Genomic DNA, 57,671 nt, shown 5'->3' on the forward strand with positions numbered 1-57,671 from the left:
ACTATTTCTCATGATGTAAAAGAGGTCAAAGCTGGCAATGCGCCGTTAACCTTACAAGCGTGGGGCACCGAAGTAGCTGGACAAAAAGTTCAAAAAGGACGTTTGATGATTCCGACCTCAAGTACTTTAACACCAACCCTAAGCTTCCTTCCTGACGAAGTAACAGGTTCTTGGTTGCACCAAGGAACGGTTAAATCTAGTGAAGTTGGGAGCACGATAGAGCAAATTCCAGAGCAGAAAGATACCACCCCGCTTTCATGGAAAGCAACGAATACGAACTACAGTTATCAGGTAAAAGTTCAATTTTCAAATAAAGTGGAACTTTCAGGGCAATCGGTGATTGTCACAGAAGATGAGGCAGCGCAACTAACGACTGTCGATAAAGTAATAGAAATGCTTGGCGCAAAAGGTCGGCCGTTTTTCAAAACCTCATTAAAAGAGACGGATTTACCACAAATCCAAGCGCCGTTAGCAGAAAAAACTGTATCGCGGACACATGATATTCAATTAGAAGCAGGGACGTCAGGAGATAATTTGCAAAACAAAACGGTTCATTTAGTTGTTGTGAAAAATGAAAGTGTCCTTGCCAAAGATCGTTCGTTTGCCTTGTATGCGACAAGTGCGCATTTGAAATTAAAAGAAGCAAATGGCTTAACGAATTCAGACGAGTTGGCACAATGGACACAAGCAACGGTGATTTTCGCAGATGGTCGGGCCAATCAAACACCAAGTCTTGATGCCGCAACCTTCCAAGCCATTCAGCAAGCGAAACCAGAAGAATTAGCCAAAACAGTGCCAGCCAATTATCAATTTACAGAAGCTGGTGAAACGTTAAATAAAAAAATCAATGTGTCTATTTCTGGTGAATTAACGTTAGAAAAAGTACCTAAAACAATTGATTTTGGCAAACAAAAAATTTCTGCCAAGCCAGAAGTTTACTGGCCAACTCTTTCAGATGATTTAGTCGTTCAAGACACACGCGGGACAGAAAGTACGCCTTGGAAACTGAATGTTCAGGTAACGAATCCCTTAACGAACGGCACAGATCAATTGGAAGATTTGTCATTGGTTACAGACAAAGGAGAATTTTTACTCAATAAAGGAGATACGGTTGTTACAGAAAATGAAGGCTCCGGTTCAGGTAGTTATACAATTAACCAAGATTGGGGTGCGGCAAACCAACGGGGACTTAAACTATCTGTGCCAGTCGAGAAACAAAAAGTTGGCGAATTCAAAGGGACATTGTCATGGTCATTAGTCATGGCACCATAACAAGGAGGAGAGAAGTGAGATGAAAAAATACCTTTTGCTTAGTTGTTTTTTAGGTCTTTTCAGCTTCTGTCATTCAGACACTGCGTTTGGGGAAGCAGCTTATGAAAATAGTGGTGTTGTCTCCTTTTATGGAACGTATGAATATCCCACAGAAGAGTCGACAACAGCGACTAGTAATTCTTCCACAACGACCGAACCCACCAAGCCAGCTGACGGAGGCGCTTCATCTGTCCTTTCTTCTGGCGTATATGGGTCGCGACAAGGAAGATTACCAGCGACAGGTACCACCAATCAAGGACCATTTATTTATTTGGGAATCAGCCTTATCACTATAGGCATATTATTTATTAAAAGGAGAAGAGAAGATGAAAAAAACAGTATTAGCAGTAGTAGGGATTGTAGGATTTAGCGGTGTCCTAGCGACACAACAAGCATTTGCGGAAGATATTAACGTGAACTATACAAGTAATGGTGCCATTACATTTGAACCAGATACAGATCCAACGAAGCCAGTTAATCCAACCAATCCAGATGAAAAAGTTGAACCAGAAGATCCAACTGACCCAACTGGACCAAAACCAGGGACTGCAGGCCCCTTATCAATTGACTATGCTTCAAGCTTTCAATTTGGCGCCCAAAAAATCACTTCCGACACGAAAGATTATTACGCACAAATTCAAACATTTAAAGATGGAACAACAGGTCCAAACTATGTTCAGGTAACGGATAAACGTGGGACACAAGAAGGCTGGACGTTAAGCGCTGTACAAAATGCGCAATTCAAAACAGCCCAAAATGAAGAATTAGTGGGGGCCGCTTTATCGATTGCCAATGCAGGTGTGACATCGATTGTTGATGCCGCATACGCGCCAACACCAACAGCAGCACATACCTTTGTTCCTGGAACAGAAGTAGAATTAGTCAAAGCAGAAGATGGCAAAGGAATGGGGACTTGGGTCTATCGTTTTGGGAAAGATGCGACAGAAGGTGCTACTGCCGTGAAATTAAATGTCCCAGGTAAAGCGATTAAATTAGCAAAAGAATATCGTACGACCTTAACATGGACATTGAAATCTGTACCAACGAATGTTGGAGGCTAAGTAAATGAAAAAAACAGTCGTCTACTCCTTGTTATTCGGAACAATGTTGCTTGGCGCCACTGTTCCTGCTGAAGCGGCGACGGTCGTTTTTGATAGCGAACAGTCGATTGTTTTTACCCCAAGCACAGATGGGACGGATCCAGTAAATCCAGAAAATCCTGATCCAGAAAAACCAGTTCGACCAGTCGATCCAACGAATCCTGATGGACCTAATCCAGGTACCCCTGGGCCGCTTTCCATCGATTATGCCTCAAGTTTGGATTTTGGGAGTAATGAGATATCGAATAAGGATCAAACGTATTTTGCCAGAGCGCAAACCTATAAAAATCCAGATGGTTCAGCAAGTGAATTGGCAACTGCTAATTATGTGCAAGTAAGTGATTTACGGGGAACCAATGCTGGCTGGGTTTTAAAAGTGAAACAAAATGGTCAATTTCGTAATGCAGAAACATTACACAAAGAATTAACAGGCGCCACCGTCGCCTTTGCTGAGCCCAGTGTGCGCTCAAATGCGACGGACGTATTGCCGCCAACTGCTACCGCAAACATTCAATTGGATGCTGCAGGCGCAGAAACTGTTGTCATGCAAGCCCCAGAAAAGACCGGCGCCGGAACGTGGATCACGCTGTGGGGGCAAGCAGAAAAAGTGACCGAAAAAAATCAACAAGGACAGCAAGTAAATGCCACAATCACACGGGCAATCTCACTAACTGTTCCCGGGAAAACCCCTAAGGATGCAGTACAATATAAAACAACATTGACTTGGCTACTTTCAGATGTACCAGTAAATAATGGAGGGAAATAAATGAAAAAGACAAAAGTAATGACATTGATGGCAACCACAACTTTAGGCGCACTAGCACTTGTACCAATGAGTGCATTAGCAGTCGACGGTGGTGAATACCAAACAAACGGAGCGATTCAATTTGCACCAAATACGAACCCAACGAATCCAGTTGATCCGACGAATCCAGATCCGGATAAACCAATTACGCCAGTTGATCCAACTGATCCGACAGGGCCTAAGCCAGGGACAGCAGGTCCGTTATCCATTGACTATGCATCTAGTTTATCTTTTGGGGAACAAACGATTACCTCAAAAAATATGACCTACTATGCAGAAACACAAAAATACAAAGATAACGCTGGTGCCGACCAAGAAGGCCCAAACTTTGTTCAAGTCTCAGATAATCGTGGGACTGAGACAGGTTGGACGTTAAAAGTAAAACAAAATGGTCAATTCAAAACTGAAGCCAACCAAGAACTAACAGCGGCTAAAGTAACTTTAAGCAACGGACGCGTGGTTTCAGCTTCACAATCTGCAAAACCAACGACAGCGCCAGCTACGATTGAATTAAACCCAACTGGGGCTGAATCAGTGGTCATGGCTGCTGGCGATAAAGAAGGTGCGGGTACGTACTTAATGAGCTGGGGCGATAGTGTAGATGCCGCTAAAACAAGTATTTCATTAGAAGTACCTGGTTCAACCACAAAATATGCGAAAAAATACACGACAACTTTTACTTGGACTTTGACAGATACACCTGCTAACACAGGAAACTAAGAACGACAGCATACACGCAAGATCGGGATATAAGTCAAAAATTTTTTGGCTTATCTTTCGGTCTTTTGGTGCTTATAATACAACAAAGAATGACAGACATAGGAGAATGAATATGAACAGATGGAAAGTATATGCAACGGTAATCGCTTGTATGTTATTTGGCTGGATTGGCGTGGAGGCGCACGCTTCTGAATTTAATTTTGCGGTCACACCAACAATTCCCGAAAATCAAGTGGATAAATCAAAAACCTACTTTGACTTAAAAATGGCGCCTGGTGCCAAACAAACCGTAGAAATACAGTTACGTAATGATACAGATGAAGACATTACCATTGAAAATACAGTGAACTCAGCGACAACGAATTTAAATGGCGTAGTAGAATATGGCCAAAACGGGATCAAACCTGACAAAACTTTACGCTTTAACTTAAAAGATTATGTGGAAGCACCGAAAGAAATCATCTTGCCGAAACATTCCCAAAAGACCTTACCTTTAACCATCACGATGCCTAAAGATTCTTTTGATGGCGTGATGGCTGGCGGCATAACACTCAAAGAGAAAAAGAAAGAAACCACGACTTCTGCGGATCAATCAAAAGGGTTAGCTATTAATAATGAATACTCCTATGTTGTGGCCATTATTCTTCAGCAAAATGAGACAAAGGTTCAACCAGATTTAAAATTACTGGGGGTTAAACCAGGCCAAGTCAACGCGCGAAACGTCATCAATGTTTCTTTACAAAACCCACAAGCGGCCTATTTAAACCAATTACATTTAATCAACACTGTTTCAAAAGGAGGCGAAACGCTTTACCAATCCGATACTGAGGATATGCAAGTGGCGCCAAACTCTAACTTTAGTTACCCAATTTCTTTAAAAGGGGAACGATTAACGCCAGGGAAATATGTCTTGAAATCAACGGCCTATGGTGTAAAAGATGAAAAGGGCACCTATCAAGTTAAAGGTGCCAATGGTGAAGAACGGTACCTGTACAAATGGGAATTTACAAAAGAATTTACTATTTCTGGGGACGTTGCTAAAGAATTAAATGAAAAAGACGTAACCATTAAAGGAACCAATTGGTGGTTGTATCTACTGATTGCATTCATCATTCTAGCGCTGCTCTTATTGATTTTCTTCTTGTATCGTAAAAAGAAAAAAGAGGAAGAACAACAATCTGAGCAATAAAAAGAGCTATCTATTGACAAAAAGGGTTTTCCTTGTAAAAGTAAAGGTACTTTTACAAGGAATTGCTTCCCATAAAGTAGAGGTAGAGAGAGTGAGAAGCCATGAGAAAAAAGTATCTTTTTTTATTTAGTTCTTTGCTAATTTTTACGGCTGTCGAAATAGAACCAATTCAAACATTGGCGACACCTATTTATAATCCCTTAGAACCAACGGAAGAAATTCAACCAAAACCAGAATCAATCACCCCTCAGGAAAAGTCAGAACCGGAACAACCTGCGCCAACCCCTCCGGAAGATCAAAAAACAACGGTTCCTTCTGAAGAAAAAAAGCCTTCACCCAAGAAAAAAGACAAACCTGTGGAGAAACCGGCAATGTCAAAAGAAAAAAAGAAACAAACAAAAGAAACAACGGCTCATCCCCTACAAGTGAATAAAGATTTTGTCTTTCCTAACGGACTTGGTGCAGGCGGCGATGAAGAATCTGAAAGCTATTTAGCAGCGGTTGGGTACTTTCTTTCAGGAAATGGATTGTATGGGAAAAAAATGGATGTGAGAGAAGTCTATGATATTGATGATGTTTTTAAATAAAGTGGATAAAAGAAAAATCGCCTTATTTCAGTTACTGGAAAATGCACCGATGTTAACAGAGTCAAAAGAAACCGTAATGCAGGAGTTAGAATTATCTGAATTTATCGTGAACAAAACGGTCGCTGAATTAAATGCCGATTTTATTGAATTTGGTTTATCAGAGGATTTTCAAATTGTGAGCGATGGTATTTTCTTAACTCTTAATGAATCAGGAACGGAAACTTCCGCTACTTTGATTGATTGCTATATTAAAGAGTCGTTACGTTTTGCTATGTTTCAAGATTTCTTTTTTCAGCGTTTTGATTCTGTGAATGAGTTTGCTTTAGAACACTTTGTTAGTCACACATTGGCTTATAAGGAGTTCAAGGAATTAAAGAAAATGCTGGAAAATTACCAAATTACAATTAATAAAGAATTTCACTTAGTGGGAAATGAAACCAATTTACGCGAAGTAACAACACTGGTTTTTTTACAATTATACCAACGTGATTTTTCGTTGTACGGTAAAAAAGTTTTAGAGCAGATTCGGAACTTTGAGCTATTTTTTTCTGAGAAGGTTCATCTTAATCAGCGTGCGGGCTATGCACAAGCTAAATGTTTTCATTTTTTGGCGGTTTCTTTGGTACGAACGCAGCAACAATTTTATGTAGAGAAAAAAGTAGATTCGCAGGTGTTAAAACAATTAGCCGGTGACAATCAGCAGAATGTTTTCAATTGGTTAGAGAGTCTTCAAATCCCAGAACCACAACGAACAAACGAAGGCAATTATTTACTCTTATTTTTAATTGCTGAAGAGTGGCTTCAAGTAGCTTCAGCAGCACTTTGCCAAAGATTTGCAGAAATTCAACAATTGAATCGTGACTTGTTAAGTTATTTAAAATTACAATTTCAGCTTTCCGAGGAAGTCCTGCGAGGTTTTGAACAAAAAGTAACAATCGTTCATTTTAAATTGTTCCATTTTCCAATAGAAGCAAACTATAGTTATCGCAAAATGGATATAACCTACTTTGCAGAAACGTATACAGAGTATTTTTCTGCTAGTCGACAATTTATTCAAGAACAAAAAACGAATCCCGTTGTTTGGGATGCCAGACAGTTTTTATTTTATCGGTATCTGTTGTTAATGGTGGATGCGTTACCATTGAAAAAAGTTTTGGCTCCGATTACATTGTGTGTCGACTTTTCCTTTGGTGAAGCCTATAATCGTATGATACAAAAAAATATTGAAAAAATTACGGAATGGAATATCATTTTCAAAGCACATGTAGATGAAAGTGTACAATTAATTTTATCGGATATTCATTTTGTCGATTGGCCTGAGATTACCCAAATTATTTGGCTAGCACCACCACGTCCTGTTGATTGGTCGCATTTTATTAAAACGCTGAGTGCACTAAGACCGCACTCGGGAGAAGAAAACAAGGTCGGGACAGCACCGCTTAGCTCCGAGAAATAAGAAGAAATTTCCGGAAATTGTTCTTTAATTTTTGGAGACCAAGTAGGTATTGTTCATCATCGAATCACTACGTTCTTCGTGATTCTCAACAATTTCGGCTTATTTCCGAAGGAGCTGGTTCTGTTCCCGCCGTTTATCAGATTTTGAGCGTGAAGCAAAAATCCAAAGTGATTTTTGTACCACGCTTTTTCTTTTAGAATATAAAAATTAAAAATAATAAAAAAGTTGAAACTTTTTATGCTTGTGATTCGTCTATATAAGTGTACAGGAAAGGAGGTTCCAGAAATCGATGGTTTTCGATGGTTGGAAAAGAAAAAAACAAATTCGCGCGTTAGAAACGCTTGTAGATACCAAGTATGAAAAAATGTATCGCATTGCCTTTAACTATACACATTCGAAAGAAGATGCCTTGGATGTGATTCAAGAAAGCTTTGAAAAGGCACTGAAGGCCATCCAAAAAGGACCCGATATTAAGGATTTTGAAGCGTGGTTCTTTCGAATTCTGCTTTCTGTAGCGACAGATTATTGGCGTAAAAAGAAACGAGAAGCTGTTCATATTGAAAAAGATGAACATGTGTTAGCCCTTTTAAATAATCCCCAACGCAGTTTTTTAGAAATTGAAGAAATTATTAATCAATTAGATAGTCCTAATCGTGAAATTATTCTATTAAAATTTTTTGAAGGATTTACGCTAAAAGAAATCGCCTTGATCCTGGATATTAACGAAAATACGATTAAAACGAAGATGTACCGCAGTTTGAATGAACTCCGAAGTCTATTGAATTAGTAAAAGAAAGGAAGCGAAAAAATAATGGAAGATTTTGTAAAAAGCGTTGTTAAAAACTTTTCAAAAGAATACCGCCAACAACCGTTACCAACGGATCTACAAGCGGAAGTCAAAGCGCGTTTTCATAAAGAGAAAAAGCGGTACACCTGGCTTCGTTTTAGAAACCGCTCACTGCAAAGTAGTCTAGTAGTAGCTTGTGGCTTTGTCTTATCAGTCAATTTGTTTCCAGGTTTTAGTGAAGCAGCCCGCAACATCCCTGTGTTAGATAAAATTGTTCAATTAGTCACCATCAAAACGTTGACAGCGAAAAAACAGGAAAGTGAAGTAAACATCGATGTCCCTAAAATCCAAACATCCCAAGAATCTTCAGTAGCTGACACGCTCAACAAAAAATACTTGAAAGAAGCCCAAACAGAATTTCAACAAGTCAAAGGGCAATTGTTTGATGGTTCTCGTGTTTCAGTCACTGGAGATTATGAAAAAGTCGTGGACGACCGTCGCTTCCTAGTGGTCAAACGAACCTTCACAGAAATTAAAGGCAGCTCTGCGACGACAACGAAATATGACACCATCGACAAACGAGCCAATGTTGTCGTTTCACTCCCCTTAATTTTTAAAAATGATTTTTACATTGATGTCATTAGTAGTGAAATTAAACAACAAATAGCAGACCAAATGAAGAACGATAGCAATAAAATATACTGGTCCGAAAAAGAGGATGCCCCCAGTGATGTTCAACCCTTCAAAAAAATTAAAAAGGACCAACCTTTCTATATCAATGAAAAACACCAATTAGTGATTGTGTTTCCTCAAGGAGAAATTGCGCCTTACTATATGGGCACCCCTGAATTTGTGATCCCTAATCAAGTCATTGAGAATGAATTGGCAGCGCCTAATTATTTTAAATAAACTCAGCAAAAAACACGCGACATTTCTTAAAACTGTCGCGTGTTTTTTGCTGACCTAACCAAGTCAGTTGCGGTTTTACTGAGAGAAGCGTACACTAGAATTAAGCATAACAAGAAAGGGCGAATGGCAATGGAAAAATCAGAAAAAATTAGTATTTTACAAGATGTGGTTAAAATTAAATCTGTAAATGGAAACGAAGAAGAAGTGGCAATCTATTTACAAAATCTTTTGAAAAAATATGAGATCCCTTCTGAACTTGTTTCTTATGCACCAAATCGTAGTAGTTTGGTTGCTTACCTAGGTGAAAACCGAGAAAAAGTCTTAGGGTTTAGTGGCCACATGGACGTGGTTTCTGAAGGGGACGAAAGTCAATGGACTTTCCCGCCATTTGCGGCCCATATTGAAGGAAATAAATTGTATGGACGTGGCGCAACAGACATGAAAAGCGGCTTAGTCGCAATGGTTTTAGCAATGATTGAATTAAAAGAAAAGAAAGTCCCATTAAATGGAGCGGTTAAATTTTTAGGTACAGTTGGTGAAGAAGTAGGCGAACTAGGAGCCGAACAATTAACTGAAAAAGGCTATGCGGATGATTTAAGTGCCTTAGTCATTGGAGAACCAACCAATTATAACTTGATGTATGCGCACATGGGTTCAATTAACTATTCTGTTGTGTCACACGGAAAAGAAGCCCACAGTTCCATGCCAGAAGAAGGCATTAACGCGATTAATAATTTGAACGAATTTATTACAGAAGCAAACCAACAAATGGCGGAAGTCACAGCAAACTATGAAAATCCTGAATTGGGTCGAACGATTCACAATGTAACCGTCATTAAAGGTGGTACACAAGTGAACAGTATTCCAGGTCAAGCTGCCTTGCAAGGGAATATCCGTTCAATTCCAGAATTCAGCAACGACCAAGTTATTGCGTTATTACAAAAAATTGTTGATGAATTGAACAAAAAAGAAAAACATCAGTTAGAATTAACGATTGATTACAATAAAATTCCTGTAAAAGCTGAGAAAGATTCTGCGTTAATTCAAGCCATTCAAGCCCAATTTGACCAACCGTTGCCATTGATAACAGCAGCAGGAACCACAGATTTAGCTGAATTCACTAAATCAAAAAATAAATTTGATTGCGTTGTCTTTGGACCGGGCGTTCCAACTTTGCCACACCAAATCGACGAATATGTCGAAATTGATAATTATTTAGATATGATTGATAAGTATCAAGCGATAGCAAAAAGTTATTTAAATTAAAAAAATGTCACGTCTGAATCGTAAAGTTCAGGCGTGACATTTTTTATAAGGGTTATTCCACCACAGTCCATTCATTTAAGGTTTTGCCGTTCTCATCAACTAGCTCTAACCAGCTGTTTGTTCCAGCAAAATAGAGAAACAAGCCGACTTCATTAACGCTTTTTAAGACGATATCTTCCGTTGTGACAAAGTCTTTAAATTGGCCCTTGTGTTCATCACGAAGTTTTTCACCAAATCTGGCGGAGAAACCGACAGAGCCGTCTTTATTTAAAGGGGCTTCTGGCATCATTGTCGCGCCAGATTTAATAAGCATTTCATTGCGCTTTTGCCAAAAAACCGTTGCTTTGCTTTGTCGAGTATCAATATAAAAAGGAATTTGGCTAACTTCTTTTGTCCATTTGTGGCGTGCTTTGGCTGGTCTGGCTTTCTTCGGCGCCGGTTTTTTAAACAGAGAGTAGCCAAAACGTTCCAAGATAAAGGTGACTGTTTCTTTATAGTTAGTCACTGTCGCTACCGCACTTTTCGGAATTTTGACTGTCGTTGGGGTCGCTTCCAATGTTAAACCACTTTCTTTCGCATCATCTAGGAAAGCTTGCGCTAAATAGGCAAGTTCTGTGTCCCAAGTCGGTTTCAATAAAATCGAGTGATCAAAAGAAACTTCTTTATATGTAGCTTTTTCTTCAGCAAGTCCTAAAGCAACTAGTTGGTTATCTCTTAGCAAGAAAAGAATCGCTGCTTCTTTTTTCGGTAATTTAGTTGTTTGTTCAATGATTAAGTGGGCCTGATCGGCTAAATCAATGAGTGTCTTTGTTTTTTTTAGATCAACGGTTAAATGTAAGTCCATGAAGTCTGCTCCTTTATCGTTAGTTTCTTCATTGTATCATGAAACAGTGTCTTCGTCTTTTAACGAGTCAGCAACCTTACAATATTGTTTGAAACAAAAAGAAGCTTTCATGATATACTTACTCACATGCATAATTTTTAATGAGGAAAGTAGAGGAACAAGAATGAAAACACTTGGCAATATTTTATGGTTCATCTTTGGCGGCTTTTTTGGTGGCTTATCTTGGCTATTCGCAGGCGTGATTTGGTGTATTACAATTATCGGTATTCCGATTGGTTTACAATGCTTCAAATTAGCGGGGTTGAGCTTTTGGCCGTTTAAAAAGCGAGTCGTGTATAGTGATAGCGGCGTATCTTTGGTGGTAAACATTATTTGGCTGATTATCAGTGGACTACCATTAGCAATTGGGCATTGTATTAGTGGCTTGTTGCTTTGTCTGACAATCATCGGTATTCCGTTTGGGCAACAGTCCTTTAAATTGGCGAAATTAGCATTAATGCCGTTTGGGGCCCGTGTGGTTTCAACAAATGATTTTTATTTTGAATAGTCAGAGGTTTCTCATTGACAAATAAAACGAAACAGCGTATTCTGTAAATGTAACAAATAACGTTACATTTAGTTTGGAGTGATTAGACATGGCCATGTCAACGAAATTAAGTGTTGCGATTCATATTTTAAGTTTGATTGAAACAGGTCCTCAAGAACAAGTGACTTCTGAATACATTGCTTCGAGCGTGAATACTAATCCAGTCGTTGTTCGACGACTAATGAGTCAGTTAAAAAAAGCCGGCTTGATTCATTCCATGCGTGGAGCCAATAAAAATACCTTATTAAAGAAACCAGAAGAGATCTCACTGTATGAAATTTATACAGCGGTTGAATTGGAACGAGAGATTTTCAATATTCATCAAAATCCTAATCCAAACTGTTCCGTTGGGGCAAATATCCAATCGGTACTAGAAACTGAATTTACTAAAGTGCAACAAAAAATGGAAGAAGAATTGAAAAGCATCACCTTAGCAGATGTGATTCATGAAATAGAAGTTAAGAGAGATAAGTAATCTCTCTACTTTTAAAGTGTCAAATGTAACTATTTTAGTTCTATTTAAAAATGAAAGGATGATTTACATGAAAGTAGCAGTATTAGGAGCAACAGGAAAAGAAGGACAATTACTTTTAGCAGAAGCTAAACGTCGCGGGATGGACGTGACAGCCATCGTTCGTAATGCCTCAAAAATAACAGATGGCACACCGACCATTGAAAAAGATGTTTATCAATTAACAACAGAAGATATTCAAGCGTTTGATGTATTAATTAGTGCCTTAGGATTCCCTAATGTGCAAGATTTCCCCAAATCTACCCAGCATTTGATTGAGATTTTAACCAATCAAAAAACGCGCTTGTTTGTCGTTGGGGGCGCTGGAACCTTATATGTGGACCCAGAACACACAACTCAATTAAAAGATACCCCATCATTCCCAGCAGAGATTCAGCCATTAGCTTCGGCGATGGGCGAAGCTTTAAATTTATTGAAAGAAGCTCAAAACATCCACTGGACCTATATTAGTCCTGCAGCCATGTTTGATGCTGAAGGTCCTGCGACAGGTCATTATGAAGTCGCTGGCGAAGAATTAACAACCAATAGCCAAGGTGACAGCTACATTAGTTACGCAGATTACGCCGTTGCCATGTTAGATGAAGTGGAAAGTAATGCACACCCAAATCAACGAATCAGTGTGTATCAATAAAAGAAACAAGAAAATGGGGCATCCGTTGTTTTAACGGAGGCCCCATTTTTCTTGTTTGATTAATTATTGCTAATGTATTTACTGTTTGGGTGCTCGGTATCCTGCTGCTTCTGCTTCTTCAACAGTAGAGAACCAAGCTACTGGATTCGTAGTTTTATTATAATATCTACTTCCAGGCACATGATAAATTCCATTACGTGACCCTTTAATTAAGGCGTTGCCGCTTGGCGCTTCTGCAGCAGCCGTCTCGACTTCCGCCGGCGCCTGTGCGGCTTGTTGCGTCTCTGCTTCAGCTTGCGCTTTTGCTGCCGCTTCGGCTTGTTCTTTTTGCGCTTTTTCAGCGGCTAGTTTCTGAGCTTCTGCTTCTTTTCGTTGTTTTTCTTTGTGGGTATCTAACTGAGTTTTAACAACGGCTACTCGTTTGGTTAAAGCTTGATTTGGGGAGTTTAAAGCGTCAATTTGTTTGATCGCTTCATTATAGTAAGCTTCATTAGTTGGTTCTTGTTCAGCTTTTTCAACAGCGGCTGTCGCACTGGCGACTAATTGTTCATTTTTTTCTTTTTCAGCGATAGCAGTTTGAACAGTCGCTAAACGTTGTTGAAAGCCTTCTTTGCCAACTGGGGCAGCAGCTACTAATTTTTCAGCTGCTTGATAATCGCTTTTACTTTTAGATTTTTCAGCAGTTGTAACTGCTTCATCAACAGGTACTGCTTCTTTGATTTTTTCAAGGCGATCATTGTATTCCTCGTATTCTTGACTTAATGAAGATACTAAGGTTGCGGCTTCATCATAGTTTTTCTGAGAAGGTTGTTTTTCAGCGTAAGCTAAGGCTTTTTCTGTTTTGGCCAATTCTTGCTCAGAATCTGTGATGCTCGCAATAAATTCTTTTGACGGTGTGACTTCGACTGATTTTTCAACTTTGGTATCTTTCTTCTCAGCCACAAAGGTGATTTTTTGCGTTTTTTCATCGGACAGTTTTACTTTGTAAGCAAACGTTTTGTCTTTCGTTTTTACTTCCTTGCCATTGGCCGTTAATTTGCTGTTGCCGTCGTATTCGCCTTTGATGGTGGCTGAGCCATTGGCATCGGTTTCAACACTCTCTGCATCAAGTGAAAGCGTTGGGGAAGAATCTGTCGTGGCAACCCCACCAATAAATAGAGCGGCACTTGCTAATGCGGCATAGCCATATTGTTTTTTCGGTTGTTTCTTAATTAATGCTTTGATAGTCAGTCCCCCGCTGACAAGTAACCCTAATAGACCCAAAAGTACTAATACTACACTCATTCATTTCTCTCCTTTCGATATAACGTTATTATACAATGTATTGTGAGAAAATGAACATTTTTTTCGTAATAATTAATAAATTTCCTGATAAAAAAATTATTTCTTGAAGCTCAAATTCTTTTGTAAAAATTTTGTTGTGCTAAAATGGAAAGTGAGTTTAACTACGTATGTTATTAGAGAAGGGGAAATCAATGAAAGCAGAAATCATTGCAGTCGGAACAGAGTTATTACTGGGACAAGTAGTGAATACCAACGCCACCTTTTTATCAGAAGAGTTAGCTGCGCTAGGCATCGATGTTTACTATCAGACCGTTGTTGGCGATAACGGCGGCCGCTTAGAAACGTTACTAACAGAAGCAGAACAAAGAAGTGATTTAATTGTCCTTTGTGGAGGACTAGGACCTACAGAAGACGATTTAACCAAGCAAGTTGTTGCACAACATCTCCATAAATCATTAGTAGAAGATCAAGAAGGATTGAACCGCTTGCACCAGTTTTTCCAACAGTCTAAGCGACCAATGACGGAAAATAATCTACGACAAGTGTTAGCCATTGAAGGTGGACAAGTTCTTCAAAACCCGACAGGATTAGCGGTTGGTTCTTTCGTAACAGAAGGCGCAACAAGCTATTTGCTCTTACCAGGGCCGCCCAATGAATTAATTCCGATGTTCCAACAAGCGGCACGACCTTTATTGATTGATGCGTTTCCACAAGAAGAACAATTGATTTCAAGAGTCTTGCGTTTTTATGGCATTGGTGAATCACAGCTGGTGACCGAGATTCAATCGTTGATTGCGCACCAAACGAATCCAACCATTGCGCCTTATGCTAAGCCTAATGAAGTGACACTTCGTTTAACAGTTAAAACAAAAGACTTAGTAGCTGGCGAAGAATTATTAACAGCGACGGAAGAAAAGATTTTAGCTAAAGTGGGGGACTATTTTTATGGGTATGGGGATGACAATAGTTTAGCCAAGGTAACAGTGGATTTGTTATTACAAAACGGACAAACCGTCACGGCTGCTGAGAGCCTCACCGCTGGCCTATTCCAAAGTACACTGGGGGAAATTGCGGGTGCTTCGAAGATTTTTAAGGGAGGCTTCGTGACGTATTCGCAAGAAACAAAAGAGAACTTTTTAGGAATTTCTCATGAACTTTTAGAAGAGCATGGCACGGTAAGTGAAGCGTGTGCCAAAGAAATGGCAGAGAAAGCGCGTCAGTTAGCTAAATCTAACTATGGTTTATCATTTACTGGGGTCGCTGGTGACCCACTCGAAGGTCAACCGACAGGCACTGTTTGGATTGGGCTGGCGGAAGAAGGCCAACCAACCGTTGCAGAATGTTTCCATTTTAACCGTGACCGAAATTATATTAGACAGAGCGCGGTTATGCGAGGGTTAGATCTTTTGCGACGCCGAATCATTAATAAAAAATAAATATGCGAATGTTTGTTCGGTTTTTTCTTGCTTTTTTGGTACAAAAGAGATATGATAGACCTACTAACAGGAAATGAAAAATAAGTTTATATAAATTAAAGGAGGATTATCCATTGGCAGATGATCGTAAAGTGGCTTTAGATGCCGCACTGAAAAAAATTGAAAAGAACTTTGGGAAAGGTTCTATTATGAAATTAGGCGAAAAAGCTGATCAAAAAATTTCAACTATCCCTAGTGGTTCTTTAGCGTTAGATGTTGCATTGGGCGTAGGTGGGTATCCACGTGGCCGAATTATTGAAGTATATGGTCCTGAGAGTTCAGGTAAAACAACTGTTTCTTTACACGCAATTGCAGAAGTGCAACGAAATGGTGGAACAGCCGCTTTTATCGATGCTGAGCATGCATTGGATCCTCAATATGCGGAGAAACTAGGCGTTAACATTGATGAATTACTTTTATCTCAACCAGATACGGGTGAGCAAGGCTTAGAGATTGCCGATGCCTTAGTTTCAAGTGGTGCGATTGACATCGTTGTCATCGACTCGGTTGCTGCGTTAGTTCCTCGTGCAGAGATTGATGGTGAGATGGGAGCGAGCCATGTCGGCTTACAAGCTCGACTAATGTCTCAAGCACTACGTAAATTATCAGGCTCAATTAATAAGACAAAAACAATTGCTATTTTCATTAACCAAATTCGTGAAAAAGTTGGCGTGATGTTCGGAAATCCTGAAACAACTCCTGGTGGACGTGCATTGAAATTCTACGCAACGGTTCGTCTAGAAGTCCGTCGTGCAGAACAGTTAAAACAAGGAACAGACATCGTCGGTAACCGCACAAAAATTAAAGTCGTTAAAAACAAAGTGGCGCCACCATTTAAAGTGGCAGAAGTTGATATCATGTATGGCCAAGGGATTTCCCAAGAAGGCGAATTACTAGATATGGCTGTGGAAAAAGACCTTATCAGTAAAAGTGGTGCTTGGTATGGCTACAAAGAAGAACGAATTGGCCAAGGCCGTGAAAATGCCAAACAATACATGGCGGATCATCCTGAAATGATGGCAGAAGTGTCTAAATTGGTCCGTGATGCATATGGCATCGGTGACGGTTCAACCATTACAGAAGAAGCAGAAGGTCAAGAAGAACTACCTTTAGATGAATAAATAACGAGTGAATACGACTCGTTAAGAAGAAAGACAACACTTACTGAACAGGACAGGTGTTGTCTTTTTTTGTTTCCTAAGGATAGGAAAAATATTTATTTGTAAGCGAATACAAGTTTTTTCTATAATTAAGACACAAAAAAGAAAGTGGTGGAGAAAATGAAAAATATTTTACTAATTTGTGGTTCGGGTGCATCAAGTGGATTCATGGCTGCAGCGATTAGAAAAGCTGCTAAAAAAAGACAGATTGAAGTGACAGTTAAAGCGACAAGTGAATCTCAACTGGATGAACGTATAAATGAAATTGATTGTTTGTTAATTGGACCACATTTAGCTTATATGTTAAATGATATTCAAGAGCAAATGGCTGAGAAAAAAGTGAAGGCTATGATTATTCCACAAGCTATTTATGGAACCTTAGATGGAGAAAAAGCCTTAGACCTAATAATGACAATGGAGGAATGAGTGAATGAAAAAAATTATGGATTTTATGACGAACTCTTTCGCGCCGAAAGTGAATAAAGTAGTTAAAAATCCTTGGATTTCTGCTATACAGGATGCAATTATGGCGGCTCTTCCATTGGTTTTTGTAGGTTCGTTAGTTACAGTGGTCTCTTTGTTAAAAAATCTCTTTCCAAGCATGCCAGATTTTTCAATGATTAGTAATTTTTCTTTTGGAATGTTTGGGTTAATCGTTTCGTTTATGATTCCTTATTATTTGATGGAGAAGAAAGGTCATAGCGGACAAAAATTAATAGCAGGTGCTACTAGCATTGTTTTGTTTATGATGTTGCTCTTTCCAACGTTATCTGAGAAAGGTGAAATTACCTTTATTCTTTCAAGGTTTGGTGCAACAGGGATGTTTTTAGCGATGATTACAGGCCTTTTTGTTAGTCTTGTGATGCATTTGGCTGCCAAAAAATCTTTTTTTGATGAAGATACACCAATTCCCGATTTTGTGGTTGGTTGGTTTAATAGTCTGCTGCCAATTACCTTTATCTTGTTTGTCGGTTGGTTGATCACTATTCAATTTAGGATTGATTTTTTTGATATCGTTATTCTAATTTTCAGTCCATTAGCAAATATTGTGCAATCATATCCGGGGTTTGTTTTATCTGTGTTTATTCCAGTCTTTCTTTATACATTTGGAATCTCTGGTTGGGTGATGATGCCTGTAATCTATCCTGTTTATATGGCTGGTTTAGCTGCAAATGCGGAAGCTGTAGCGAATGGTGGTCATGCAGTGAATATTGCGACACAAGAAACGTGTTACGCTTTTTCATCGATGGGCGGGATTGGTGCAACATTGTCCTTGTCTGTCATGATGGTTTTACTTAGCAAATCTGCACAACTAAAAGCAATTGGCAAAGCCGTGTTGATTCCTTCAATTTTTAATATCAACGAGCCACTAGTTTTCGGTGCGCCAATTGCCTTTAATCCATACTTGATGATTCCTATGTGGATTAATGCACTCGTTGTTCCATCAATTGCCTACGCTACGATGTATTGGGGATTCGTCAATATTCCTACGCAAAGCTTTTTATTATGGTATATGCCATATCCATTTACCTCTTATTTAGCGACACAAGATATTCGAGCGGTTGTTGTTTGCGTGCTTATTTTTGTCATTACATGGCTGGTATTCTTGCCATTTTTCAAAGCATATGATCAATCACTGCTTAAGCAAGAAAAAGAAGTGCAAAAAGAAGTAATTATTTAAGGTTAAAGGAGAGGTTATTATGGAAGAAAATGAGCAGTTAAATCAGTTATCAATGAATATTTTAATTCATGCAGGAAATGCGAGAGACCATCTAGTTCAAGCGTTAGAAAAATTAGAAGAGACTTCGTATGAGCAGGCACAAAAGGAGTTAATAGAGGCACGGAAAGAAGTCGTTTTAGCACATGGCATACAGACAGATACGTTACAATTAGAAGCTTCAGGAGAACAAATTCGTTACTCGACGCTGTTTTGTCATGCACAAGATACCTTAATGACGGCTCAAAGTGAAATTTTAATTGGTGAGCATTTAGTGAAGCTTTTTAAAAAGTTTAGTCAACAATTATGTCAGGAGGAAAAATAATGTTTAAAGATTATCAGATGCCAAAGGATTTTTTATGGGGTGGCGCAATTGCCGCAAATCAAGCAGAAGGAGCGTTTCAAGTAGATGGTAAAGGCATCAGTTTAGCGGATGTACACAAATACTATCCAGATAAAACAAATGCAGAAATCAGCCAAGAACAAATAAAAGGCATGTCTGTAGCAGACATTCAAGCGAATCTAGCAGATACTGATGGCTACTATCCTAAACGTCATGGGATTGATTTTTATCATACTTATCCAGAAGATTTAGCATTGCTTAAAGAATTAGGTTTCAAAACATTCCGAACTTCTATTGATTGGACGCGGATTTTTCCAACAGGGGAAGAAGAAACACCAAACGAAGCGGGCTTGGCTTATTATGATCGATTAATCGACAAAATCATTGAATTAGGGATGGAACCAATCATCACTATTCTACATTATGAAACTCCGATTGAAATTTCATTGAAATATGGTGGTTGGAACAATCGAAAAGTTATTGATTTATTTGTAAAATATGGCAAAGTCCTTTTGGAACGTTACAAAGAAAAAGTAAAATATTGGATTGTCATTAATCAAATTAATCTGATTCAATTTGAACCGTTTAACTCAACAGCAATTCCTTATGATACAGTGGATAATTATGAAGAAGCAAGTTTTCAAGCGATTCACCATCAGTTTATCGCAAGTGCACAATTAGTTGCGTACGCTAAAAAAATTAATCCTCAAATGCAAATGGGAACAATGGTTGCCGACTGTACTGTCTACCCTTTTTCGTGTAAGCCAGATGACGTCATTTTAGCCATGAAGCGAAATCGAATGGAATACTTTTATACAGATGTTCAATTTCGTGGTGAGTACCCGCAATATGCGTTGAACTATTTTGAAGAACACGGAATTGAGATAGATATTACACTTGAAGATCAACAAATGCTAAAAGAAAATACAATGGATTATTTAGCAATTTCTTATTATTATTCACAGATGGTTGATTCAGAAAAAAATTCAATGAATCCAGCATCTGTCACGCCAAATCCAACACTGAAAGTCAATCCTTGGGGCTGGGCAGTAGACCCTCAGGGATTATACAACTCACTTTCTCAATATTGGGATCGTTATGGGAAACCGATAATTATAGCGGAAAATGGGTTTGGTATGTATGATAAAGTGACAGATGGTCAAATCCATGATGATTATCGAATTTCTTATTTATCTGAACACATCCAACAAATGAAAAAAGCCATGTATGATGGCGTAGATGTGATTGCTTATTGTGCTTGGGGACCGATTGATATCATTAGTTGTTCTTCAGCGCAAATGGAAAAACGATATGGGTTTGTTTATGTTGATTTAGATAATGAAGGGAAGGGAACAGGAAAACGTATGAAAAAAGATAGCTTTACTTGGTATCAAAAAGTGATTGCAACCAATGGTGAAGAAATCTAGATTAATTGAAGACGTTGATTATTGTTTTAATAAAAAGCAATCGTCTTCTTCTTTTCTTTTAAAGGGATGTGGGAAGGTTGGAAAGTAAGCAAAGAGAGATAATACTTTTTTTAGAAAGTCAGCAACATCATTGGGTGACAGCCAAAGAGTTAGCAGAATTTTGTGGTTGTACAACAAGAACGATTCGCAACCGTGTCGCAAAAATCAATGAAGCCTACCCAGAAGCTATTTTGTCTAGTCAACGGGGCTATCGTAGAAATGATCAAATTTCGATTTTACAGGAAACGCCCAGTAAGGAACGAAAAGCTAGAATTTTTCTTGAACTATTAAAACATTCCTCTGAAGGAGTGAACCTGTACGATTTAGCTGATTGTTTATACATTTCTGAATCAACCGCCAAAAATGACCTTCAACAATTAAAAGAAGAGTTAGCAAATCAACAAACAACGATTTGTTTTAAAGGAGCGAATATTTGGTTAACAGGAACAGAACGCGCTAAACGGCAATACATGGTTTCATTATTATATGCAGAAAGTGATTTTCAAGAAAAATTGACCCGTAGTGTACGGGAAATGATTGGCTATATTTCGTTAGAAGAGTTAGAGGAAATGATTCAACAAACTTTTTTTAATTATGAAAGAAGGTTAAACCAGTATGTCTTGAACAATATTGTTTTACATTATGCGATTAGCATTGAGCGTATCCGACAAGGCCACACCTTGTTAACGAAACCAAAATTAGCAGAAAATCACTCAGAAGAATATCAAATGGCCAAAGAAATTGCCCTACGTTTAGAAGAAACTTACGACATTCTATTCTCGAAAGAAGAGTTAGCGCAACTTTCGTTATTATTTGTAGGAATTCAAAAAGAACACACAGTGAATAGTGAAAAAACACAATTACAACAGATTGTGAATCCGAAAATTATTGAAGTGTTAGAAGAAGTTTTACAAAAGGTTGAGCAAATCTATTTTATTCAATTGAAAAACAAAGAGTTTTTCAATAAATTAGCAATTCATTTACAGGGACTATATGATCGTTCAAATGTTGAAGCTTTTACAAGGAATAGTCGTTTATGGGACTTAAAGACAGGCTATCCTTTGATTTATGACATTTCTGTTTACATTTCCTCCTTTATTCAAGAACGTTTAAATATTTGGTTTACAGAAGATGAGATTTCTTTTATCGCTTTACATCTTGGCTCATTTTTGGAAAGTCAGCGAACAGAACAGCAACCATTTCTCCTTTTACTAGTGGTGGAAGATTATCATAATATGCGTGAAGTGCTTCAGAAAAAACTTCAAGAACATTTTGGGAACCAAATAAATATAAAAGTCGTTCGTCAGACCAATATTGATCAGAAAAAATTTGATTTGCTAGTCACTACTAATCGTAGGTTAGCCACAAAATATGAAGGAGCAATCTTTATTCATCCCTTTATTACAACAAAAGAACTGCGGAAAATTGAAAATCGAATGTATCTTTTAAAAGGACAAAAGCGAAAGCGGCAGATGGAGATAAGAACAGATCAGTTCATTGCTAAGGAGTTATATTTTAGCCAGATTGATCCAGCAGATTTAACCCCTGAAATGTTACTTGATCAAATGATTCAACGAATGAGAATACAAAAATATTGTTCGAGTGATTTTAAAAAAAGTGTGAAAAAACGAGAACAGCTTTCTCCAACAAGTTTTCCATCAGGTATCGCTGTCCCCCATGCTATTGATCGGACAGCAGAGAAAAGTGGTATTTCAATCATGACCTTACAAGAGCCGATTCGGTGGGCCAATTATGAGGTGAAGTTGGTGGCTTTAGTAGCAATTCGTCAAGAAGACGCACCAATCTTTGATGACTTTTTTGAAAAATTTATTGAAATCATGTCCGAACCCATCCACATCAAGCAGCTTAGTCAAACGGCAGACTATGCGGCGTTTGTTCTAAAATTTAAACAATTCGTGACGGCGGAAACCTAAAAATGTGACGTTGTCTAATATTTGCTGCCCTTTCCAAAAGAAAGGGCTTTTTTAAGTTGACACCTTTCGCGACAAACATTAGAATAAAATTGTGTGTATGCACAAATATGCAAGTAGGCATATTGATAATTGATTTTAGTTTATCAAAAAACTACAAGATATGAATTAACAAAAAGATAGTATGGAGGTGGAAATATGGTTTTAAATATTCTCCTCGCTATCGTCGGTTTGATTGTCGGTCTTGGTTTAGGATTTGTTATTGCAAAGTCACGTCATGATAAAGCAATAAATGGTGCAAAAATTTCAGCGTCGAGTATTCTCGAGAACGCTCGGAAAGAATCAGAAACACTGAAAAAAGAAGCATTGCTAGAAGCTAAGGAAGAGAACCAGAAGTATCGTTCAGAAATTGAAAGTGAGTTGAAAGAAAGCAGATTAGAACTTAAATCTCAAGAAAATCGTTTAATTCAACGGGAACAAACGTTGGATCGTAAAGATGACTCTCTTGAAAAACGTGAAGGCTCACTGGAAGAAAAAGAAGAGAAACTTGGTGCTAGACAGCAATTAATTGATGAGCGAGAAAAAGAAGTAGAAAACTTAATTAATCAGCAACATCAAGAATTAGAACGAATTGCTTCCCTTTCAAAAGAAGAAGCAAAATCGATTATTATGAAGTCAACAGAAGAAGAGTTGAATCATGAACTAACCTTGATGGTCAAGGAGTCAGAACAACGTGCCAAAGAAGAATCTGATCGCAAAGCGAAGAACTTGCTTTCCCTAGCAATTCAACGTTGCGCCGCTGATTCTGTTTCTGAAACAACTGTTTCCGTGGTCACTTTACCAAATGATGAGATGAAAGGTCGCATTATTGGTCGTGAAGGACGTAATATTCGTACATTGGAAACATTAACAGGGATTGACTTAATCATTGATGATACGCCAGAAGCGGTTGTGTTATCCGGATTTGATCCAATCAGACGAGAAATCGCTCGAATGACCTTGGAAAAATTAATCCAAGATGGTCGGATTCATCCCGCTCGTATCGAAGAAATGGTAGAAAAATCACGTAAAGAAATGGATGAACGGATTCGTGAATACGGAGAACAAGCAGCCTTTGAAGTAGGTGCTCATACGTTACATCCTGATTTAATTAAAATTTTAGGCCGTTTACGTTTCAGAACAAGTTATGGTCAAAATGTCTTGAACCATTCAATCGAAGTAGCAAAACTGGCTGGCGTTTTAGCCGCCGAATTAGGCGAAGATGTTCAATTAGCCAAACGTGCAGGTTTACTACATGATATTGGGAAAGCATTAGATCATGAAATTGAAGGTTCTCACGTTGAGATTGGCGCAGAATTAGCTGCGAAATATAAAGAAAATTCAGTAGTTATTAATGCCATTGCCTCGCATCATGGTGATGTGGAAGCAACCTCAGTTATTTCTGTTTTAGTGGCAGCCGCAGATGCGTTATCTGCAGCCCGTCCAGGTGCACGTAGTGAATCGTTAGAAAACTACATTCGCCGCTTAGAAAACTTAGAAAATATTTCTAATAGTTTTGAAGGCGTGGATTCAAGTTTTGCTGTTCAAGCGGGACGTGAAGTTCGTGTCATGGTGAAACCAGAAGAAATTTCTGATTTAGAATCTGTTCGTTTAGTTCGAGACATTCGGAAGAAAATTGAAGATGACTTGGATTATCCAGGACATATCAAAGTAACGGTTATCCGTGAAACACGTGCCGTTGACTATGCGAAATAAAATAAAAAGCGAATAAGTATCGCGTGTAGTGTCTCAACTAATAATCCTTGCGATTATTAGTTGAGACACTTTTTTTAATCTTTTAAAACCAAAACTTTCTTTTCAAAGCGAAAACAACTATAATAAACAAGAGATGTTAAAAAGAGAAGAGGAACCTTTTTGCGTATATTATTTATAGGAGATGTTGTCGGTTCTTTAGGAAGAGAAGCCTTAGCAACGTATGTCCCTAAATTAAAGAAGAAATATCGTCCACAAGTGACCATTGCCAATGGTGAAAATGCGGCATCTGGTCGGGGAATTACTGGCAAGATTTATAAGAAATTTTTGCAAGATGGTGTCGATGTTGTTACGATGGGTAACCATACGTGGGACAACAAGGATATCTTTGAATTCATTGATGATGCGAAGAAAATGGTTCGTCCAGCGAACTTTCCAGAAGATGTTCCTGGTCAAGGAATGGTTTTTGTGAAAGTCAATCAATTGGAACTAGCGGTGATTAATTTACAGGCCCGCACATTTATGGTGCCATTGGAAGATCCTTTCAAGAAAGCCGCCGAGCTAGTGGCTATCGCTCGCAAACGGACACCGCTCATTTTTGTGGATTTTCATGGCGAAACGACGAGCGAAAAACAAGCCATGAGCTGGTTTTTAGATGGCCAAGTTTCAGCCGTTGTTGGAACACATACGCATGTTCAAACAAATGATGCTCGGATTTTACCGAAAGGGACAGCCTTCTTAAGTGATGTCGGTATGACCGGTCCTTATGATGGGATTTTAGGAATGAAGCGTGAACCGATTATTGAGAAGTTTATGACAGCATTGCCGAAGCGCTTTGAGGTAGTCGAAACAGGGCGGACAATTTTATCTGCCTGTATTTTAGAGATTGATGACCAAACGGGCCAAGCGAAGATGATTGAGCCGATTCAGATTAGTGAAGATCGCCCGTTTCAAGAATAATAGAAGAAAAGTTAATCTCGGATCATTAAGAGGTTAACTTTTTCTGCTCTTATAGAAAAAGTGCCGGTGAAAGATGAAGGTGAAAAAAATGGAGCCGTTGAATTTAGATGCACAAAGTAATAAAGAATTAGAAAAATTGTTACATTTAATTGGACAAGATGAAGTCATTCAGCGCTACCAAGCGATTGAAGAAAAGGTAAAGAAAAACAAAAAGCTGACAGAATTAGTGGAAGAAATCAAAGCTGCGCAAAAAGATGCGGTTCAATTTGCTCACTATGGCAAACCAACTGCTGAAAAAGAAGCCATTCAACGAGCTGATGCGAAAACAAAAGAATTTGATGAGCACCCACTCGTTGTAGCCTACCGCGAACAACTGATCGAAGCCAATGACTTAGTCCAACATGTCACGGCGCTCATTCAATACCGCGTGAACGAAGAGCTAGAGAAGGAAGGGAATTAAATGCCACAAAAGACAAAAAATACACCCATGATGGAACAATATTTATCCATTAAGGCCCAATACAAGGATGCGTTTTTATTTTATCGCTTAGGTGATTTTTATGAATTATTTTATGAAGATGCTATCAATGCAGCGCAAATCTTAGAATTGACGTTAACCAGTCGCAACCGCAATGCGGATGATCCGATTCCTATGTGTGGCGTTCCTTATCATGCCGCGCAAGGTTACATTGATACGTTGATTGAGCAAGGCTATAAAGTAGCGATTTGTGAGCAAGTGGAAGATCCAAAGACTACCAAGGGCATGGTCAAACGAGAAGTGGTCCAGTTGGTAACGCCAGGAACGGTGATGAATAGTAAAGGCTTGGAAGCCAAAGACAATAATTACTTAACCGCTGTGCTAACAGATGGTAATCAGTTCGGTTTTGCCTATGTAGATTTGAGTACAGGCGAATTAAAAACAGCAGTCTTGGCTGATGAAGAGGGCGTTTTGAACGAAGCTTCTGCGTTGCAAACAAAAGAAATGGTCCTAGGTTCAGGGATTCCTGAATCGTTAAAAGAGAACTTAAGTTTACGTTTAAATATTATCTTTTCGACACAAGAAACGGTGGAAGAAAATGCCGAGTTTAGTTTTTTAACTAATGAACTGATTAATCCATTAGAAATTGAAATTACAGGCAAGTTATTATCTTATTTATCTGTTACCCAAAAGCGGAGCTTGTCCCATATTCAGAAAGCTGTGGAATATCAGCCAGATCATTTCTTGAAAATGGATCATTATTCTAAATTCAATTTAGAATTGAGTCAGTCGATTCGAACAGGACAGAAAAAAGGGACTCTTTTGTGGCTATTAGATGAAACGAAAACAGCTATGGGCGGCCGTTTGTTGAAACAATGGTTGGATCGTCCGCTAATTCAGGAACGTCAAATTAAGGCGCGTCAAGAAATGGTGCAATCCTTATTAAATGCCTATTTTGAACGCTTAGATTTGCAAGCAGCATTGACGAACGTTTATGATTTAGAGCGGTTAGCAGGACGCGTGGCATTCGGCAGTGTGAATGGGCGTGATTTAATTCAATTACGGACCTCTTTAGAACAAGTACCAACGATTCGACAGTTAATTGTCGGGATCAATCAAGGGGAATGGGATGATTTATTAGTCGACTTAAACCCTGTTGAAGATTTAGTGGCATTGATTGCGACGGCGATTAATGAAGAAGCCCCTTTACAAATTACTGAAGGAAATGTTATTAAAGACGGCTATAACGACCAATTAGATGAATACCGTGATGCCATGCGTAATGGTAAGCAATGGTTAGCGGAGTTAGAAGCGAAAGAACGCCAAGAAACAGGCATTAAAAACTTGAAGATTGGCTACAATCGTGTCTTTGGTTATTTCATTGAAATCACTAAGTCAAATTTAGCGAATTTAGAAGAAGGAAAATACGAGCGTAAGCAAACATTAGCTAATGCGGAGCGCTTTATTACGCCAGAACTAAAAGAATTAGAGCGTTTAATCTTAGAAGCTGAAGAAAAATCAGTTGAACTAGAATATCAATTGTTCTTGGCCGTGAGAGAACAAGTGAAAACGAACATTGACCGGTTGCAAACACTGGCTAAAACCATTAGTGCGGTTGATGTTTTACAATCTTTTGCAACAATTAGTGAACGGTATCAATACGTTCGACCAACGTTAAGAAGTAACACGAAAAATTTGGCGATTGTCGAAGGACGACACCCAGTCGTGGAAAAAGTTTTAGGGCATCAAGAATACATTCCAAACAGTATCCGCATGACCCCAGAAACAGATATTCTCTTGATTACTGGACCAAACATGTCAGGGAAAAGTACCTACATGCGTCAATTGGCTTTGACGGTGGTCATGGCACAAATTGGCTGTTTTGTACCAGCGGAAAGTGCTGAAATGCCAATTTTCGATCAAATTTTTACACGGATTGGGGCCTCTGATGATCTAATTGCAGGGCAAAGTACCTTTATGGTAGAAATGATGGAAGCCAACCAAGCACTGCGGCACGCCACGCCTAACAGCCTAATTTTATTTGATGAATTAGGACGCGGCACGGCAACCTATGATGGAATGGCGCTAGCGCAAGCCATCATTGAATATATCCATCGTGAAGTACAAGCTAAAACGCTATTCTCTACACATTATCATGAACTAACTGTTCTAGATGAAACCTTAAAAGGCTTGAAGAATATTCACGTGGGCGCTGTCGAAAAAGATGGCGAAGTGGTCTTTCTTCATAAAATGATGGAAGGACCTGCTGATAAGAGCTATGGGATACATGTTGCTAAAATCGCTGGTTTACCAAGCCCGCTTTTAGAACGAGCAGCCACCATTTTATCCGCTTTAGAAGCAGAAGAAACAACGATTCCAAGTTCAGTTCATCATGAAGAAGTTTCAGAAGTCCATGAAGAAACCGAGCAACTTTCATTATTTAAAGAAGTTTCAACAGAAGAATTAAGTGTCATTGACACATTGAAGAAAATGAATCTATTAGAAATGACACCACTAGATGCGTTAAACATGCTTCATCAATTGCAAAAACGTATCTAATTAGGAACCGAACCGGTTAGGAGGTCGTGAAATGGGGAAAATTCAAGAACTATCCGAACAACTAGCCAACCAGATTGCTGCTGGTGAAGTTGTTGAACGTCCCGCTTCTGTCGTCAAAGAATTGGTGGAAAATGCACTGGATGCAGGAAGCACCCAAATTGATATTTTTATTGAAGAAGCTGGCTTGAAAACCATTCAAATTATTGATAATGGTGAAGGAATTGCCAAAGAAGATGTACTGAATGCCTTCAAACGCCATGCCACAAGCAAAATTCATACAAGAGATGATTTGTTCCGAATTCGCAGCTTGGGGTTCCGAGGCGAAGCCTTACCAAGTATTGCCTCAGTTTCTGAAATGATTGTCGAAACTGCCACAGCTGAGGAAGAAGAAGGCAGCTATGTGATTCTAAAAGGGGGCAAGGTCGAAGAAAACCGACCAGCAGCCCTCCGTAAAGGCACAAAAATGACCGTTTCTAATTTATTTTATAATACGCCCGCTCGTTTGAAATACGTCAAAACGATCCAAACGGAATTGGCCAATATTGGTGACATTGTCAATCGTCTGGCGTTAAGCCACCCTAAAGTCGCTTTTCGCTTAGTTCATGACGGCCACAAAATGATGAGTACAACAGGCAATGGTGATTTAAAACAAACGATTGCGGGGATTTATGGCATTAGCACCGCAAAGAAAATGTTGAAAATTGAAGGAAAAGACCTTGATTTTACTTTGACAGGGTATGTCTCATTGCCAGAAGTCACACGGGCCAGCCGCAACTATTTATCAACGATTATCAATGGTCGTTATATTAAAAATTTCGCGTTAAATAAAGCAATTGTAGCCGGCTATGGTTCGAAACTAATGGTGGGGCGTTTTCCAATTGCTGTGTTAGAAATTGAAATGGATCCGCTGTTAGTTGATGTCAATGTCCATCCTACTAAGCAAGAAGTTCGTTTAAGTAAAGAAAAAGATTTAATGGCATTAATTGAACAGGCGATTCAAGAAGTGTTGAGCCAAGAACAGTTGATTCCCAATGCGGCAGACAATTTGCGTTTTAAAAAGAAACTACCGCCAGAACCTAAAGCCGAACAAATGGAAATTCCTTTATCGACTGAACAACCTGCGGTAAAACAACGACCGGGCAGCTTAAGCTATAATCCCGCAACGGGTCGCTTCTATGCGGAACATGCGACAGACGAAACACCAGCCTCAAGCGCCCCTGAAGCTGTCAACCAGACAGAAAGAGCAGTGGACCCAATGGACGATCCATTTGCGCCGCCAGTGCCAGAATCAACGAGTGTAGCGGAAGAAACGTCAGCTTACGAAACCTCTTCGGCAGCTGCTGATTCCGCAAATCATTGGGAAACAGCTAGTAATGAGCAACAGATAATAGCCGAAGAAACGAAAATAACTGAAGTATCTGATTCAGAACCTTCTCTGCGTTCATCAGAGGCTGCTGACGAGGTTTTCCAAGAAGAAATGAAACTTCACCCAGAATTCGATGCCAATAGCGCTGCGAGTCAAAGAGAACTGAAACAAGCCCTGAACAAGTTGGAAGAAGAACGACCGACAGAACGTTTTCCTGAGCTAGAATACTTCGGTCAAATGCACGGAACTTATTTATTCGCACAAAGCAAAGATGGCCTGTTTATTATCGACCAACACGCTGCCCAAGAACGAATTAAATACGAGTACTTCCGTGAAAAAATTGGCGAAGTCAGTGATGATTTACAAGAACTATTGGTACCAATCGTTATTGATTATCCAAATAGCGATGCCTTGAAAATTAAAGAGCAGAAAGAAACCCTTGCGGAAGTCGGCATCCATTTGGAAGACTTTGGACAAAATAGTTTCATTGTGCGGGCGCACCCAACTTGGTATCCTGCAGGCGAAGAGGAAAGCATTGTTCGCGAGATGATTGACATGTTGCTAACAACTGGCTCGGTCAGCGTGAAAAAATTCCGTGAAGCAACTGCCATTATGATGAGCTGTAAGCGATCCATCAAAGCCAATCATTACCTCAATGAGCAACAAGCACGCGTGCTATTAAAAGATTTAGCCTTGTGCGAAAATCCGTTTAATTGTCCGCATGGACGTCCGGTGCTGATTCATTTTACGAATTCAGATATGGAACGAATGTTTAAACGCATTCAGGACCCCCATTAAAAAGAAACGAGGCGTCATCATTTTATGCAAATTATTTTAGCATCCCAATCTCCTCGCCGTCAGGAGTTATTAAAGCGTGTGGTCCCAACTTTTACGATTGCACCAGCCGATATCGATGAAACTGTTGGCAAAGACGGCTTACCAGCAGAATATGTGGCGCAAATGGCTGCCCAAAAAGCAGCGGCTATAGCAGAACAATCCCCCGAAGCACTAGTCATTGGCTGCGATACAATTGTGGCATTGGCGGGAGAAATCCTCGGCAAACCCACTTCTCGGGAAGACGGTTATCGCATGTTGCGCCTCCTAAGTGGCAAAACACATGACGTGTATACAAGTGTGACGTTGAAACAAGGGAAAAAGAGCGCTCCGCGACAGTTCATTCAACCGTGACGTTTTATCCACTGACAGACACGGAAATCCATGCGTACTTAGACACCGCAGAATATGCCGACAAAGCAGGCGCTTATGGTATCCAAGGACAAGGAGCATTACTAATTGAAGCAATCGCTGGCGATTATTACGCCATTATGGGTTTACCAATTGCCAAAGTAGCCCGACTACTAAAAGAATTCAACTAATAAAAGACAGTCCTTTTCATTCGTCAAAAAGAGAAAGGACTGTCTTTTACTATGCAAACTATTAGGTGCCTGTTTGGCAAACGTGGTATCATTGAACCCAATAAATTGAACAGAAGAAAAGGAGTGGACAGAATGACAAAACCAACAGAAGAAGAATTAAAACAAACCTTGACGGATCTTCAATATGCCGTCACACAAGAAAACGCAACAGAACGCCCTTTTTCAGGAGAATATGATGACTTTTACCAAGACGGAATCTATGTAGACATTGTTAGTGGCGAGCCGTTGTTTAGCTCCCTGGACAAATACGATGCTGGTTGTGGCTGGCCATCCTTTACCAAACCAATTGAAAAACGTGGCGTCAAAGAAAAAGCTGATTTTAGTCACGGCATGCACCGAGTAGAAGTTCGCAGTCAAGAAGCGGATTCACATTTAGGGCATGTTTTCACTGATGGCCCACTCCAAGAAGGCGGCTTACGTTATTGCATTAATGCGGCAGCTTTGAGATTTGTGCCAGTGGCAGATTTAGAAAAGGAAGGCTATGGCGAGTACCTTTCTTTATTCAAATAATCCTCATTTTTTAGACAAATACGATAAAATAGTTAGAAGAAAGCGACTTTTGATGAATATCTTGTATGAAATACAGAAAATCTCTTGATTTATTTGGCTAGGACTACTATTATTTTAGAAGGAAAGTATTGTTCAGTTTTAACGAATTGGCTGAAATAGAAAGTGGAGGTTCTAATGTCGAAACATTATTTTGATCCAAGATTGAAAATCTTTTCTTTGAACTCTAATCGTCCCTTAGCAGAAAAAATTGCGGATGCTGTGGGTGTGGAGCTAGGAAAGTGCTCTGTAACACAATTTAGTGATGGCGAAATTCAAGTGAATATTGAAGAAAGTATTCGTGGTGCACATGTTTACGTCATTCAATCAACAAGTAGCCCTGTTAACGATAACTTAATGGAACTATTAATCATGATTGATGCGTTAAAACGTGCGAGTGCTAAAACAATTAACGTGGTTATGCCTTATTATGGGTATGCACGTCAAGACCGTAAAGCACGTGCCCGGGAACCAATCACTGCTAAACTTGTTGCAAACATGATTGAAAAAGCTGGTGCAACAAGAATGTTGACATTGGACTTACATGCGGTCCAAATTCAAGGATTCTTTGATATTCCAGTGGATCATTTGATGGGTGCACCATTAATTGCCGATTACTTCATCGAACACGGCATTCAAGGCGATGACGTCGTTGTTGTTTCCCCTGACCATGGTGGTGTAACGCGTGCGCGTAAATTGGCAGAATTCTTAAAAGCACCAATTGCGATCATTGACAAACGTCGTCCAAAAGCGAACGTAGCAGAAGTAATGAATATCATTGGTCATGTGGAAGGCAAAACATGTGTCTTAATTGATGACATGATTGACACAGCGGGGACAATTTCTCTTGCTGCAAACGCATTGAAAGAAGCCGGAGCAAAAGACGTTTACGCTTCTTGTACACATCCCGTTTTATCAGGACCAGCCTTACAACGTATTGAAGATTCAGCAATTGAACGCTTAGTTGTAACAGACTCTATTTACCTATCTGATGATCGTAAAATTGCTAAAATTGACGAAGTCAGCGTTGGTGAATTAATCGGAGATGCGATTAAACGTATCCACGAAAACAAACCAGTTAGTCCGTTATTTGAAACAAAAAATAAATAATTATAAAACCCGCCCACATCATTTTTCTGATGTGGGCGGGTTTTTTGTGTATTATAAATTATTTAATAGCAAATGAATCGCAAGAGGATACGTGAGATTGTTATTACAGAAATAATAGGTAGAGGCTAAAACCCAGCCCATTCCACAATAAAAAAGCATGGAAATTGATGGTAATAGTCCATGGCTAAGACCAAAAAAAAGACCAGAAAAAAATATTTTACATAAGACACTTCGAGAGGTGTTTTTTATAAAAAATAAGTTCATAAAAATGCCACGAGTCAGGAGTTCTTCTATTATAGGTGAAAAGAGTCTAGTATGAAGGGCCATTAAAACAGGTGCTACATTTCGGACTTCATTAATATAATGTTGATTTTCTGGAGTAGGAATGCGTGAGAAAAGTAAATTTAGAATAATAGAAAATAAGAACATGCCAATAGCTAGTAATAGACTTTTAAAGATAGCTTGCTTTTTTTTCTTTACTATTTTTTTATAGAAAACTGACAGCACGATAATAATAATTAAAGATAGTACACTATCAAAGATAATCAAGGCTTTTTCGTTATTTTTTATAGCTATTAAGCTCATTCCAGTTAATGCTTCTATGCTGGGTAGGGCTGTCAAAAAAGTGAACAGGAGATAAAGAAGTGTTTTTTTCTTTGTAGATAATTTTGTCTCGATACTATAACAACCACCTTTCCTATTTTATCAGAATGATATGTTTACAAATTGAACTACTAATCAAGGAATAAAAAGGAAATGAAAAAATGATGCTTCCTCTATTGTGAGTTTTATTATAATTAGATAAAATATAGATGTCAAAAAGATTAAAAGGTTGGAGCTTTAAAAATATTGGAAAGGAGTATACAAATGAAAAAGATAACTGAACGACCAATTGTCAAAATCTTAATTAAGATTTTGATGTTTGCCCTATGTTTTTATGCGGGGATAAAATTCGTTGATTTCATTTTTCCGTTAGTAGGATTTAAACAATAAGCAAAAGAAATGAACGTGGAGACAAGCACAAAGGACCGTGAACTTCGTTGCTAATAGTAAAGTATTGGTCCTTGGAAACTAAAAAGCTGTTAAAATGACAATAAAAAATAACCGTCAACTTTGATCAAGTACGGTTATTTTTAATTAATCCAAAAAGTCACCGTCTTAAACGGCTCTACATCAGAGAGGTATGTTGAAGCATATCTCTCTTTTCATTTTCATTATAGCACATTTTCCCGAAAAGCACGAATAAATTTAGCGTTAATCCGTGCAATCCTAAAAGCTGTTAAAGAGGAGAAAAACCTCTGGGCTTTTTCTCTTTGCCTATAGTCTGTTTAGCCCGCTTTTTTGTTAAAATTTATCGTAAACTTCAATTACTGAGGTGCTATTCAGCTCAGACTTACTTATCTTAATTACTTCATGGGATTCAGTTAAAGATTTCGATTGGCTCTTTCGTGGCTGATTTATTAACGATAATAAAGATTGTGGAACGTACTTTTTGTTATTCTCTTTACATGTTAACGCCACAATCATTTTGCCTGAACGAATTGCTTTTTCATACTGTAAATTATAAAATTTTCCTCCATCGCATATTCGTACACCTGGAGAAATAAGCATTTCTAATAGAGGAATTACTTGTAATTTTTGGCCTGTGGTTCCATCATCTTTAGGTTTAATCCCGCGCAGTGAAACTTTATTATTTTTTAAAGCTCTGTAAAATTGAGTAGCCTTAAAACGAAATTTACAGCTCCCTTGTTTATCTATTTGATAATAGTCAACTCCGCATAAATGCATAAAATTCCCAGCTTCAAATTGAACGTTCATTTCTAACAATTTCTTTGTTTTCCGATGTTGATATGTATAAGTGAACATATGATTATTGAAGTTGGTGTCATAAATTAAGAACGCCTTTCTAATTGTGTCAAAATCTTTTTTCTCAATCATTAGTTTCTCCTATAAATAAAGAAGCCAAGCTTAGCTTGCCTTCTTTAAACTTCAAATATAATTCAGGTTTTTCTGTTGCTCACCAACTATTGGCTCTACGTCCAATTCTATATCGAGTTTTTCTGTTGCTCGCCAACTATCGGCTATTACTTCCGATTTCAGTATTGAGTTATTATGATGCCTGATCATCAAGAAACATCTACTTGTTTCTAATAAAAGTCTACCACAGAACCACGTTCAACTCAATCCTTTTTAATCTAATAATGGAGTGTAATGACAATAAAAAAAAACCGTCTACTTTGACCGGTACGGTTATTTTTAATTAATCCAAAAGGTCACCGTCTCAAACGGCTCTACACTAGAGAGGTATGTTGACGCAGCTCTCTTTTCATCTACATTCTAGCATAGATACAATGTAGATGAAAAGAGGTGCCTACTGCTAAAGGTTCGTGTCATTCTTTAGCGATTGAGCAGTGCATCAACGCTTAGTTCAGTCATTTCAGAGACTTGCATGTCGGCTCCGATTAAGGGTTGGCTGGCCGACAAGCCGACGGCATAGATGCCCGCGGCTTTCAAGCCGTCAATGCCTGATTGTGCATCCTCAAAGCCAATGGCGTTTTGCGGTAGCACGCCAATACTGTCAGCGGCGGCTAAAAAGATTTCAGGATCGGGTTTGCCTTTGCTTAAGGAGTCGGGATCGACAATTGTGGCGAAGTATGCGCGCACGCCTAATTTTTCCAAAATCAGGGGCGCATTTTTTGACGCCGAAGCCACGGCACAGGGGATGTGTTGTGCTTGAGCTTGCTGTAGCAATGGCACGACACCAGGTAAAACATCTTCTGTTGTTAAATGTTCTAATAATTGAACGTAGTGGTCATTTTTTTGCTGAGCTAAGGCTTCTTTTTCTGCTGGAGTAAACGCATTTTCACGGTGGCCATGGGCTAAAATGCGGTCCAAGGAATCCATCCGACTAATGCCTTTTAATGTTTCGTTGAAGGTTTCGTCAATGGAAATGCCTAGCGAATCGGCCAACGCTTTCCAAGCTTGATAATGAAATTTGGCGGTGTCAGTAATGACACCATCCAAATCAAAAATAAATCCAATCGTCATTGTGGTTCGCTCCTTTATTGATAATGTACTTCTTTTGGTCGTTCGGCGGTTAACGGAATCAACGCGCCCTGAACCAATAATTGTGTGTCTTTATCTGCTGTAATCGTGACACTGGTTTGTGTTAATGAAAATTGATACGTCACGCCTTGATGAATAAACTGGAACGCCAGCGCTTGCCAATGTTCAGGTAAGTTTGGACAAATTGATAACTCGTTCTGGCGCGTGTCAACGCCTGCATACGTCGCTAAAGTAACGTGGATCGTCGCAGCCATGACCCCTGTATGAATCCCTTCAGCGGTCGTGCCACCTTGAATGTCACGATAATCGGAATACAACGCTTCTTGATAAAGTTGCCAAGATAGCTCATGGAATTGCGCCATTTCTGCCAATTGGGCATGAACAATTCGTGACAAAGTCGAACCATGAGACGTCCGTTTTAGATAATATAAAAGATTTTTTTCCAAATAATCCGCAGGCAATTGATACCCTAAATCTTCTAAAATTTGATCCACCCGAGTTTTGTCTAAGTTGTAGAACAACATTAACGTGTCGGCTTGTTTCGCCACTTTGTAATCATCGGGGGATTCTCCTTCGGCTTTTAAAATTCGATCCATGCGGTAAATATTGCCGTATTTCTCTTTCATCGCCGCCCAGTCAATCTCTTTTAAGCCGAAATACCCTTCATATTGCGCAATAATGCCGTCAGAATTAACTTCAATTTCCAGTGAATTTTGAATTTGCTGCATGCGGGCTAGATCAGCCGAAGAGGTCTGCGTTTTGGCAAAAAGTTGTGCCTGTTCTTCCTCAGAGAAAAGTGCCAAAATGTTGGTTAATTCTTCGAATAGCCAAACCACCATCAAATTCGTATAGGCGTTGTTTTTCAAGCCGCTTTCCGCTTGGTCTGGATAGCCCTCGTGAAACTCATCAGGTCCCATCACTTTATCAATAAAGAACCGTCCTGTTGCGTCATCTAACGTCGCAGCGCTGTTCCAAAATTGAGCGATTTCTAACAACATTTCGCCGCCATATTGTTTCATAAATTCATGATCCTGTGTACTATGCCAATACAACCAAGCATTGTAAGCAATCGCTAGGGACACATGCCGTTGCAGAATACTATGATCCTCGCCCCAATGTCCATTCAACGGATTTAAGTGAAGCTTTTGCGTGGTTTCACGCCCATCACGTCCTGATTGCCACGGATACATTGCGCCACGATACTGGCTGGCCGCCGCATTTTCCTTCGCCTTCTCTAATCGGTGGTAGCGATACAGCAACAATTGTTTCGCTGTGTCAGGATAATGTTGAATATAAAAAGGTAAAATAAAAATTTCATCCCAAAAAATATGTCCACGATACGCTTCACCATGCAAGCCTCGGGCGGTAATCGAGACGTCCAATGCTTGGGCTTGGTTACTAAAAGGCGAAGCCGAAGCCAGCAAGTGATAACTGTGAATCCGTAAAAGTTTTTGAGACATCAAATCGCCTGTCACGGTAATGTTGGCTTGTTGCCAAAGGGTTTGCCAAGCGCGGGCGCTTTCCTGAGCGGCGGCCGCAAAAGAGTCCCTCGGCGTAAACGGTACTTGCCAACTTTGTTCGGCGTGGCTGGCTTGCACAAAGACTTGTTTTTCTAGCGTATAGCGCGTTCCTTGGTGCGCCATCACGGTCACCACTTGGGCGATTTTTTCCGCTTCTTCTTGAATCGTAATCGCTTCTTTTTCAAAAAAATCACCGGTTATCAAGGACGTTTCTCGGACGCTCAAGTTGGATTGATTGGTACAAACCTCAATCACGGTTTTGTTTTCCTTCGCGCTTAATGCTGTCACCTGAAAATGTTTGGCTGTTAAGTTGCGATACCGCGCCACGTTATAGTTGTAGACACTGCCATCCGTGACGGTTTTCAAAGTAATCGGGGCCGAAAAGTTTAACGGCTCAAACGTATATTGCAGATGATAGTCATTCGGCTGTGCCATATTGGCGATTTTTTTCGTCGTTAATTTAATTTGCTGATTGTCCGCATCTTTCAAAATCATTTCTGCGACAAACAATCCCGTTTTCAAGTTCAATTGACGGTGTAATTGTTGTAGCGTGTCTGGGGAAATCGTTAACCAGTCAGTGGTATCGCCAATTTTTAAAGCGATGTGTTGGTTGTCAGGAGCATTGACGAAATCTTCATTTTCCACTACTTGACCCGCAACTTCCGAAGCCGCTGTATTATAAAGCCCCGCAATGTAGGTCGCTGGATAATGATCATCAGAAATCGTCATCTCAGGTGTCGTGCCGCGCAAACCTAAAAAACCATTGCCGACAGTTAACAGGGACTCCACCGCATATTCATTTTTCCCAGGCACGTAGCCATAATAGTCCAAATGCCAAGCCAGATACTGCCGTTTTTCTTCAAATGCTGCCAGCAGGTTCGGTGCCGCCGCTTGTTCGGCTGCCGTTAAAAGTGGTGTGTTCAACTGTTCCGCGAATGCTTGAATCACCGCTTTCGGAACCAGCGCCAACGTTTCCTCTGGCGAAAAGAAATCCGCTGGGAAATCAGCCACAATCCCCCCCAGAATCGGCGCAGCCTCTGCCACAATCAATTGGCACAGTTCAGGAACCGTTTCTTCGATAGTCAAAGCTTCAAAAGGGAATGTTTTTTGATGAAGCGGTTCCAATTTATGGTTAAAAAAAGTCGTCGTTAGTTGGTTCGTTGCGAATGTTAATTCTAAAATGGTCATGTTTGGCGCCTCCTTGTGAACTTGTATAGACATGTTTTGTTTGACTACAGTATAGTATGAACGAATCAGAATTACAAGGATTTTCCCTAGATTCTTGGGAAAACTTTTCCAGAAGGGGGCAGCAACCGACTGCGCTGGGTCTGAAAAAAAGTCGGTCAAGCAGTGGTTTAGCTGGGGGAGTTTGTGGCGTAAGTAAGGCAGAAAGTGCGGGGTATTTTTCTGACCAGCTCTAGGTTTTTCGGAGGGAATATGCTATGCTTTTAGAAAAGAAATTGTTGGTAGAGGAGGATCGGCATGAACAAGTTTCATGACATATTTTTAGAATTAGAACAACAAATTGTCCAAGGCGACTATCAGCCAGGCGATTTATTACCTAGTGAAAATCAATTAGTGGAAACCTACAATGTTTCCCGTGAAACAATTCGGAAAGCCTTGAATTTACTGATTAACGCTGGCTACATTCAGAAAAAACAAGGCAAAGGCTCGATTGTGCTCAACTTTAAAAAGTTTAATTTTCCTATTTCAGGGGTGACCAGTTACAAGGAGTTACAACAAACGCAACATATTGAAAGTCATACGCATGTGGTTTCCTTAGAAGAAATTCCTGTGGAGCGCAACTTGGCTCAGTTGACTGGTTGGACGGAAGGGGCCCCTGTGTGGCGCTTAGTTCGGCAACGGGAGATTGAAGGGGAAGTCGATATTTTAGACATTGATTACTTGATTAAAGAGATTGTCCCAGAACTGCCGAAGCACCGTGCCGAAGATTCGATTTTCGATTATCTGGAAAACGACCTTGGCTTGGCGATTAGTTATGCCCAGAAAGAAATTACCGTGGAACCGCTCACAGAGATGGACAAGCAGCTGATTGGTGAAGTGGAAGGCAATCATGTCGTTGTGGTCCGTAGTATCATGAACTTGGAAGATACCCGCTGTTTTGGCTATACGGAATCCCGTCACCGCTTAAACAAATTTAAGTTTGTGGAATTCGCCCGTCGCCGTAAATTATAAGTCTTAGTGACGAACAAATATGAAAACGGCTGTCATTAAATAAAAAATTACGGTTTTTTCGCTGCATCTGCGAATAAATGTATAAGATTTTAGGAGAAAACGTCACAAAGTTAGAGTTTGACCTCTACTTTGTGACGTTTTCTCGTTGTTTATTAAAGTATTTTCTCGAAAAAAACATTAAATAACAGCCGAAAATATCAATCAGTGTTGAAAAAAAGCCTTTAAACTAAGGGGAAACGTTGCTTTTAAAGGAAATGTTGTTTTTTTGCAAGAACTGTTCAATATTTAAAATCACAGACAATGGGGAATCTTGTATAATAAAGCCATAGCTTCAGCAGCGCCGAAGAAACAACTAGGGCGCACTGGAAATTCAGGATGTTAAAGGAGATGTACATATGAAAAAGAAAATAATGGCAAGTTTATTGGTTGGTAGTGCCGTAGTTGGCGCTAGTTTGGCACCACTTTCAGCACAGGCGACTACGACAGGGAATACGCCAGTAGATGTGGAGTTTGAGGGAGGAACGATAGAAGGTCTGGAAACTAGCTTTGATTTGATATATCTTCCAACTGCTTTTACTTTTCCAGCAACAAAAATTAGTGATGATTTATCAGCTATCCCGCAGCTCAGAGCTATCAGCAGTTCTCTTTATATCGGTGATTTACGAGGTACAAAAGAAGGTTGGCATGTTACAGGTGAAGTGAAAGAAATGAATAATGGGACAGATAAGTTATCAGGTGGTATTAATTTCGGTTTAAGAGCTTCTTATGCACAATATAATGATTCACAAAAAGGATATGTGCCATCTGCTACTTTAAATGGCATAAATATTGCTGATGATCCGACAGCTCCTAGCTTTGTTGGTACAACTATGAATATCGGTGGTGGGGCTTCTACAATAGTTACAGCATCTGTTGGTAAAGGACAAGGAACGTGGGTATCAACGCTTAATGATGTTTCATTAAACGTTACCACACCAATGCAACAACTTAAAAAGGGTGCCTATACAGGGACTGTTACCTGGAACCTCGTCGCAGGACCATCAATCTAAATACAAGAAATGAAAGAATCAAGTACAGAACAGCAATCGTTACTTTTGCTGTTCTGTACTTGATAGACGAATTGAAAGCAAAGGAGCGTACATAGATGAAAAAGAAAATCATGGCAAGTTTATTGGTTGGTAGCGCCGTAGTTGGCGCAAGTTTGGCACCACTTTCAGCACAGGCGGTGACGACAGGGAATACGCCTGTATCTGTGGGGGTTGAGGGAGGTGTATTGCCAGACCAAGGGGATAATACTGGTGGAAGTGTAGATCCAGACCCAACTAAACCAAATACGGATTTTGATTTATTAGCCATTCCAAGAAGTTTTAACTTTCCTCTTACAAAAATTAATGATGATTTATCTGCTATTAAAGAAAATTCAACGACATATAGAGCTCTTATGGTAGGCGATGTGCGTGGTACTAAAGAAGGCTGGCATGTAACGGGCGAAATAGCAGAAATGAAGAACGGGGCAGACAAATTAGATGGACAGTTTAATTTTGGGATGACACCGTATTATGCTTTATTCTATGCTGGCACGGGTTTGTATTTGGGAATGAGCAATCAAAATGGAATGAGTATTGCTGATGATCCAACAGCACCTAGTTTTGTTGGAACAAACATGACAATTGGTGGTGGTGCTACTACGTTAATTAATGCTACTGTTGGTAAAGGTCAGGGAACTTGGTCAGGGCGTATTGATAATATGACGTTAAATGTTACTACACCGTATCAACAACTTAAAAAAGGCGCCTACACAGGTAACATCACCTGGAACCTCGTGGCAGGACCATCAATCTAAGACAAAACAAAAAAGTCATCCCTTCAGGATGACTTTTTGCTTATTTCTCTGTGAAGGTGCTGTCTGTTTTGACAGTTTCAGCAGGCGGTGTTTGCGCCGCTAATAAGTCGCGAATTTCTTTTAAGTAATCTTCGCTCGTTGGTACCACTTCTTCTTCTGCCGCTTCTTCTTTTTTGCCGCGGTTTTTCATTTTGTTGGCCGCTTTGACAATCAAGAAGAGGACGAAGGCCGTAATTAAAAATGTAATAAGTGCACTAATCACGCTACCAATATTGAATTCAACGCCTTCGACTTTATAAACAAGGGCACCCAATGCATCGTCGGCGCTCTTTTTCCCAGTCGTCAAGACAAAAATCAGACTAATTAACGGGGTAATCAAGCCTTCCACCACTTGTGTCACAATCGCTGTAAACGCACTACCAATGACAACACCAACGGCTAGGTCTAAGACACTCCCGCGCATGATAAACTCTTTAAATTCTTTAATCATTCTTTTTTCCCTCCTCACTTTAAAAACAGTATACCGAATCTTCTTGAAAATTTGAACTGAAAAACTCTTATCATTCAGAAAGCACCTGAAGCTGTGTTATAATGGAGCTATTGGAAAAAACATTAAAAAATGCTTTAGAATTTACGCGATACATATATTTCACAGCATTCTTTAGGTAAGATGAAGCAAATGAAGGAGCGATGCGGCAATGTCTGTTCAATTAGTTAAAGGCGTGAATTTACACGTCATTCCTACAGAAAAATATAAAACGGTGCGTCTTTTAGTCCGCTTTAATACACGATTAAATCATGAAACCATTACAAAAAGAACGCTGTTGTCCAGTTTGATGGAAACCAACAGCTTGAATTACCCGAATCAAGTCAAATTAAGTGAGCGTTTGGCGGAACTTTACGGCGCCAGCTTCGGGATTGGCGTTTCCAAAAAAGGCAATCAACATTGGTTTAATATTTCTATGAACATTGTCAATGATCATTATTTACAGGATAGTCAGGTTCTCGCCGAAGCGGTGGACTTTTTGAAGGAAATTATTTTTGCCCCCAATATTCAAGCGGGCCAATTCGAGGCGGAAACCTTCCAACGGGAGAAAGAGAACTTGAAAGCGTACTTGGAAAGTATTGTGGAGGATAAGCAAACCTATGCTTCTTTGGCGCTTCAAAGTGTCTATTTTAATCAATCGGAGGATCAAAAAATCCCTAGTTTCGGGACCGTTGCGGCGTTAGCTGAGGAAACAGCGGCGTCATTAGCGGCATATTATCAAAAAATGCTGGCGGAAGATCAAGTGGATATTTTTGTTTTAGGCGATGTCAATGAGGCGGAGCTAGTGCCGTTATTCAAGCAATTACCGTTTACGCCTCGTGAAGAAGGCAAAGCCGCGATTTTCTACAATCAACCAATTCGCAACGTGATTGAAGAGCGGACCGAGCGTGAGGTGTTAGCCCAATCGAAATTAAACTTGGCTTACAACACGGATATTTATTATGGCGATAGCTATTATTTTGCGTTGCAAGTGTTTAATGGGATTTTTGGCGGTTTCCCGCATTCTAAATTATTTATGAATGTCCGTGAAAAAAAGCATTTAGCGTATTATGCTTCTAGTAGTATCGACACTTTCCGTGGCTTCATGACGGTTCAAACAGGAATCGATGGCAAAAATCGGAATCAGGTCTTGCGTTTGATTTCGACAGAATTGGAAAATATTCGCTTAGGTAAGATTAGCGAATTAGAAATTGAACAAACGAAAGCAATGCTAAAAAATCAGTATATCTTAGCGTTAGATAATGCAGGCGCGTGGCTGGAAAAAGAATACTTGAACCAATTAATGCCGCAGACGATGCTGACGGCGGAGGAATGGATTGCGCGGATCAATGCCGTGACCATTTCAGAAATCCAAGAAGTGGCCAAACGCTTGGAACTTCAAGCGATCTTCTTTTTGGAAGGAGAAACGGAAAATGATTAAAAAAGACTATGCACAAATTAAAGAAACATTGTATACAGAAACACTGGCGAATGGGTTAAAGGTTTACCTATTACCGAAAAATGATTTCCAAAAAACGTATGGCTTGTTTACGACCGATTATGGTTCCATTGACAATACGTTCGTGCCAATTGGTCAAGAGGAAATGATTGAAGTACCTGACGGAATCGCCCACTTTTTAGAACATAAAATGTTTGAAAAAGAAGATGGCGATGTCTTCCAAAAATTTGGGCAACAAGGGGCTTCAGCGAATGCCTTTACCAGTTTTACGAAAACGAGTTATTTGTTTTCAACGACGGATCAAGTGACACAAAATCTAGAAACGTTGCTTGATTTTGTGCAATCGCCGTATTTTACGAAGGAAACGGTCGAAAAAGAAAAAGGCATCATTGGACAAGAAATTCAAATGTATTTAGATGATCCTAACTGGCGCTTGTTCTTTGGGATTTTAGGCAACCTTTATCCGAAACATCCATTGCATATTGATATTGCCGGTACAGTGGCAAGTATTGCGGAGATTACCGCAGAAGATTTGTATACATGTTACAATACGTTTTATCATCCAAGTAATATGACCTTATTCGTGGTAGGGAAAATGGACCCTGAAGCGTTAATGGCCTTCATTCGTGAAAATCAAGCGGCGAAAGAGTTTCCTGCCGCCCAACCTATTCGTCGACATTTCCCTGAAGAAACAGCTGCTGACATTGTCAAAGAGAGCGCCATTGAAATGGCAGTCACACGGGCAAAAGTGCTTGTTGGTTTGAAAGGCTTAGATGAAGTGCCAACAACGGGTCGTGACTTAATGAAATATCAAGTCACCGTCAACTTGTTGTTACAATTATTGTTTGGTAATACCTCTCAAAACTATTTAGCTCTTTATGATGAAGGCTTGTTAGATGATAGTTTTAGTTATGACTTTAATTTAGATCGCAGTTTCCATTTTGCGGATATTGGCGGCGATAGTGAGCAACCAGAAGTCTTAGCAGAACGAATTGAAGCTATTTTATTATCTGCCACAACAAGTCCAGAATTAACGGAAGAAAATTTGTCCTTATTGAAGAAAAAAATGATTGGTAAATACTTCCAATCCTTAAACTCTTTAGAGTATATCGCCAACCAATTTTCACAATCATTGTTTGGGGAAACCACGCTGTTTGATAAGATTGAAGTCATTGAAAGCATTCAATTAGCCGACGTCCGCCAAGTAGCAGAGACCTTTATTCGTGAAGAAGGATTGAGCCGTTTCTACATGTATCCTAAAGGAGAAACCGAGTAATAAACCAACTGTTTAAGAAAAAGAAAAATCTTTGAAATCTTTCAATTTTGTTATCCTCAGTTGGCTTCTTTTGTGGTATTCTTAAAGGACGGGAATGTTTTCCTTGGCAATTGAAAAAGACTGATGAGACAATCGATAAATTAACAAAATAGACTGGAGAAGATGGACGAGTGGCCAGCGTAAATATTGGAGAAACACTAAAAGAAGCAAGATTGCAGAAGAACATCTCAATTGATGAACTGCAACAAATGACAAAAATTCAAAAAAGATATTTAGAAATTATTGAACAAAACGATTTTGAGTCCTTACCAGGCACCTTTTATGTGCGGGCGTTTATCCGCCAATATGCAAGTGCGGTCGGCTTAGATGGCAATCAATTGGTAGATATCTATGATGGCAAAGAACCAGCAATTGTCGAAGAACCCAAGCCAGTGTATGAAGAGCTTGAAGGATCACGTAAGCAATTGCATGACGAAGAAAAGCAATCCAGTTGGTTACTGCGGAACTTACCAGCCATTGCCTTTTCGTTAATTGGTTTAGCCATTGCGGTCGTGGTGCTGTATATTATGTGGCAAGATCAAAAAGCCGAACCGATTATTCAAACACCGGCAACTAGTGCCAGTGTGGAAAAACCTAAAGAATCAAGTCAAGCCCCAGAAAGTAGCACACAAAGTAGTACACCGCCGTCTTCTTCAAGCGAACCAGAGAAGAAAACAGCTGTGGCTGTGGTGAGCGATGCCAACAATCAAGTAACTGCAACGGTTAAAGATGCGAATAGTCCAATCAACATTACCTTTAAAGGGACTGAAGGCTCTTGCTGGATTGGCGTGATGGTCGATGGCAACTACACCTACCAACACACCCTGCAAGCAGGAGAGACCCAAACAACAGCTTTACCTGCGAACGCCGCCAACGCGACACTGATTCTAGGCGCCTCAAATAACGTCGCCATTCAAGTCGATGGCGCCGATTTAACACTGGAAAAAACGCCAGTTTTAATTCGTAAGGATGTTACATTAGGGATTACGTATCGTTAGAAATGGTGTAAGAAGAATCTGGATAAACTGTCAAACGGCAATTATTCCAGATTCTTTTCTTTTATAATTAACAGCGAATGGTTAAAAAGACGACAATAATAATTCAAGAGAGAAGGGGTTATCAATGCTTAAAATAGTTAATAAAAAATTTAATCTTATCACCATATTTTCAATCGCTCTGTTGGTCATGGGCTTCTTGATTGTTGGCTTACAACTGTATTTCTACTTTATCTATGGTTCTAAATTTTTAGACAGTATCACATTGATTGGAATGATTAATTTAGGTTTAGGCTATTACCAGCTCTTTCTAAAAAAAGGCAAGAATATTTCTGAATAAACGGTCAAACGGCAATTATTCCAGATTCTTTTCTTTTTTTCGTGACACTGCCAGCAAGATAACGTAAAATAGAACAGGAGAAGGAAGGGGCAATTGAAGTGAATTTACCAAATAAATTAACAGTTTTAAGAATATTTATGATTCCGATTTTTATTATTATTGTGTCAGTGCCAATGGACTGGGGAACGATTAGTTTTGGCGACACAACGTTAGCCGTTACCCAATTAGTGGGCGCGATTATTTTTGCAGTTGCTAGTTTTACAGACTGGTTGGATGGCAAAATTGCCCGTGCACAAGGCTTGGTGACGAACTTCGGAAAATTTGCGGACCCATTAGCGGACAAAATGCTAGTGATGACCGCTTTTATCGTCTTAGTTGGTCAAGGCAAAGTACCTGCTTGGATTGTAGCAATTATTGTTTGTCGTGAATTGGCAGTAACTGGTTTACGGTTGTTATTAGTCGAACATGGCGAAGTAATGGCAGCAGCTTGGCCAGGAAAAGTAAAAACAGCTACCCAAATGGTTGCAATTATTTTACTGTTCATTAACAACATTCCATTTTCAGCACTTCATCTACCACTAGATCAAATCATGCTATATGCCTGCTTGATTTTCACCATTTACTCTGGTGTTGATTATTTTGCTAAGAATAAAGATGTTTTTAAAGGTTCGATGTAACCATATAAAAAAATTGCTTGATAAAAGCATAAATGAAAAAAGGTTCAAAGGTAAAATTGGTGAATCTTTTTTCTGTTCAGTGGGAATAGATATCTTGTTTGAATTTAGAGAACAATTGTTTGCTTTTATTTGACAAGAGGCTATGATTTAGCTATAATGTGGATGAAAGAAGTCAGAAATTCTTATGGCTCATATAGAATTTCTGGAGGTAAAACTCACCTGAAAGGGTACCAGATTATCTGGAGTGATGATAGAGCCAATCATCGAAAACTTACTTTCAGTGTCACGGTGCATGACACTCCAATGATACTTCTCAATTCATAGCTGACTGTTTCAAGTCGTTATGAACAAAGGATCTAGAGGCTGATACATTTAGTAGCCAGAGGGTTGATAAACTATCAGCATATTTATTTAAAGTACGAAGGCTTAGAAGGAGCCTAGGCGAAAGCTGAAAATAATGCACCCTCTTATGAGATATTTCAACAAACGTGCTTTTTGCACGTTTGTTTTTTTTATCAAAATGAAAACGTAGAGGAGGGATGGAATGGGTGAAGCTAAAGTAACTAAAACTTTCCGATTAACAGAATTAGTGGCAAGTGATTTAAGTTGTAAAGATTTATTTGATGAACTTATTGCCGTTTTAGAAATTTTAGATGTAGAAGTTGTTAATAAAAAAATAGTTTATTTCTATAAAAGAAACGTGAAAAGTAAACAAGAAAAATTAGAAGTTTGTTTTACTAGAGAGAGTATTCTGCACTTAATTGGGATAAGTTATTATGATATTAATGAAAGAGAAACCTCTAAGTCAAGAATGAAAAGTAAGTATGCTATTGAATTTTATAGAGACTTTAAAAGAAATAAATTGAACTTTTCAAAATGTTGGGTAGAAAGTACAAGAAAAGTAAAAGATAAGCTTCAGGTATTGAAATACATTAAAAGCATAAAGACAGATGTGGTCAGAATAGGCGCTGACGGACAATTAAGAACAATTCCTATGACGAACACAATCAGTACGCCTAAGATTGGTTTAGGGATTGGCTTATATCATGATCATCCAGAATTCTCAATTCCTCGTTCTTGTTTAAATCTTGCTCAGGATAAAGAAGCGAAACAACATACCTCGTTTCGTAACGCCTGTCGGTGTACAAAAATTTGGATATATGAAAGAACAGAACAGGGTACTTGGAAATTAGAAGATAGGCAAGAATTTTTTAAAAAAATACAGGCAGAAAAAAGTAAGAAAAAAAGAAGAAAAAAGTAAGATTACGTCATTAACTTAGTTTGTAATTTGCTATATATCGTCAGCTAATGATGTCGTAGAATGAAAAAAGGGGTTCTCTTATACTAATTTTTGTAAAGAATTAAATTTATTTTCTATTACAAGTCCAGTATAGAACTTATTACTTACATAACAGTACTTTTAGAAAAAATCAGAAACAAAATTAAAGAGAGTAGCCCCTTTGAATTTAAAATTTAATAACGATACGTTAAGAAGTACTATCACTTTTTAATTGGACGAACATCACAATCTGAAATGATAAGAGTTGCGAAATTTGGGGGATTTCGTTTTAATGATTTGCATAAGAAGCATTAAAACATAAGCTTGGTTTCATTTCTAAAAAGCATACAAAAATTTGGAAAGTAACAATTTTTCTATAAATAAACTGCCAAGTAAATGTTTAGACAGGATATGTTGCTCAACTTTTACGTTTTAAAACACCAAACAACGTTCTGTTTCTTTGAACGATCATGTGAGAAAATGGGAAACGTGATTTACCTAAACCTTGAATAGTTAAGCAAGTTGAGTGGAGATGAAACGAAAGAAATTATGAATTATGAACATTTTTTTACTTATAAAGATATCATTATTAGTTTACTAATTTTCTTTGGCTTGTTGTATGTAATAAGGCTGGAAAGCGTGACTAAATATTTTTCGTTAGTAATAGTCGCCATTGTTTGGTTTAATCCAATACTAGTTCAGCTATTTGACAAGCACACGATTACTGTATCGATAGTTGTTACTCAAATGGTTATGCACTTCCTCTTTATTCCTTTATTTTTATTAACGCTATTAATTATTTCAATAACGGAAAAAGAAGATAGGTTATTTTGCCTACCCATTATATTTTCAGTCTTTCTTGTCTGTTCGCAAGCAACTTGGCTGTATGAGTATAATCTACTTTTTAGAGTAGTCGATATCTGGATGATTCTAATGATACTGTTCGTAAGGATAAAAAATATAAATCCTGAGTAGTTGCACTGAGAAAGCCAAGGATTAAAACTTCAAAGGAAAAGCCTGGGACATCAATCATTTTGGATTTTTGTTCCAGGCTTAAAAATGATAAAGGGTGGGAGCAGAAGCAACTACTAACAAATAAGACTTTTCTTTACGACAAATAATGCGGATCGGTCTTAGTCGTGCTAATGTTGTCGCGGATTTTTTTCAAGGAATCGGCATTTTGATCAAAATTGTGATACATCGTATTTGTATATAAAATATCCATTACCGTTAAGTAACTGATCCGTGAAGCCAAGGATTCCGCACGAAACAAGCCTTCTTCGGTGACGACAATAATTGCTTCGTCGGACAAGCCTGCCAACTCTGAACCGCTGTTACCAGTTAACGTAATCATTTTTGCGTTGGTTTTTTTAACTTGTCGTGCTAGGTTGATTGATTCTTTGGTTTTGCCTGAATGGGAAAAAATAAACACGCAATCTTCACTGGTTAATTTTGTGACAAAACTTAACTGCATGTGGTAATCAAAAATGTAGTTGCACCGATAGTTGGTCCGAATGAATTTATGGAAACTATCAAAAGCCACAATCGAGGAGCCACCTTGCCCAAAAAAGTGAAGCGTTTTGGCAGAGTACATCAAAGCCAACACGTTATCTAACAGCTCTTTTGTTAAGAACTGTGTGGCGTTACTGAGGGAATAAATATTGGCTTGTAAGACTTTTTTAGCAATCGTAATACTATCATCATCTGGTGAAATATCATCGGCGCCATTCACGCTATTGACGTTTTGAAAAGTCGGCTGATAATTAGAATTCCTGGCGATATCAATTTTAAATTCTTGGAACCCAGAATAGCCAATCTTTTTTACAAATTGATACACGGAAGATTGGGAGACGCCAATTTCGTTGGCAAGACTTTCTAACGTCATTTGTGTCAATAATGATTCAGAATGAACAAAGTAATCGGAAATTTTCTTTTCTGTGAGGCTCAAATTCGGTTTTTTGATCCGAATCCGTTGATCCAAATAGTGGTTTTTCATTAACACGTTCCTCCAATCTTATTTTTTAAAATAGAATGAATGCCTTTTCATTGTTGGTATAGACTGATTATAGTGGAAAAAGAGGACAAATACAATTTCTCTTTTTCTCCACAAAAAAGAAATTCTTTAAAAAAGCCAAAAAAAAATAAATAATCTTTTTTCTGAAAAATGAAGGGGTCTTGAAAAGACTTCTCTCAACTAAAGAAAGTAGCCAGTAAAAAGAACGTGATACCAAGAGATTTACTTGTGTTTTTTGTATGAAAGCTCCTTAAAAATAAAAACGTTTTACCTTTTGAGTAGGCAAGATTTTTGCTAAAAAATAAATAATATTTTTTAATTAGTGTAATCGTTTACATTATTTTTTTTATCCTTTATGATTGAAGTATCAAAAGAGGCAGGTGAAAGAAAAATGGACATTGGCTTTATTGGACTTGGGAAAATGGGTTTGAACATGGCATTAAATGTTCACGAACAAGGCTGGCCCATTATTGGCTTTGATGTGACAAAGGAAGCAAGAGCGACTGCTAGAGAGCAGGGGCTTTCCGTTGTAGATTCGTTACCGGAATTATTGAAAGCGCTTAATAAAAGGAAGGTGATTTTTTTAAGTACCCCCGCTGGTCAGATTACCAATCAATTAGTTGCAGAATTGGTAGAGCAATTAGCACCAGAGGATATCATTGTGGATAGTGGCAATTCAAATTTTCATGATAGTGTTGCGAATGCTCAGCTTGCTAAGGAAAAAGGAATTTATTTTATTGATTGTGGTACTTCTGGTGGCATCAAAGGAGCGCGGGAAGGAGCGTGTTTAATGGTTGGCGGTGCGCCTGAAGCCGTCAAGGTGTTAACCCCATTTTTTGAAGATTTAGCTTGTGAACAAGGGTATCTTTATGCTGGGAAATCAGGAGCTGGTCACTATTTGAAAATGGTGCATAACGGGATTGAGTACGTCATGATGCAAGCCATGGGCGAAGGATTCAATTTATTAGAAGCTGCCGAATATGATTTTGCGTTGGAGAAAGTAGCCGATGTGTGGAATCACGGCTCGATTATTGAAGCTCGCTTGATGGGCTTAGCGAAAGAGGTTTTTGCGGAAAATCCTACGTTAGCCAATCTAGAAGGGAAAGTTGTAGCAAATGGCGAAGCCAAATGGATGATTGAAGAAGCATTGCGTTTGGAGATGCCCGTCCCAACTACGGCGTTGTCCTTATTTACTCGAAATGAAAGTATGCTAGCAAATCATTTTTCAAACAAAGTGGTCGCTTCTTTGCGACAAGGATTTGGCGGGCATGAAGTCGTAAAAAGTCAGTAAAGGAGTTTAGTCATGTTAAAAAAACAAAAAATTGCCATAGTGAATTCCAGTAGTTTTGGTCAAATTTTTCCTGAACACTTGACGCGCTTAGAAAAAATAGGCACCGTGAAGCATTTTACAGTCGACAGTGAAATTGGTGGCAAAGAGTTAGCGGAATGTTTACAAGGATATACGATTATTATTGCTAGCGTGACGCCATTTTTCACGAAAGAATTTTTTGAACATAAAGATGAATTATTGCTGATTTCTCGCCATGGTATTGGGTATAACAACATCGATTTAGACGCTGCAAAACAGCACGAGACAATTGTTTCCATCATCCCAGCTTTAGTAGAACGAGATGCCGTGGCGGAAAACAATGTCACAAATTTACTAGCTGTTTTACGGCAAACCGTGGCTGCAGATGCCAGCGTTAAAGCAGATCAATGGGAAAAACGAGCGAATTTTGTCGGTCGGACGTTATTTAACAAAACTGTGGGTGTCATTGGTGTTGGGAACACAGGAAGTTGTGTCGTGGAGACGTTACGAAACGGATTTCGCTGTGACGTGTTAGCGTATGATCCCTATAAATCCGCCACTTATCTGCAAAGTTATGGAGCCAAAAAAGTAGACTTAGATACGTTGCTAGCTTCAGCTGACATCATTTGTTTATGTGCCAATTTAACTGAAGAAAGTTATCACATGATTGGCTCGGCGGAAATTGCCAAGATGAAAGACGGCGTCTATCTTTCCAATAGCGCACGAGGCGCCTTGATTGATGAAGAAGCCATGATTGCCGGCTTACAATCGGGCAAAATTGCTGGGCTTGGGACAGATGTTTTAGAAGAGGAACCAGGTCGGAAAAATCATCCTTATCTTGCGTTTGAAAATGTAGTAATGACGCCGCACACCTCCGCTTATACCATGGAATGCTTGCAAGCGATGGGAGAAAAATGCGTGCAAGATGTGGAAGACGTGGTGCAAGGTATTTTACCTCAACGGGCAGTGCAAGAAGTCAGTCGTTACGTTAGTTAAGAAGGAGGAGGAGCATGTTAACTGATTTAAAAGTGAAAGTTGGACCGCAATTTTATCGTTACCACGAAGGCGCCTTAACTTCGGTGCCGTCACTTTTCAAGGAATATCACGCCCAACGAATTTTGGTGGTGCATGGCACCGTATCCTTTGAAAAAGCTCAGCCATTTTTGCCATTCTTGGCAAATTCAGAGTATCAATTCTTCTATCACACTTACACAGGAGAATGTAGTTATTTTGGCGCCGAACAAATTTCACAGCAAATAAAGGAACACCAGATTGACTTTCTTCTGGGAGTCGGCGGCGGTAAGTTAGCCGATTTAGTGGGCTACAGCGCCCATTTAAACAATCTGAATTTTGGCTTGGTCCCCACTTTGGCTAGTAACTGTGCGCCGTGGACACCATTAGCTGTGATGTATCAAGAAAATGGCGCGGCCGAAGGCAAAACGGAACATTTCTTTCGCCAAGCTGCGTTTTTAATCACTGATCCTAAGTTGCTTCTTGATGCGCCCCGTGATTATTTTGTCGCTGGTTTAGCTGATACGTTAGCGAAATGGTATGAATCAGAGACCATTTTACGCCAAGCCCATTTGCAAGGGGAACCCTTTTTACAATTAGCGGGAGCGACCGCCAAGCTTTCGCAAGAAGCGATTATGCGGGACTCAAAAGCAGCCTTAGCAGCGATGGACGAGGGCAAACTCACGCCTGAATTTGTCCATCTTTCAGAAATTGTTTTCGCCGTTTCCGGATTAGTCGGCGGCTTCGGCGACAAATACGCCCGCAATGCAGCAGCACACGCCATGCATGATGCTATGAGTAAATTTTTACCAAAAAGTCATGACTATTTACATGGCGAAAAAGTAGCTTACGGCATCTTCTATCAATTAGCATTGGAAAAAAGGTGGGCCATCATAGACGCATTAATCCCCTTTTATCAAGAGCTAAACTTACCCATGTCGTTACGACAAATGGGCCTTTACCCAGAAGAAGAAGCAGTACTCGATGCAATGGTTCAATTTATTGATTCAAAAGAAAAGGTTCATTTAATTCCTATTGAGATTTCGGAAGAACGTTTACGTCAAGGGATTGAAGAGCTAGAAAAGTATATCCAAAACCAAGGATAAGAAGGAGGAACTATGGAAACGTTAAGTGTTTTACAAAGTTTGATAATGGCGCTTTGGGTGGCAGCAATTATGTCCAGATGGCTTGGAGGAGGAGCAACGTTAACGTTGCGTTTCTCGCCCTTAATGACAGGGTTAGTAGCAGGTTTAGTGATGGGCGATGTCCCGAAAGCGATGATCGTCACCGCAGCATTACAAATGATTTACATGGGTGTTTTTTCACCAGGTGGCTCTATGCCAGCAGAACCATCAATTGCGGCAGCGATTGCTGTGCCAGTTGCGTTGCTAGGGAACTTGAAGCCGGAAGCGGCTATTGCCGTAGCGGTTCCTGTCGGTCTTTTAGGAAGTTATTTATATCAATTCCGTTTCTTTATTAACACGTTTTTAGGGAAGTATACCGATCGTGCGGTGGCTGAACTAAATTCTAAAAAAATTGCCCGCTCAATTATCTGGTATCCAACGATTGCCTCATTTATTTTATTCGTTCCATTAGTCTTTTTTGCTCTTTATCTAGGGGCACCAGTCATTGCCGATATTATTAAAGCATTAGAAGGAACCGTTGTGATTCACGTGTTAGAAGTAGTCGGTGGTGGTTTAGCCGCAATTGGGATTGCGACAACGGTCTATGTCATTGGTCGAAAAGATTTCTTGGTTTTCTTTTTCCTTGCATACTTCATGAGTATCGTCTTTAAGTCATTGGAAATTACCATGGTAACGTATGCCATCTTTGGCGTAATTATTGCGTTAATTTTTGTGCAAGTCCAAAAAGGCAAACCTGTAGCAGAAAGTGCTGGTTCCGCCAGTGCCACCACTGATTTTGATGATGATGACGATTACGGGTTTTAAAAGAAAAAGGAGGAACTGAAATGACGGAAACAACAGAAAAAGTCGTGCCGAAAACAACGAATTTAGCACCAGAAGAAATTACCAATAAAGATGTTACAAAAGCCTATCTCCGTTGGCATTTTGCCAATGAAATTCCCCATTCCTTTGAACGTTACTTGGCGCCTTCGTTATTGTACGCAATGATGCCACTTTTAAAGAAATTATATAAAGACGATGAACAATTAAAAGCCGCTTATATGCGTCAATTGCTGTTTTTCAATACGCAATTAAGTTGGGGCGGCGGGGTCATTACTGGGTTGATGGCTTCTATGGAACAAGAGCGGGCCAAAGAAGAACATGAAGGCCGCGAAATCATGATGCAAGATGATTTAATGTATAACACCAAAGCTGGCTTGATGGGCGCGTTAGCTGGGATTGGTGATGCGATTGACTCAGGTACGGTTCAATATATTTTTATTGCGATTGCGGTGCCGTGGGCGCAACAAGGTAGCGCATTAGGTGCGATTTTCCCCTTTGTTGCGTTTGCCCTTTATCAAGTACTGTTAGGTGTGTTCTTTGCGAGACAATCCTTCAAAATGGGGCGGAATGCTACAGGCTTAATGCAAAGTGCTGGGATTCAAAAAGCCATTGAAATGTTATCTGTTTTAGGGTTGTTCATGATGGGGATTTTAGCTGGTAATTATGTCAAAGTTTCTTCAACTCTTCAATTTAAACTTTCTGGCCGTGAGTTTGTGGTTCAAGATATCCTTGATCAGATTGTCCCAGGACTCTTGCCGCTAGCTGTCGTAATGGGCGTGTATTGGTTCTATACGAAAAAAGGCTTGAAAGTTACGCAAGCATTATTGTGGTTAACAGGTATCTTAATTGTCTTAGCAACGGTAGGTATTTTATAAAAAGAAAAGGACGTGAATCAGATGGGCGTAGTAAATTTAGCAAGAGTAGATGAACGATTAATTCATGGACAAGTGATGGTGACCTTGTCCCAAAAAAGTGGCGTTAATTCCATTTTCGTTGTCGATGAAGTGGTGGCAAAGGATAAATTTATGCGTGATTTATACAAAAGTGCAGGCAGTCGGACAGGACAAAAAACCATTGTCATTACGCCGGAAAAAGCCAAATTTTATTGGGATGAATACCAATTCAAAGAGTACAACTGTATTTTAATCGCTAAAACCGTCTCTGTAATTTATGACTTAGTAAAACACGGAGTCCCTATGAAGGAGTTAAACATCGGCGGTATTGCACAGAAGAATCCAGAAAAAGATTTATTAGTAACCAAATCAGTTTATTTAAACAAAGAAGATGCCGAAAAATTAAAAGAACTACATGAGGTGTATGGCGTAGAAGATATTTATTTCCAAGCAACGCCTTCTGCACCAAAAACTAGTTTAAAAGAGGTTTTAGGCAAATTTAATTTATAGAAAAGGACAGTCGCTTGAGTCATTGCATGACTGTTTGAAGTAATGACTCAAGCCGCTGAATTGAAGGAGGAACTTTTATGTTAGGGATTGTGATTGCTACACACGGTGCACTAAGTGACGGTGCGAAAGACGCAGCTACCGTGATTATGGGCGCAACCGAAAATATCGAAACCGTTAATCTAAATAGTGGCGACGATGTCCAAGCACTAGGCGGACAAATTAAAACAGCGATTGAGAACGTCCAACAAGGGGATGGCGTGTTGGTCATGGTTGACTTATTAAGTGCGAGTCCTTACAATCAGGCAGTTTTGGTGATTAACGAACTCGAACCAGCACTACAAAAGAAAATCTTTGTGGTGAGTGGTACCAACCTACCAATGGTCTTAGAAGCGATAAACCATCAATTATTGGGCACACCGATTGCTGAAGCGGCGCAAGCGATTGTTGCGCAAGGCAAAGAAAGTGTGCAAGCATGGGATATTTCTATGACTTCATTTGAGGATGAAGAGGATGAGGACGATGATTTTTAAGAATGTAGTAAAGGGTGAAAGCAATGAAATGGGGATTTAGATGGTACGGAGCGGCAGGCGATGCCATTCCGTTAAAACATATTCGACAGATTCCAGGAATTACTGGTGTTGTCGGTACCTTGTTAAATAAACTACCAGGTGATGTTTGGACAGTAGCCGAAATTCAGGCACTTAAACAATCGGTGGAACAAGAAGGATTAGCACTTTTAGGAATTGAAAGTGTCGCTATTCATGATGCCATTAAAGCGGGGACGGATCAACGAGACCACTATATTGATAATTATCGCCAGACGTTGCGTAACTTGGGGAAATGCGGAATTTCCTTAGTGTGCTACAGTTTCAAACCTATTTTTGGTTGGGCTAAAACGGACTTGGCGTATGAGAATGAAGATGGTAGCTTATCGTTGTTATTTGATCAAGCTGTGGTAGAGAACATGCAGCCAGAAGACATGTATCAATTAATTCACAGTCAGTCAAAAGGATTCCGGTTACCAGGTTGGGAAGAGGAGCGTTTGCAACAATTTCAAGAATTGAAAGCCATGTATGCCGGCGTAACGGAAGAAGATTTGGTCGAAAATTTGCGCTACTTTTTAGAACGTGTGATTCCTGTCTGTGAAGAAGAAAATATCAAAATGGGGATTCACCCCGATGATCCACCTTGGGAAATTTTTGGTTTGCCAAGAATCACTAAAAATTTAGCGGATTTAAAACGGATCCTTTCCTTGGTGGACTCACCAGCAAATGGGATTACATTTTGTACAGGTTCCCTCGGTGCGGACCCGACGAATGATTTGCCTACTATGATTCGTGAAATAGGTCACAGAATTAATTTTGTTCATTTCCGCAATGTGAAGTATTTAGGTGAGCATCGTTTTGAAGAAACGGCGCATCCGAGTGTCGCTGGTTCGTTAGATATGGCGGAATTAATGCAAGCACTGGTAGACGTAGGGTATGAAGGCGTTATTCGTCCTGATCATGGGCGGGCAATTTGGGATGAAAAAGCGATGCCTGGTTATGGTTTATATGATCGAGCAATGGGGTTGACCTATATTCAAGGACTGTACGAAGCAACCAAAGCCAAACAAAATAGGAAGTGACAGAATGGAAACAAAAGTTGAAAAAAATCAACTGTATCAACAATTAGCGACATGTAAACTTTTACCACTATACACTGCAACAGATTTACGCTATTTGCCACAAGTAGAATCAGTCTTAGTAGAAAACGAATTACCGTTTATTGAAGTCACTTTTCGGAGTCAGCTGGCCTTGCCTGCCATCAAACAACTTGCTGCTTCAGGGAATTTAATTGTGGGCGCAGGAACTGTTAGAACCTTGAAAGAAGCCCAAGAGGCAGTAGCGAACGGTGCACAGTTCATTGTTTCCCCAGCGATTGTTCCAGAAGTCATTGATTTTTGTCTGGCAAATGAGGTGCCCATTTTTCCAGGAACAGCTACGCCTGGGGAGATTCAGCGAGCGCTGGCGTATGGCTTACGAGTGGTTAAATTTTTCCCAGCCGATATTTATGGCGGATTAAAAGCCATTAAAAGTTTAAGTGGCCCGTTTTATGATGTTCAATTTTTACCAACTGGTGGGATTGATGAAACAAACTTTATAGAGTATGTGGAAGCCAAAGAAGTATTAGCAGTGGGCGGCTCCTTTATTTTATCGGAAAAGATGCTTCAAGAAGATGAAGCTTCGGCACGCCAGCATGTTCAATCTTTACTCACGAAAATCAAAGAACGACAAGCAAAATAAAAAGATGGGCTAAGTTTTGTTACTTAGTCCTCTTTTTTTCTGTCCAAATGTTACTGACATTATTTTAGTTTTCATTTTGTAAAAATAGTATAGGAGAAAAGCAATCAGTTATGTATAATTAGTGAAAGAAGGTTGCGTGAAGTAAAAATAAAAAGGAGAG

At 39.3% G+C, this 57,671-nt stretch carries 54 protein-coding genes and 2 pseudogenes; 48 read left to right on the forward strand and 8 right to left on the reverse strand.

The window, feature by feature from the left end; translation table 11 throughout:
* The 11 genes and pseudogenes from HMPREF2810_RS16000 to HMPREF2810_RS04435 all read left to right on the forward strand — a co-directional run.
* A pseudogene (locus tag HMPREF2810_RS16000) lies at positions 1 to 1,272 on the forward strand (WxL domain-containing protein); the annotation flags it as partial.
* 19 nt (positions 1,273 to 1,291) lie between these two features.
* A complete protein-coding gene (locus HMPREF2810_RS04385; protein ID WP_002365408.1) occupies positions 1,292 to 1,681 on the forward strand; it encodes an LPXTG cell wall anchor domain-containing protein in 390 nt (129 codons plus the stop codon).
* Positions 1,638 to 2,372 carry a WxL domain-containing protein gene (locus HMPREF2810_RS04390; protein WP_002354838.1) on the forward strand — a complete coding sequence of 245 codons (735 nt, stop codon included), beginning with the start codon at positions 1,638 to 1,640 and terminating at the stop codon, positions 2,370 to 2,372. The genes HMPREF2810_RS04385 and HMPREF2810_RS04390 overlap by 44 nt, the downstream gene beginning before the upstream one ends.
* A gap of 4 nt (positions 2,373 to 2,376) precedes the next feature.
* Positions 2,377 to 3,177 carry a WxL domain-containing protein gene (locus HMPREF2810_RS04395; RefSeq protein WP_002383194.1) on the forward strand — a complete coding sequence of 267 codons (801 nt, stop codon included), beginning with the start codon at positions 2,377 to 2,379 and terminating at the stop codon, positions 3,175 to 3,177.
* Complete coding sequence (locus HMPREF2810_RS04400) at positions 3,178 to 3,936, forward strand: WxL domain-containing protein (RefSeq protein WP_002383195.1); 759 nt, start codon at positions 3,178 to 3,180, stop codon at positions 3,934 to 3,936.
* Between the two features lie 106 nt (positions 3,937 to 4,042).
* Positions 4,043 to 5,125 carry a WxLIP family cell surface protein gene (locus tag HMPREF2810_RS04405; RefSeq protein WP_002372747.1) on the forward strand — a complete coding sequence of 361 codons (1,083 nt, stop codon included), beginning with the start codon at positions 4,043 to 4,045 and terminating at the stop codon, positions 5,123 to 5,125.
* 101 nt (positions 5,126 to 5,226) lie between these two features.
* The gene (locus HMPREF2810_RS04410; RefSeq protein ID WP_002354843.1) at positions 5,227 to 5,712 is read left to right on the forward strand and encodes a hypothetical protein; all 486 of its coding nucleotides are present in this window, start codon (positions 5,227 to 5,229) and stop codon (positions 5,710 to 5,712) included.
* The gene (locus HMPREF2810_RS04415; RefSeq protein ID WP_002416005.1) at positions 5,687 to 7,168 is read left to right on the forward strand and encodes a helix-turn-helix domain-containing protein; all 1,482 of its coding nucleotides are present in this window, start codon (positions 5,687 to 5,689) and stop codon (positions 7,166 to 7,168) included. The genes HMPREF2810_RS04410 and HMPREF2810_RS04415 overlap by 26 nt, the downstream gene beginning before the upstream one ends.
* A 289-nt stretch (positions 7,169 to 7,457) precedes the next feature.
* A complete protein-coding gene (locus HMPREF2810_RS04425; protein ID WP_002354845.1) occupies positions 7,458 to 7,955 on the forward strand; it encodes an RNA polymerase sigma factor in 498 nt (165 codons plus the stop codon).
* A 24-nt stretch (positions 7,956 to 7,979) separates the two neighbouring features.
* Positions 7,980 to 8,864 (forward strand): anti-sigma-V factor RsiV, encoded by an 885-nt coding sequence (locus HMPREF2810_RS04430; RefSeq protein ID WP_002383197.1) that lies wholly within the window; start codon positions 7,980 to 7,982, stop codon positions 8,862 to 8,864.
* A gap of 129 nt (positions 8,865 to 8,993) precedes the next feature.
* Positions 8,994 to 10,130, forward strand: coding sequence for an ArgE/DapE family deacylase (locus HMPREF2810_RS04435; RefSeq protein WP_010715480.1), 1,137 nt, complete (start codon positions 8,994 to 8,996; stop codon positions 10,128 to 10,130).
* 52 nt (positions 10,131 to 10,182) lie between these two features.
* On the opposite strand, the gene HMPREF2810_RS04440 is transcribed toward HMPREF2810_RS04435, so the two are convergent.
* Entirely contained in the window at positions 10,183 to 10,974 is a 792-nt protein-coding gene (locus HMPREF2810_RS04440; protein ID WP_002383199.1) for a hypothetical protein, read from the reverse strand.
* A 163-nt stretch (positions 10,975 to 11,137) separates the two neighbouring features.
* Here HMPREF2810_RS04440 and HMPREF2810_RS04445 point away from each other — a divergent pair, with 163 nt between their 5' ends.
* The 3 genes from HMPREF2810_RS04445 (at position 11,138) to HMPREF2810_RS04455 (ending at position 12,723) form a co-directional block, all read left to right on the forward strand.
* Positions 11,138 to 11,521, forward strand: a complete 384-nt coding sequence (locus HMPREF2810_RS04445; protein WP_002358999.1) for a YccF domain-containing protein — start codon at positions 11,138 to 11,140, stop codon at positions 11,519 to 11,521.
* An 88-nt stretch (positions 11,522 to 11,609) separates the two neighbouring features.
* Positions 11,610 to 12,035 (forward strand): Rrf2 family transcriptional regulator, encoded by a 426-nt coding sequence (locus HMPREF2810_RS04450; protein WP_002383201.1) that lies wholly within the window; start codon positions 11,610 to 11,612, stop codon positions 12,033 to 12,035.
* Between the two features lie 58 nt (positions 12,036 to 12,093).
* Positions 12,094 to 12,723: an NAD(P)-dependent oxidoreductase gene (locus tag HMPREF2810_RS04455; RefSeq protein WP_016614229.1), complete on the forward strand. Its 630-nt coding sequence runs from the start codon at positions 12,094 to 12,096 to the stop codon at positions 12,721 to 12,723.
* A 78-nt stretch (positions 12,724 to 12,801) separates the two neighbouring features.
* Here the strand turns inward: HMPREF2810_RS04455 and HMPREF2810_RS04460 are convergent, their stop codons facing one another.
* A complete protein-coding gene (locus tag HMPREF2810_RS04460) occupies positions 12,802 to 14,007 on the reverse strand; it encodes a sunset domain-containing protein (RefSeq protein WP_002383203.1) in 1,206 nt (401 codons plus the stop codon).
* 191 nt (positions 14,008 to 14,198) lie between these two features.
* Here HMPREF2810_RS04460 and HMPREF2810_RS04465 point away from each other — a divergent pair, with 191 nt between their 5' ends.
* The 15 genes and pseudogenes from HMPREF2810_RS04465 to HMPREF2810_RS04535 all read left to right on the forward strand — a co-directional run bounded on the left by HMPREF2810_RS04465 (position 14,199) and on the right by HMPREF2810_RS04535 (position 32,306).
* On the forward strand, positions 14,199 to 15,443 hold the full coding sequence (locus HMPREF2810_RS04465) for a competence/damage-inducible protein A (protein ID WP_010715478.1): 1,245 nt from the start codon (positions 14,199 to 14,201) through the stop codon (positions 15,441 to 15,443).
* 113 nt (positions 15,444 to 15,556) lie between these two features.
* A complete protein-coding gene (gene recA / locus HMPREF2810_RS04470) occupies positions 15,557 to 16,603 on the forward strand; it encodes a recombinase RecA (protein WP_002354860.1) in 1,047 nt (348 codons plus the stop codon).
* Between the two features lie 159 nt (positions 16,604 to 16,762).
* On the forward strand, positions 16,763 to 17,068 hold the full coding sequence (locus HMPREF2810_RS04475) for a PTS sugar transporter subunit IIB (protein ID WP_010715477.1): 306 nt from the start codon (positions 16,763 to 16,765) through the stop codon (positions 17,066 to 17,068).
* 4 nt (positions 17,069 to 17,072) lie between these two features.
* Positions 17,073 to 18,323 (forward strand): PTS sugar transporter subunit IIC, encoded by a 1,251-nt coding sequence (locus HMPREF2810_RS04480; protein WP_002383206.1) that lies wholly within the window; start codon positions 17,073 to 17,075, stop codon positions 18,321 to 18,323.
* Positions 18,324 to 18,342: 19 nt separating this feature from the next.
* The gene (locus tag HMPREF2810_RS04485) at positions 18,343 to 18,684 is read left to right on the forward strand and encodes a PTS sugar transporter subunit IIA (protein WP_002359005.1); all 342 of its coding nucleotides are present in this window, start codon (positions 18,343 to 18,345) and stop codon (positions 18,682 to 18,684) included.
* On the forward strand, positions 18,666 to 20,129 hold the full coding sequence (locus tag HMPREF2810_RS04490) for a glycoside hydrolase family 1 protein (protein WP_002383207.1): 1,464 nt from the start codon (positions 18,666 to 18,668) through the stop codon (positions 20,127 to 20,129). Before HMPREF2810_RS04485 ends, HMPREF2810_RS04490 begins: the two co-directional genes overlap by 19 nt.
* 68 nt (positions 20,130 to 20,197) lie before the next feature.
* Complete coding sequence (locus HMPREF2810_RS04495) at positions 20,198 to 22,102, forward strand: BglG family transcription antiterminator (RefSeq protein WP_002383208.1); 1,905 nt, start codon at positions 20,198 to 20,200, stop codon at positions 22,100 to 22,102.
* A 195-nt stretch (positions 22,103 to 22,297) separates the two neighbouring features.
* Positions 22,298 to 23,854, forward strand: coding sequence for a ribonuclease Y (gene rny, locus HMPREF2810_RS04500; protein ID WP_002354863.1), 1,557 nt, complete (start codon positions 22,298 to 22,300; stop codon positions 23,852 to 23,854).
* Between the two features lie 159 nt (positions 23,855 to 24,013).
* Positions 24,014 to 24,811, forward strand: a complete 798-nt coding sequence (locus tag HMPREF2810_RS04505) for a TIGR00282 family metallophosphoesterase (RefSeq protein ID WP_002354864.1) — start codon at positions 24,014 to 24,016, stop codon at positions 24,809 to 24,811.
* Positions 24,812 to 24,884: 73 nt separating this feature from the next.
* Positions 24,885 to 25,271 carry a YlbF/YmcA family competence regulator gene (locus HMPREF2810_RS04510; RefSeq protein WP_002359008.1) on the forward strand — a complete coding sequence of 129 codons (387 nt, stop codon included), beginning with the start codon at positions 24,885 to 24,887 and terminating at the stop codon, positions 25,269 to 25,271.
* Complete coding sequence (mutS, locus tag HMPREF2810_RS04515) at positions 25,272 to 27,848, forward strand: DNA mismatch repair protein MutS (RefSeq protein ID WP_002383209.1); 2,577 nt, start codon at positions 25,272 to 25,274, stop codon at positions 27,846 to 27,848.
* Between the two features lie 31 nt (positions 27,849 to 27,879).
* Positions 27,880 to 30,012 carry a DNA mismatch repair endonuclease MutL gene (mutL, locus tag HMPREF2810_RS04520; RefSeq protein ID WP_002367463.1) on the forward strand — a complete coding sequence of 711 codons (2,133 nt, stop codon included), beginning with the start codon at positions 27,880 to 27,882 and terminating at the stop codon, positions 30,010 to 30,012.
* A 24-nt stretch (positions 30,013 to 30,036) separates the two neighbouring features.
* A pseudogene (locus tag HMPREF2810_RS04525) lies at positions 30,037 to 30,590 on the forward strand (nucleoside triphosphate pyrophosphatase).
* 132 nt (positions 30,591 to 30,722) lie between these two features.
* Positions 30,723 to 31,160: a peptide-methionine (R)-S-oxide reductase MsrB gene (gene msrB / locus HMPREF2810_RS04530; protein WP_002354871.1), complete on the forward strand. Its 438-nt coding sequence runs from the start codon at positions 30,723 to 30,725 to the stop codon at positions 31,158 to 31,160.
* A 174-nt stretch (positions 31,161 to 31,334) separates the two neighbouring features.
* Complete coding sequence (locus HMPREF2810_RS04535; RefSeq protein WP_002381060.1) at positions 31,335 to 32,306, forward strand: ribose-phosphate diphosphokinase; 972 nt, start codon at positions 31,335 to 31,337, stop codon at positions 32,304 to 32,306.
* A 51-nt stretch (positions 32,307 to 32,357) separates the two neighbouring features.
* On the opposite strand, the gene HMPREF2810_RS04540 is transcribed toward HMPREF2810_RS04535, so the two are convergent.
* Positions 32,358 to 32,891, reverse strand: a complete 534-nt coding sequence (locus HMPREF2810_RS04540) for a CPBP family intramembrane glutamic endopeptidase (RefSeq protein WP_002385180.1) — start codon at positions 32,889 to 32,891, stop codon at positions 32,358 to 32,360.
* A 282-nt stretch (positions 32,892 to 33,173) separates the two neighbouring features.
* Here HMPREF2810_RS04540 and HMPREF2810_RS16005 point away from each other — a divergent pair, with 282 nt between their 5' ends.
* Positions 33,174 to 33,299: a hypothetical protein gene (locus tag HMPREF2810_RS16005; protein WP_002383214.1), complete on the forward strand. Its 126-nt coding sequence runs from the start codon at positions 33,174 to 33,176 to the stop codon at positions 33,297 to 33,299.
* A 351-nt stretch (positions 33,300 to 33,650) separates the two neighbouring features.
* Here HMPREF2810_RS16005 and HMPREF2810_RS04545 read toward each other — a convergent pair whose 3' ends face one another.
* From HMPREF2810_RS04545 to HMPREF2810_RS04555, 3 genes are all read right to left on the reverse strand, one after another.
* Positions 33,651 to 34,244, reverse strand: coding sequence for a PBECR4 domain-containing protein (locus tag HMPREF2810_RS04545; RefSeq protein ID WP_002385181.1), 594 nt, complete (start codon positions 34,242 to 34,244; stop codon positions 33,651 to 33,653).
* Positions 34,245 to 34,703: 459 nt separating this feature from the next.
* Positions 34,704 to 35,354 carry a beta-phosphoglucomutase gene (gene pgmB, locus HMPREF2810_RS04550; RefSeq protein ID WP_002385183.1) on the reverse strand — a complete coding sequence of 217 codons (651 nt, stop codon included), beginning with the start codon at positions 35,352 to 35,354 and terminating at the stop codon, positions 34,704 to 34,706.
* A gap of 14 nt (positions 35,355 to 35,368) precedes the next feature.
* Positions 35,369 to 38,113, reverse strand: a complete 2,745-nt coding sequence (locus HMPREF2810_RS04555) for a glycoside hydrolase family 65 protein (protein WP_002385186.1) — start codon at positions 38,111 to 38,113, stop codon at positions 35,369 to 35,371.
* Between the two features lie 261 nt (positions 38,114 to 38,374).
* On the opposite strand from HMPREF2810_RS04555, the gene treR reads away from it, so the two are divergent.
* The 3 genes from treR (at position 38,375) to HMPREF2810_RS04570 (ending at position 40,931) form a co-directional block, all read left to right on the forward strand.
* Positions 38,375 to 39,088: a trehalose operon repressor gene (gene treR / locus HMPREF2810_RS04560; protein ID WP_002354877.1), complete on the forward strand. Its 714-nt coding sequence runs from the start codon at positions 38,375 to 38,377 to the stop codon at positions 39,086 to 39,088.
* 395 nt (positions 39,089 to 39,483) lie between these two features.
* Complete coding sequence (locus HMPREF2810_RS04565; protein WP_002385188.1) at positions 39,484 to 40,137, forward strand: WxL domain-containing protein; 654 nt, start codon at positions 39,484 to 39,486, stop codon at positions 40,135 to 40,137.
* A gap of 95 nt (positions 40,138 to 40,232) precedes the next feature.
* Positions 40,233 to 40,931 carry a WxL domain-containing protein gene (locus HMPREF2810_RS04570; protein ID WP_002385190.1) on the forward strand — a complete coding sequence of 233 codons (699 nt, stop codon included), beginning with the start codon at positions 40,233 to 40,235 and terminating at the stop codon, positions 40,929 to 40,931.
* A gap of 40 nt (positions 40,932 to 40,971) precedes the next feature.
* Here the strand turns inward: HMPREF2810_RS04570 and mscL are convergent, their stop codons facing one another.
* On the reverse strand, positions 40,972 to 41,421 hold the full coding sequence (gene mscL, locus HMPREF2810_RS04575) for a large conductance mechanosensitive channel protein MscL (protein WP_002354883.1): 450 nt from the start codon (positions 41,419 to 41,421) through the stop codon (positions 40,972 to 40,974).
* A gap of 208 nt (positions 41,422 to 41,629) precedes the next feature.
* Between mscL and yfmF the strand changes: the two genes are divergently transcribed.
* The 6 genes from yfmF (at position 41,630) to HMPREF2810_RS04605 (ending at position 47,504) form a co-directional block, all read left to right on the forward strand.
* A complete protein-coding gene (yfmF, locus tag HMPREF2810_RS04580) occupies positions 41,630 to 42,898 on the forward strand; it encodes an EF-P 5-aminopentanol modification-associated protein YfmF (RefSeq protein WP_002385191.1) in 1,269 nt (422 codons plus the stop codon).
* On the forward strand, positions 42,891 to 44,192 hold the full coding sequence (gene yfmH / locus HMPREF2810_RS04585) for an EF-P 5-aminopentanol modification-associated protein YfmH (protein WP_002385192.1): 1,302 nt from the start codon (positions 42,891 to 42,893) through the stop codon (positions 44,190 to 44,192). Before yfmF ends, yfmH begins: the two co-directional genes overlap by 8 nt.
* A 170-nt stretch (positions 44,193 to 44,362) precedes the next feature.
* Positions 44,363 to 45,229: a RodZ domain-containing protein gene (locus HMPREF2810_RS04590; protein ID WP_002359020.1), complete on the forward strand. Its 867-nt coding sequence runs from the start codon at positions 44,363 to 44,365 to the stop codon at positions 45,227 to 45,229.
* A gap of 124 nt (positions 45,230 to 45,353) precedes the next feature.
* Positions 45,354 to 45,566 carry a hypothetical protein gene (locus tag HMPREF2810_RS04595; RefSeq protein ID WP_002359021.1) on the forward strand — a complete coding sequence of 71 codons (213 nt, stop codon included), beginning with the start codon at positions 45,354 to 45,356 and terminating at the stop codon, positions 45,564 to 45,566.
* A 98-nt stretch (positions 45,567 to 45,664) separates the two neighbouring features.
* Positions 45,665 to 46,243 carry a CDP-diacylglycerol--glycerol-3-phosphate 3-phosphatidyltransferase gene (gene pgsA, locus HMPREF2810_RS04600; RefSeq protein WP_002365382.1) on the forward strand — a complete coding sequence of 193 codons (579 nt, stop codon included), beginning with the start codon at positions 45,665 to 45,667 and terminating at the stop codon, positions 46,241 to 46,243.
* A gap of 544 nt (positions 46,244 to 46,787) precedes the next feature.
* Complete coding sequence (locus HMPREF2810_RS04605; protein ID WP_002378980.1) at positions 46,788 to 47,504, forward strand: PBECR4 domain-containing protein; 717 nt, start codon at positions 46,788 to 46,790, stop codon at positions 47,502 to 47,504.
* A 1,126-nt stretch (positions 47,505 to 48,630) separates the two neighbouring features.
* Here HMPREF2810_RS04605 and HMPREF2810_RS04615 read toward each other — a convergent pair.
* Complete coding sequence (locus HMPREF2810_RS04615; RefSeq protein ID WP_002383224.1) at positions 48,631 to 49,518, reverse strand: MurR/RpiR family transcriptional regulator; 888 nt, start codon at positions 49,516 to 49,518, stop codon at positions 48,631 to 48,633.
* A 373-nt stretch (positions 49,519 to 49,891) separates the two neighbouring features.
* Between HMPREF2810_RS04615 and gnd the strand changes: the two genes are divergently transcribed.
* The 9 genes from gnd to HMPREF2810_RS04660 all read left to right on the forward strand — a co-directional run bounded on the left by gnd (position 49,892) and on the right by HMPREF2810_RS04660 (position 57,511).
* Entirely contained in the window at positions 49,892 to 50,827 is a 936-nt protein-coding gene (gene gnd / locus HMPREF2810_RS04620; RefSeq protein ID WP_002385196.1) for a phosphogluconate dehydrogenase (NAD(+)-dependent, decarboxylating), read from the forward strand.
* Positions 50,828 to 50,839: 12 nt separating this feature from the next.
* Entirely contained in the window at positions 50,840 to 51,841 is a 1,002-nt protein-coding gene (locus HMPREF2810_RS04625; protein ID WP_002385197.1) for a D-isomer specific 2-hydroxyacid dehydrogenase family protein, read from the forward strand.
* A 14-nt stretch (positions 51,842 to 51,855) separates the two neighbouring features.
* Positions 51,856 to 52,962: an iron-containing alcohol dehydrogenase family protein gene (locus HMPREF2810_RS04630; protein ID WP_002385198.1), complete on the forward strand. Its 1,107-nt coding sequence runs from the start codon at positions 51,856 to 51,858 to the stop codon at positions 52,960 to 52,962.
* Between the two features lie 12 nt (positions 52,963 to 52,974).
* The gene (locus HMPREF2810_RS04635; protein WP_002385199.1) at positions 52,975 to 53,805 is read left to right on the forward strand and encodes a PTS mannose/fructose/sorbose/N-acetylgalactosamine transporter subunit IIC; all 831 of its coding nucleotides are present in this window, start codon (positions 52,975 to 52,977) and stop codon (positions 53,803 to 53,805) included.
* Positions 53,806 to 53,825: 20 nt separating this feature from the next.
* Positions 53,826 to 54,698, forward strand: coding sequence for a PTS system mannose/fructose/sorbose family transporter subunit IID (locus HMPREF2810_RS04640; RefSeq protein WP_002354903.1), 873 nt, complete (start codon positions 53,826 to 53,828; stop codon positions 54,696 to 54,698).
* Between the two features lie 21 nt (positions 54,699 to 54,719).
* Positions 54,720 to 55,226, forward strand: coding sequence for a PTS sugar transporter subunit IIB (locus HMPREF2810_RS04645; RefSeq protein ID WP_002354904.1), 507 nt, complete (start codon positions 54,720 to 54,722; stop codon positions 55,224 to 55,226).
* 77 nt (positions 55,227 to 55,303) lie between these two features.
* Positions 55,304 to 55,756: a PTS sugar transporter subunit IIA gene (locus HMPREF2810_RS04650; RefSeq protein WP_002354905.1), complete on the forward strand. Its 453-nt coding sequence runs from the start codon at positions 55,304 to 55,306 to the stop codon at positions 55,754 to 55,756.
* 23 nt (positions 55,757 to 55,779) lie between these two features.
* Entirely contained in the window at positions 55,780 to 56,853 is a 1,074-nt protein-coding gene (uxuA, locus tag HMPREF2810_RS04655) for a mannonate dehydratase (protein ID WP_002388613.1), read from the forward strand.
* Positions 56,854 to 56,857: 4 nt separating this feature from the next.
* The gene (locus HMPREF2810_RS04660; protein WP_002354907.1) at positions 56,858 to 57,511 is read left to right on the forward strand and encodes a bifunctional 4-hydroxy-2-oxoglutarate aldolase/2-dehydro-3-deoxy-phosphogluconate aldolase; all 654 of its coding nucleotides are present in this window, start codon (positions 56,858 to 56,860) and stop codon (positions 57,509 to 57,511) included.
* Positions 57,512 to 57,671: the final 160 nt, after the last annotated feature.

The organism is Enterococcus sp. HMSC078F03 (assembly GCF_001811595.1).
Taxonomy (GTDB): Bacteria; Bacillota; Bacilli; order Lactobacillales; family Enterococcaceae; genus Enterococcus; species Enterococcus faecalis.

Bases quoted from the DNA above. Each gene is read 5' to 3' on its own strand.
- pgmB (WP_002385183.1), bottom strand. From the start codon at position 35,354: ATGACGATTGGATTTATTTTTGATTTGGATGGTGTCATTACTGACACC.
- HMPREF2810_RS04450 (WP_002383201.1), top strand. From the start codon at position 11,610: ATGGCCATGTCAACGAAATTAAGTGTTGCGATTCATATTTTAAGTTTG.
- HMPREF2810_RS04485 (WP_002359005.1), top strand. From the start codon at position 18,343: ATGGAAGAAAATGAGCAGTTAAATCAGTTATCAATGAATATTTTAATT.
- HMPREF2810_RS04645 (WP_002354904.1), top strand. From the start codon at position 54,720: ATGGGCGTAGTAAATTTAGCAAGAGTAGATGAACGATTAATTCATGGA.
- HMPREF2810_RS04490 (WP_002383207.1), top strand. From the start codon at position 18,666: ATGTCAGGAGGAAAAATAATGTTTAAAGATTATCAGATGCCAAAGGAT.
- HMPREF2810_RS04445 (WP_002358999.1), top strand. From the start codon at position 11,138: ATGAAAACACTTGGCAATATTTTATGGTTCATCTTTGGCGGCTTTTTT.
- yfmH (WP_002385192.1), top strand. From the start codon at position 42,891: ATGATTAAAAAAGACTATGCACAAATTAAAGAAACATTGTATACAGAA.
- HMPREF2810_RS04625 (WP_002385197.1), top strand. From the start codon at position 50,840: ATGTTAAAAAAACAAAAAATTGCCATAGTGAATTCCAGTAGTTTTGGT.
- HMPREF2810_RS04660 (WP_002354907.1), top strand. From the start codon at position 56,858: ATGGAAACAAAAGTTGAAAAAAATCAACTGTATCAACAATTAGCGACA.
- HMPREF2810_RS04570 (WP_002385190.1), top strand. From the start codon at position 40,233: ATGAAAAAGAAAATCATGGCAAGTTTATTGGTTGGTAGCGCCGTAGTT.
- HMPREF2810_RS04545 (WP_002385181.1), bottom strand. From the start codon at position 34,244: ATGATTGAGAAAAAAGATTTTGACACAATTAGAAAGGCGTTCTTAATT.
- HMPREF2810_RS04615 (WP_002383224.1), bottom strand. From the start codon at position 49,518: ATGAAAAACCACTATTTGGATCAACGGATTCGGATCAAAAAACCGAAT.
- treR (WP_002354877.1), top strand. From the start codon at position 38,375: ATGAACAAGTTTCATGACATATTTTTAGAATTAGAACAACAAATTGTC.
- HMPREF2810_RS04555 (WP_002385186.1), bottom strand. From the start codon at position 38,113: ATGTCTATACAAGTTCACAAGGAGGCGCCAAACATGACCATTTTAGAA.
- HMPREF2810_RS04395 (WP_002383194.1), top strand. From the start codon at position 2,377: ATGAAAAAAACAGTCGTCTACTCCTTGTTATTCGGAACAATGTTGCTT.
- HMPREF2810_RS04635 (WP_002385199.1), top strand. From the start codon at position 52,975: ATGGAAACGTTAAGTGTTTTACAAAGTTTGATAATGGCGCTTTGGGTG.
- HMPREF2810_RS04640 (WP_002354903.1), top strand. From the start codon at position 53,826: ATGACGGAAACAACAGAAAAAGTCGTGCCGAAAACAACGAATTTAGCA.
- HMPREF2810_RS04535 (WP_002381060.1), top strand. From the start codon at position 31,335: ATGTCGAAACATTATTTTGATCCAAGATTGAAAATCTTTTCTTTGAAC.
- HMPREF2810_RS04440 (WP_002383199.1), bottom strand. From the start codon at position 10,974: ATGGACTTACATTTAACCGTTGATCTAAAAAAAACAAAGACACTCATT.
- rny (WP_002354863.1), top strand. From the start codon at position 22,298: ATGGTTTTAAATATTCTCCTCGCTATCGTCGGTTTGATTGTCGGTCTT.
- mutL (WP_002367463.1), top strand. From the start codon at position 27,880: ATGGGGAAAATTCAAGAACTATCCGAACAACTAGCCAACCAGATTGCT.
- HMPREF2810_RS16005 (WP_002383214.1), top strand. From the start codon at position 33,174: ATGAAAAAGATAACTGAACGACCAATTGTCAAAATCTTAATTAAGATT.
- HMPREF2810_RS04565 (WP_002385188.1), top strand. From the start codon at position 39,484: ATGAAAAAGAAAATAATGGCAAGTTTATTGGTTGGTAGTGCCGTAGTT.
- HMPREF2810_RS04510 (WP_002359008.1), top strand. From the start codon at position 24,885: ATGAAGGTGAAAAAAATGGAGCCGTTGAATTTAGATGCACAAAGTAAT.
- msrB (WP_002354871.1), top strand. From the start codon at position 30,723: ATGACAAAACCAACAGAAGAAGAATTAAAACAAACCTTGACGGATCTT.
- uxuA (WP_002388613.1), top strand. From the start codon at position 55,780: ATGAAATGGGGATTTAGATGGTACGGAGCGGCAGGCGATGCCATTCCG.
- HMPREF2810_RS04480 (WP_002383206.1), top strand. From the start codon at position 17,073: ATGAAAAAAATTATGGATTTTATGACGAACTCTTTCGCGCCGAAAGTG.
- HMPREF2810_RS04425 (WP_002354845.1), top strand. From the start codon at position 7,458: ATGGTTTTCGATGGTTGGAAAAGAAAAAAACAAATTCGCGCGTTAGAA.
- HMPREF2810_RS04410 (WP_002354843.1), top strand. From the start codon at position 5,227: ATGAGAAAAAAGTATCTTTTTTTATTTAGTTCTTTGCTAATTTTTACG.
- HMPREF2810_RS04540 (WP_002385180.1), bottom strand. From the start codon at position 32,891: ATGAGCTTAATAGCTATAAAAAATAACGAAAAAGCCTTGATTATCTTT.
- HMPREF2810_RS04605 (WP_002378980.1), top strand. From the start codon at position 46,788: ATGGGTGAAGCTAAAGTAACTAAAACTTTCCGATTAACAGAATTAGTG.
- HMPREF2810_RS04455 (WP_016614229.1), top strand. From the start codon at position 12,094: ATGATTTACATGAAAGTAGCAGTATTAGGAGCAACAGGAAAAGAAGGA.
- HMPREF2810_RS04630 (WP_002385198.1), top strand. From the start codon at position 51,856: ATGTTAACTGATTTAAAAGTGAAAGTTGGACCGCAATTTTATCGTTAC.
- HMPREF2810_RS04430 (WP_002383197.1), top strand. From the start codon at position 7,980: ATGGAAGATTTTGTAAAAAGCGTTGTTAAAAACTTTTCAAAAGAATAC.
- HMPREF2810_RS04595 (WP_002359021.1), top strand. From the start codon at position 45,354: ATGCTTAAAATAGTTAATAAAAAATTTAATCTTATCACCATATTTTCA.
- gnd (WP_002385196.1), top strand. From the start codon at position 49,892: ATGATTGAAGTATCAAAAGAGGCAGGTGAAAGAAAAATGGACATTGGC.
- HMPREF2810_RS04650 (WP_002354905.1), top strand. From the start codon at position 55,304: ATGTTAGGGATTGTGATTGCTACACACGGTGCACTAAGTGACGGTGCG.
- HMPREF2810_RS04385 (WP_002365408.1), top strand. From the start codon at position 1,292: ATGAAAAAATACCTTTTGCTTAGTTGTTTTTTAGGTCTTTTCAGCTTC.
- HMPREF2810_RS04390 (WP_002354838.1), top strand. From the start codon at position 1,638: ATGAAAAAAACAGTATTAGCAGTAGTAGGGATTGTAGGATTTAGCGGT.
- HMPREF2810_RS04405 (WP_002372747.1), top strand. From the start codon at position 4,043: ATGAATATGAACAGATGGAAAGTATATGCAACGGTAATCGCTTGTATG.
- yfmF (WP_002385191.1), top strand. From the start codon at position 41,630: ATGTCTGTTCAATTAGTTAAAGGCGTGAATTTACACGTCATTCCTACA.
- HMPREF2810_RS04475 (WP_010715477.1), top strand. From the start codon at position 16,763: ATGAAAAATATTTTACTAATTTGTGGTTCGGGTGCATCAAGTGGATTC.
- HMPREF2810_RS04460 (WP_002383203.1), bottom strand. From the start codon at position 14,007: ATGAGTGTAGTATTAGTACTTTTGGGTCTATTAGGGTTACTTGTCAGC.
- HMPREF2810_RS04435 (WP_010715480.1), top strand. From the start codon at position 8,994: ATGGAAAAATCAGAAAAAATTAGTATTTTACAAGATGTGGTTAAAATT.
- HMPREF2810_RS04415 (WP_002416005.1), top strand. From the start codon at position 5,687: ATGATATTGATGATGTTTTTAAATAAAGTGGATAAAAGAAAAATCGCC.
- HMPREF2810_RS04465 (WP_010715478.1), top strand. From the start codon at position 14,199: ATGAAAGCAGAAATCATTGCAGTCGGAACAGAGTTATTACTGGGACAA.
- HMPREF2810_RS04400 (WP_002383195.1), top strand. From the start codon at position 3,178: ATGAAAAAGACAAAAGTAATGACATTGATGGCAACCACAACTTTAGGC.
- mscL (WP_002354883.1), bottom strand. From the start codon at position 41,421: ATGATTAAAGAATTTAAAGAGTTTATCATGCGCGGGAGTGTCTTAGAC.
- mutS (WP_002383209.1), top strand. From the start codon at position 25,272: ATGCCACAAAAGACAAAAAATACACCCATGATGGAACAATATTTATCC.